Consider the following 47,897-nt stretch of genomic DNA (forward strand, 5'->3'; position numbering starts at 1 on the left):
CTGGCGCCGACCGTGGTGCAGGAACTGTTCACGGTGTTCGACCAGCTGCGCAGCGAAGTCTCCATCGTCATCGTCGAGCACAACCTCGACCTGGTGCTGGCGCTGGCCGACCGCGTATTCGCGCTGGAACGCGGCGCGGTGTTCCACACCGGTCCGGCCGAACCGCTGCTGACCGACCTGACCTACCGCAAGAAAATTCTCTGGCTGTAATTTCCTCTTACCGTAACAAGGACTCACGCATCATGGATCTGAATCTCAACGACAAGAAAGTCATCGTCACCGCCGGCGCCCAAGGCATTGGCCTCGCCATCACCGCCGCCTTCCTGGAAGCCGGCGCGCAGGTCCACATCTGCGACGTCAGCGACGAATTCCTCGACAGTGCGCGCCAGCAGTTCGGCAATGCCGCGGTCAGCTACAGCCGTACCGACGTTACCGACGAAAAGCAGGTCGACGCCATGTTCGCCGACCTGAACAAGCGCTGGAACGGCCAGCTCGATGTGCTGGTCAACAACGCCGGCATCGCCGGCCCGACGCTGCCGGTGGAAGAAGTCGACCTGCCGGCCTGGGACCAGACCATCGCCGTCAACTTGACCGGCCCCTTCCTGTGCACGCGTCGCGCGGTGCCGATGCTCAAGAAGAACGGCGGCGGCTCCATCGTCAACATCTCTTCCGTGGCCGGGCGCCTGGGCTTCGCGCTGCGCACGCCCTACTCCGCCTCCAAGTACGGCGTGATCGGCCTGACCGAGAGCTGGGCCATCGAACTGGGCCCGGACAACATCCGCGTCAACGCGGTGCTGCCAGGTGTGGTGGCCGGCGCCCGCCAGGAGCGCGTGATCGCCGCCAAGGCCGCAGCGTTCGGCATCGGCCACGAAGAGATGCGCGAGCGCGCGCTGTCCAAGGTGTCGATGCGCAAGATGGTCACGGCCGAGGACATCGCCAACCAGATCATCTTCATCTGCTCGCCGGCCGGTGCTTCCATCAGCGGACGCAGCCTGTCGGTATGCGGCAACGTTGAAACCCTCGGCTGAAAGGAGCATCCATGAGCGAAAAGATCGCAGTCGTCGGCGCCGGCCTGATCGGCCGCGCCTGGGCCATCGTCTTCGCCCGCGCCGGTTTCAGCGTCGCCATCTGGGACGCCATCCCGCAGGCGCTGCAATCCTGCCAGCAACTGCTGCGCGAGAACGTCGCCGACCTGGCCGGGCATGGCCTGATCAATGAGAGCGTCGATGCCGTGCTGGCGCGCATCAGCCCGGCCGCTAGCCTGGCCGAAGCCTTGCAGGGTGCGGTACTGGTGCAGGAAAACGTGAAGGAAACGGTAGAGGTGAAGCGCGAGATCTTCGCCGAGATGGACCGGCTGGCATCCCCCGACACCATCCTCACCAGCTCCACCTCGTGGATCCCGACCTCGGAGTTCTCGGAACACCTGCCGGGCCGCGAGCGCATCCTGGTGGCGCACCCGGTCAATCCCCCCTATCTGGTGCCGCTGGTGGAACTGGCGCCGGCGCCATGGACTTCCGCCAAATCGGTCGAGCGCGCGCGCGACATCTACACCCGCGCCGGCCAGTCGCCGGTGCTGCTGAAAAAGGAAATCACCGGCTTCCTGCTCAACCGCATCCAGGGCGCGGTGCTGAACGAAGCGCTGAACCTTTACGAGAACGGCTATGCCTCCTCCGAAGACCTGGACAAGGTACTGAAGGATGGACTGGGCCTGCGCTGGTCCTTCATGGGGCCGTTCGAAACCATCGACCTGAATGCACCGGAAGGCGTGCTGGATTACGCCAGGCGCTACGGCCACACCTACCGCGATGTCGCCAAGACCCAGTTGCCCAATGAGTGGCAGGCCGAGACACTGGCCGCCATCGAAAAGGAAAGGCGCGCTGCGCTGGGCGCCGATAAGCTGGGCGAACGCGCGCGCTGGCGCGACAACCGCCTGATGGGACTGGTGGCGCATAAGCGCAAGCAGCCGGACTGAACGTAAAGCAAACCGTCGCCTCGACCTGCGCCGGGACGACGGCGCCGATACCAACTACACTTGCCAACGACAATTCAAGCAACACTTACAGGAGCACACACCATGGCCAAATCCCGCAAAGTCATCATCACCTGCGCCGTCACCGGCGCCATCCATACCCCCTCGATGTCGCCCTACCTGCCGGTGACACCCGACGAGATCCGCGACGCCGCACTGGGCGCAGCCGAAGCCGGCGCCGCCATCGTCCACCTGCATGCGCGCGACCCGCAAAACGGCAAGCCGACCCAAGACCCCAACGAATTCCGCAAATTCCTGCCCGCCATCAAGGCCAAATCCAATGTGGTGATCAACCTGACCACCGGCGGCGCACCGACCATGGGAGTGGAAGAACGCCTGCAACCGGCCCTGCAGCTGAAGCCTGAAGTCGCCTCGCTGAACATGGGCTCGATGAACTTCGGCCTGTACGAAATGCTGGGACGCTTCAAGGACTTCAAGTACGACTGGGAAAAGCCCTACCTGGCCGAATCAGACGACCGCATCTTCCGCAACACCTTCAAGGACATCGCCTACATCCTCGAATCCTGCAGCGCCAACCAGACCCGCTTCGAAATCGAGTGCTACGACATCGGCCACCTCTACACCGCCGCCCACTTCATCGACCGCGGCCTGATCAAGCCGCCGTTCCTGATCCAGTCGGTATTCGGCCTGCGCGGCGGCATCGGCAACGACGTGGAAGACGTGATGCACATGAAGCGCACCGCCGACCGCCTGTTCGGCGAGGACTATTTCTGGTCGGTGCTGGGCGCCGGCCGCGGCCAGATCCCGATTGCCACCATGTCGGCGGCGATGGGCGGCCATACCCGCGTCGGCCTGGAAGATTCGCTGTGGGACGGCCCCGGCCATCTGGCCAAGAGCAACGCCGACCAGGTCAAGCGCATCCGCACCGTGATCGAGGCGCTGTCGCTGGAAGTGGCCACGCCGGACGACGCACGTGAGATGCTCAAGCTCAAGGGCGGCAACAACGTGGCGTTCTGAGCGGGAGTATCTTCCACAGGAAAAGCCGGCGGCCAAAATAGTCGCCGGCTTTTTTATTGCCATTCGGAAACGGCAGGCTTGATCAACCGGCAACACTGCGCGCCGAACCGGAAGCCGACAGCGGCATAGGCTACAATCTCTCCCATCCGATTCAGCCCCGCCGCGTCATTTCCCTGTGCCAATGGCCGGCCTTTGCACCGTACCCCGATGAAACAATACCAAGACCTGATCCAAGACGTCCTCGACAACGGCAGCTGGCAAGAGAACCGCACCGGCATCCGTACCTTGAGCGTACCGGGTGCCATGATGCGCTTCGACCTGCAAAAGGGTTTTCCGGCCGTCACCACCAAGCGCCTGGCGTTCAAGTCGGTTGTCGGCGAACTGGTGGGCTTCTTGCGCGCCACCCGCAGCGCCGCCACCTTCCGCGAATTGGGCTGCAAGGTATGGGATCAGAATGCCAATGAAAACGCCGAATGGCTGGCCAACCCCTTCCGCGAAGGCACGGATGACCTCGGTCCTGTGTATGGCGTGCAATGGCGCGAATGGCCGGCCTACAAGGTAATCGACGCCGCCAGAACCGACCGGATCGAAGCGGCGCAGCGCAAGGGTTTCAGCATCGTCTCCAGGCTCACCGACAATGGCCAGGACAAGGTTCTGCTGTACAAGGCCGTCGACCAGTTGCGCGAATGCCTCGACACCATCGTCAACAACCCGGCCAGCCGCCGCATCCTGTTCCACGGCTGGAATTGCGCGGTGCTGGACGAAGTCGCCCTGCCGGCATGCCACCTGCTTTACCAATTCCTGCCCAATCAGGCAACCAGGGAAATTTCCCTCTGCCTGTACGTTCGCAGCAACGATATCGGCCTGGGTACGCCATTCAACCTGGCCGAAGGCGCCGCCCTGCTGCATCTGGTCGGCCGCCTCACCGGCTACAAGCCGCGCTGGTTCACCTATTTCGTCGGCGATGCCCACATCTACGAGAACCATATCGACATGGTCACCGAGCAGTTGAAGCGCGATCCCTTCCCCGCTCCCAAGCTGGTGATTTCCGACCGCGTTCCTGACTTTGCCGTTACCGGCAAGTACCAGCCCGAATGGCTGGAAAAGGTAGAGCCAAGCGACTTCAGCCTGGAAAACTACCAGCACCATGCGCCACTGACCGCGCCGATGGCGGTCTGACAAATCCCCCTGCCTGGCGCTCCCGAAAAAGCGCCAGGCAGCATACATCCAGCTTCACTTCACTGCGCTACCTGATCAAGTCGCTTCCTTCATCGCGACAGCCTGCGCACGCGACTTGCTGCTCAATACCAGCAAGATGGTGACGCTGACCAGCGACATCAGCACCATCGGCAAAAGCGCCAGCGAATAACTCCCGGTAGCCTCCTTGACCCAGCCGTAGACGTTGACCATCAGCCCGCCCCCGATCAGGTTGGACACTGCATTGATGCCCGCCAGGCCCGCCGCCGCCGAACCGGTCGCCAGCCAACCGGTCGCCATCGCCCAGAACGGTCCTTTGAAGGAGTAGGCGCCGATCAGCACCAGCGACAGCAATACCACCACCGGCGCCAAGGTGTGCACTGCCGAGGCCAGGCCCATGCCGGCGCCGATCAGCAGCAGCGGGATGGCCGTGTGCCAGCGGCGCTCGCGGGTACGGTCGGAATGGCGTCCCCACCAGACCATCAGCACACACGCGACGGCATACGGAATGGAATTGATGAGGCCGATCTGCATCACGCCCAGTCCAAAGGACTTGAGCAACTGCGGTTGCCACACGTTGAGCACCGAGCCGGCTGCCGACGCACAGGAACACACCAGCGCCATGCCCCATACGTGGGGATTGCTGAACAGCTTCCAGAGCGGCACATGCGCCTTGGCGGTACGCGCCGCAGTCTCTGCCGCCATCGTCCGGGTCAGCCATTCGCGCTGCCGGGTAGTGAGCCAGATTGCCTGTTCCGGCCGGTCGGTCAGGAAGAACAGGCAGACGATGCCCAGCAGTACGGTCGGCAACCCCTCGATGATGAACAGCCAGTGCCAGCCGCGCATTCCGCCGACACCATCCATCTGCAGCAACAGCGCCGAGAACGGCGAAGCGATGAAGCTGGCGGCAGGAATCGCCACCATGAACAGCGCCACGATACGGGCGCGGTAGGCCGACGGAATCCAGTAGGTCAGGTACAGCACGACGCCCGGAAAGAAGCCGGCTTCCGCTGCGCCCAGGATGAAGCGGACGAAATATAGGGAATGCGGCCCCTGCACCAGCGCGGTACTGGCTGAAATCAGGCCCCAGGTAATCATGATGCGCGCCAGCCATTTCCTGGCGCCGAATCGCTGCAGCGCCAGATTGCTGGGGACTTCGAAGATGAAGTACGCGATAAAGAACAGGCTGCCCGCAAAACCGAACATCTTGGATGAAAGGCCGATGTCCTGGTTCATCTGCAGCGCCGCCATACCGATGTTGCCGCGGTCGATGAACGCGAACAAATAGCAGAGCATCAGGAAAGGCAGCAGGCGCCAGGTGACTTTTTTCACCGTCTCCCGCTCCAGCTGCTTTTCATCTGTCACTGTTGTCTCCATGTGTTTTCTCTTCAGGAAAATGGCCGCCGTCTTTTCATCGCGGCTGGCCTTTGATTATGATGAATCAGGCGAGCGCCTGCTCCGTCTCCACTACCGCCAGCACGTTACTGGCCGCTCCCGTTCCCATCGCCACGTAGGCGCGGTCGGATACGCCGCCGATGTGGGGGCTGAGGACCACGTTGCCGATGTTTTGCAACGGATGCGGCGCGGTGAACGGCTCCTGCGCAAAGCTGTCCAGCCCGGCTGCGCGCAGCTTGCCGCTGTCCAAGGCTTCGATCAGCGCCAGCTCATCGATGAGGCCGCCGCGCGCGGTGTTCACCAGAATGGCGCCGTCCTTCATGCGCGCCAGGGATTGCGCATTGATCATGCGCTTGTTCTCATCGGTCAGCGGGCAATGCAGGGACAGTACATCGGATTGCGCGAAAACAGTATCCAGGTCGACCAGTTCGACGCCGGCCGGCGCTTCCCTGGCAAACGGGTCATGGGCGATGACATGCATGCCCAGCGACAAGGCCGTCAGCCCCACCCGGCGGCCGATGGCGCCAAGGCCCACCAGGCCGAGGGTGCGGCCCTGGAGCTCGACGCTCTTGTGGGTCGACTTGTCCCAATGCCCCTGGCGCATACGGCCATCCAGGCCAACCACGTTCTTGGCGCAAGCGAAAATCAGCGCCCAGGTATGCTCCGCCACCGCCGGCGCGTTGGCGCCCACTGCCGCCTTCACGGCAATACCACGCTCCTGCGCCGCCTTGCTGTCGATGGTGTCGATGCCGGTGCCGTGCTTGGAAATCACACGCAGCGCCTTGCTGGCGTCCATGATACGGCCGGTGACGCTGCCGTAGCGCACGATGATGGCCACCGGCTGGTGTTGCACCGCCAGCTTCAGCAAATCTTCCTCGGTCGGCTTGGCGCCGGCGAAGACCAGTTCATAGTCGCGCAGGATCTCGACCGCTTGCGGCGCCAGGTCGGTGCCGGTCACCAGCACCACGCCTTTCTTGCCGGCCGCAGTCACAGGGTTTCTCCTTCCTGCAGCGCGCCGGCCTTGCGCAATGCGCTGTCCAGCCAGCCAGGGCGCAACGGGCCGCCGGTACGGATTTCGGTCAGGCGCTTGGTCTCGTCCTGTACCTTCCTGGCCGCCGCCGCCAGCAGGGTCGGTGCCTTCTCGCGCTCGACCACGACCACGCCGTCGGCATCGCCGACGATGAGGTCGCCCGGCTGCACGCTGGTGCCGCCCACCGACACCGGCCAGTTGACGCGGCCGGCGATGTTCTTGGTCGGGCCGTTGGGATTGGCGCCCACGGCATAGACCGGGAAGCCGATGTCACGGAGGGCTTCGGTATCGCGCACGGAACCGAAGATGACGATGCCGGCCAGGCCCATGGCCTTGCATTGCGACACCATGATCTCGCCCATCAGCGCGCAGGTTTCATCGCCCTTGCCGTCGATCACCAGCACGTCGCCCGGTTTGGCGATGGCCATGGCGGCGTGGATCATCAGGTTGTCGCCGGGACGCACTTCGACAGTCACGGCTGGGCCGGCGATACGCATGCCGGGCGACAGCGGGCTGATGCGGCTGCACAGCGTGCCGCGACGGCCGGCGACGTCCGCCAGGATGGATGCGGCGAACTCGGATGCCTGGGCGACGATGCCGGCGTCGACGCGTTCGATATCGCGAATGAGGTCGGGTTGGGTGGTGCTCATGATGATCCTTTGCTAAGCAGTTGCAGAATAGGTTGATGGTTAGGCGTGCGAATACATCGGCAGGCCGGCTACCGGCACGTCAGCGCGCAAGATGGAACCGGTCTGGGATTCGGTAATGAACAGGCTCTTGCCGTCCGGGCCGCCGAAGGCGAGGTTGGTGGTCGAGATGCCTGCGTTGGAGCGGATCCGCAGCAGCGGCTCGGCGAATTTGGAGAGCCTCCAGATGGAGCCGAAACCGGTGTGGGCGATATACAGGCAGCTCTCGGCATCCAGCGCCAGCCCATCCGGGCCGGCCATGCCGCCATGCAGGTTGGCGAACACGCCGACCTTGCCCACCACGCCGCTGTTGTGCAGCGGGATACGCCAGATCTGCTGCGCGCGGGTCACCGCCACCAGCAGGTGGTTCAGTACCGGGTCGTAGACGATGCCGTTCGGGCTGGGGATGGTATTGACCAGGCAGGTAAGCTGGCCATCGGGAGACAGGCGATAGACGCGGCCGGTCGGGTCCTGCAGTCCGGTTTGTCCCTGATCGGTGAAGTAGATCTCGCCGGAGGGCCCGAATACCAGGTCGTTGACGCCCTTGAAACCTTCCGAACCTACGGTTTCCAGCAGCGGCGCGACGTCGCCGGTGTCCGGGTTCAACTGCACCAGTCCGCGCTTGTAGTCGGTGATGACGATACGGCCGTTCTTGTCGATCTTCAGGCCATTGGGCCAGCCGTCGTACTCGGCGACCAGCTCCCACTCCCCTTCTTGCGAGATGCGGAAGATGCGGCCGTACGGAATGTCGGTGACGTACAGGCGGCCCTGGAGATCGAACGACGGCCCTTCCAGAAAAGAGTCGATCGGTAGGCCGCCGCGGTTAGCGTCGCTCCAGGAATTCTTCCTCGGCTTGCGAAAGCTGTCCGGCAACCGCGTGAAGATGGTCGTTTCAACAATGGGAGGAGGTGCGAAGAAGCTCATGATCGGATTGTCCTGACAATTATTTCTGGGCCTTGGCGGGATCGCCGAGCGCGAGAGTAATCACCGCCCCCAGCAGCAGCGCACCGGCCACGAAGATCAACGGATAGGTAAAGCCCTGGGTCGCTTCCCGGATGAAACCGATCATCGACGGGCCGACGAAACCGCCCAGGTTGCCGATGGAGACGATGAGCGCCAGCCCGCCCGCCGCCGCACGACCGGTGAGAAAGCCGGAGGGAATGGCCCAGAAGGTCGCCTGGAAAGAGAGGATGGAAGCCACCGCGACGGTGATGGCGAGCATCTTCAGCAGCGGGTCATGCATGAAGGCCGAGATCGCGATCGACACCGCCGCGACGGTGATGGCGCCGGCCACGAAGAACAGGCGCTTGTCGCTGTTGTTGGCCAGCCTGGCCCACAAGGTCATGGCGATGGCGCCGACAATGTAGGGAACGGCTGCCACCAGGCCGACCTGATGCGACGGCAAGCCGAACTCCTTGATGATCTGCGGCAGCCACAAGCCGATGCTGAGCGAACCGATGATGCCGCAGAAGTTGGCGCCGGCCAGCGCGAACACGCGCCAGTTGACGAAAGCATCGCGCAGCTTGTTGCCGTGGCGCGCAGCCAGGATGTTTTGTTCGTTCGCCAGTTCGGCTTCCAGCCATTGCTGTTCGCGCGGGGTGAGCCAACGCGCCTTGGACGGACGATCCGGCAGCAAGAACAGGCACGCCACACCCAGCAGCACAGCCGGCAGCGCCTCCAGCAACAGCAAGACCTGCCAGCCCTTGTACCCCCACAGGCCGTGCAGCTCCATCAACGCGCCGGAGAGCGGCGAACCGATGATATTGGCCACCGGAATGCCGATCAGGAAGAACGCCGTGGCCTTGCCGCGCCACTGGCCGGGGAACCACTTGGTGAAATAGAGGTAGATGCCGGGCGTGAAGCCGGCTTCGGCCATGCCCAGGAAAAAGCGCGCCAGCGCGAAGCTCTTGGGGCCGACCACGAAGGCCGTGAGCATGGAAATCACGCCCCAGGAAATCATGATGCGCGAGATCCACATGCGCGCGCCGAAGCGATGCAGCGCCAGGTTGCTGGGAATCTCGAAGAAGAAATAGCCGATGAAGAACAGTCCCGCGCCCAGGCCGAACTGCGACGGCGTCAGGCCCAGGTCCTTGTTCATGGTTAGCGCGGCGAAACCGACATTGATGCGGTCGAGGTAACTGACCACATAGCACAGCAGGATGAAGGGAATCAGGCGGCGCATCACCTTCTTCATCGTTGACTGTTCGCTGACGGACTGTGTTTCTGCTGCGGATGTGCTGTGCGTCATCTGGACTTCCTGGGCTTGGCTCATCGTGTTTCCCTCAGAAGCGATAAAGACGTGCAGGGTTATCCACCAGCAGCGCATTCAGCTGTTCGCCGGAACCGGCCCATTCGGCCATCAGGTCCAACAGGAGCGCATCGTCGGGCTTATGTTTCTCGGTCGGATGCGGCCAGTCGCTGCCCCACAGCACTTGTGTCGGGGCCGCGCTCATCAGCGCGCGGGCCAGCGGCGCGACGTCGCCATAGGCGGGCGCACCGGCCTTGCTTGACAGGTAGGCGCCGGACAGCTTGATGTAGGCGCGCTTGTCCTTCATCAGGCCGACGACGAATGCATAGACAGGATGGGAAGCGCTGTCCTGCAATGGAATGCGGGCGAAGTGGTCGAACACCACGGGAACCGGAAGGCGCGACAGCATTTCGCGGTTGGCCAGCAGCTCGTCGTTGGACATGTTGACCTGCATGTGCCAGCCCAGGTGCGCCACGCGGCGCGCCAATGGTTCGATCATGGCCGCGCTCGTCACGGAACCGATGGCCAGATTGAAGCGCAAACCCCTGATGCCTGCCTTGTCCAGTCGTACCAATTCCGCATCGGTCACACCGGTATCCAGGACGGCGACACCGCGTGCCGACGCCCCGAGTTGTTCCAGCGCGTCCAAGGTGCAGCGGTTGTCCGTGCCGTAAGCCGAAGGCGTCACCACGACGTTGCGCGAGACGCCCAACCGCTGCTGCAGCCTGCGGTACATCGCAACGGTGGCCGGCGGATGCAACAGCTTGGCGCCGGGCGCCCAGGGGAAGCGGTCGTCATAGATATGCATGTGGCAATCGCATGCATTGGCCGGCAGCCTGGCGGAGATGCGCTCGCTACCGGAGGAATGCGGAAATGCCTCGTCGGCCGCCATCGCGGATGCGCCGCATGCCGCCGCGCCCAACCCTGCCGTCAGCGCCGCTGCCTGGCGCAGGAATGCACGACGTGTCTGCCCTGTCTTCAACATCTTTGTCTCCATGTTTTTTCCGCGCCGGCAATGGCCGGCTGCATCGTTTGGAGGGCAGTCTACGCGCCGTTTTTTTTAATGTATATTTGCTTTTATTTTGTATTCCATAACTTTCAGGAATGAATCATGGACTATCGCGACCTCAAGTATTTCGAGGTGATTGCAGAGGAAGGGCATGTAGGGCGTGCGGCGGAGCGGCTCTACAAGACGCAGCCGGCCCTGACCAAATGCATCGACCGCCTGGAAGAACAACTGGGAGCGCCGCTATTCGAGCGCGCAGGGCGAGGCATTCGCCTGACCGCCGTAGGGACGACGCTGCTGGCGCGCTCGCGCCAGATCACGCTGATGATGGACGACACCGCCCGTGAGATCGGCGACTATGCCAATGGGCGTGCGGGCAACATCCGGCTGGGGTGCATTCCCACCCTTGCCGAGCACATCCTTCCATCGGTTTGTGAAGAGCTGCTGCTGGAAGCGGATAAAGTCACCATCGACCTGAAGGTCTCGATGAACGATGCGTTACTGGAAGGCCTCAAGGCCGGTGAACTGGATATTGTGCTGGGGCCGGTGATCCAGAGCGACGATGTGTTCCAGACTGAAGAGATCAAGCATGACCAGATGGTCGTGATGGCCAGCGCGCACCATCCTATCTTCAAGCGCAAGCGCACGCTGCGCACCCTGCTCGACTATCACTGGGTACTGCCGGCGCAATCGGTACTCAGCCGGCAGTGGCTGGACAACGTCTTCGACCGCCACCACCTGGCGCGGCCGACGGTGCAAATCACGCCCACCGTGCTCAACATGATCATGCCGCTCATCGAGCGCACCAATCTGCTGGGTTTCGCATCGAAACTGAATCTGGATGCCGGCCGCGGGAACCTGAAGGAAGTGGTACTGAAAGAAACGACGATGCTCAGGCGCATGGGGTTGACCTATCGTCGCGACATGTACCTGTCTCCGGCGGCTCAGCGCCTTATTGCCATTATCAAGCGTCGGTACGACGCTGAGTGACCGGGACGCTCCTCCAGGAACCTGTTGGCGATCTGCAATTCACCACCGCACATCGCCGACAACCGCTTTAAGGCGCCACCACCCCATTGCCGGCGGCATCGTCATGCCAGCCGCCGCCCAGCGCCTTGTACAGCGACACGGTGGCCTGCAGGCGCTGCAGCTTGATCTGGCCCAACTGGTTCTGCGCTTCAGACAAGGTGCGCTGGGTATCCAGCACCACCATCAAATCCTCGGCGCCGGCGCGGAAACGGATTTCAGACAGGTCGAAGGCGAAACGCGCCTGGTCGACCTCTCCAACCTTGAGCCGATAGCGCTCTTCCAGGCTGCGGATCGCGCCCAGGGCCTTCTCCACTTCCGAGAGGGAGTTGATCACTCCCTGGCGATAAACCTGCACCAGCTCTTCCTTCTGGGCGATGGCGAGATCGCGCTGGTTCTTCAGGCGGCCACCGTCGAAGATCGGCGCGATCAGGCCGGCGCCGATGCTGGCGAACAGGTTGGGACCGTCAAACAGCGACAGGAGCGCATTGCTTTGCGCGCCGGTGGAGCCCGTCAGCGTGATGCTGGGGAACAAGGCCGCGCGCGCCACTGCGACGTTGGCGTTGGCTGCGGCCAGATTGGCTTCGGCGCGGCGGATATCGGGGCGGCGCGTCAACAGTTCCGAAGGCAGGCCGGCCGAAATGCGCGGCATCTGGATGCGGGCCAGCCCCTTCTCCTGCACGGTGAAATTTTGTGGCGGGCGGCCGAGCAGGATGGCCAGCGCGGTCTGCGCGTCCTGCTCCTGCTGCTGCAGATCGGGAATGAGCGCCTTCTGGTTGGCCAGCGCCGAGCGCTGGCGCGCCAGATCCAGCGGCGAAGCGGAACCGGCCCTGCTTTGCGCTTCGACCAGCCGCAGCACGCGCTCGGCGGTACTGACGTTCTGGTTCGCAATCCCCAGCCGGTCGCGCAGCGACAGCACTTGCAGGTAGGTGGAAACGATGCCGCTGGTAACCGTCAGCGCAACCGTTTCGCGGTCATAACGGTTGGCGCGCAACGAAGCTTCGGCGGCGTCGCGGCCGGCGCGGTTCTTGCCCCAGAAGTCCACCTCATAACTCACCTGCAAGGCGGCGCCCGCAGAGTTGACGGGTGAACCGCCCGAGATCGGAAAATCGCGCGCAGCATTGGCGTTGACCCCGACATTGGGCAGCAGCGGCGCGCCGGCAATGCGCGCCTGCGCTTCAGCCTGCTTGACGCGCGAGAAAGCGGCCGCGATCTCAAAATTATTGTGCTGCCCTTCATCGACCAGCGCACTCAACTCGGTGCTGCCGAATTGCTTCCACCAATCCGAATCCGGCCATAGCTGCTCGGCATGCGCGACGTCGGCCAAGGCGCCGGTGCTCCCGCCTGTGCTCCATTTATCGGGCACCTGCATCTCGGGAACCGGATCGGTATCGACCGAACGCGAGGCGCAGCCGCCCAGCGCCATGACACATGCCAGCGCCAGGGACAGCGGAGAAAACAGAACAAACTTGCGTGGACTGCTGAAGTTCATATTCCAGATGGGTCGATAACTTCGCGGAAAAACAGTGGCGGCAACAGGGAGCCGGAAGGACTAGGACCCGGGCGTAGCGGGCATCAGCACCTGCTCGCCTTCCTTCAGGCCCGATGTCACTTGTGCGCGTTCGCCATTGCGAATGCCGATCTTGATCTTGCGCGCTTCCAGCTTGCTGCCATCCAGCACTACCTTCACGGTCTGGGTACCGTCCATGCCGGGCTTGGTCACCAGCGACAGCGGAATGCTCAGTGCCTGCTCCACGCGCGCCAGCACGAAATAGACGTCGGCGGTCATGCCGCTCATCAGCTCGCGGCTGGGGTTGGCGACATCGAACAGCACGGTATAGAAGGCCTTCTTGCCCTGGCGGCCGGAGTCGTCGGTGGGCAGCAGCATGATCTGGCGCAGCTTGCCGCTCCAGCGCTTGCCGGGATAACCGGGCGTGGTGAAATAAGCGGTCATCCCCTTCTGCAGCCGCGTGACGTCTTCTTCGGCCACCGGCACCTGCACCGTCATGCGCGAGAGGTCGGCAATGCGCATCAGCACTTCCTGGTTGGCGCCCAGCATCTGGCCCACGCGTGCGTTCATGGTGACGATGGTGCCGCTCACCGGCGCTTCGATGCGAGTCTGCTTCTGGATGGCCTCGTCGTCCTTGATCGCGGCTTCGGTCTGCTGGATCTGGGCATTGGTGGCGTCCACCCGGGCCGCAGCCGAGTACATGTTCATGCGGCTGGATTCATACGACTCTTCACGCGTGGCGTTCTCGGCCTTCAACTGGGTCTGGCGCTGGAACTGCAACTGGGCGAAGTCGAGCTGGGCATTCTGCCCCGCCAGCTCTGCCTTCAAGCGCGCCAACTGGGCGCGATTGCTTTCGATGCGGCCGTTCTGCACGGCCGGCGACACCGTCACCAGCAGCCTGCCGGCCTTGACCGTCTCGCCGATGGCGACATCCACATCGGCGATCTGGCCGGCCACCTTGGAGCCCACATCCACATAGGTTTGCACCACGACATTGCCGGTGGCATTGACCACTTGCTCGATGTCGGCCTTCTCCACCTTGACCGTCTCCAGCTTCACCGGCACCGGCCTGGCCGGTTGCGGCGCCGGGCGATGCTGCCAGAAGGCAATCCCGCCCGCCACCAGCACCACCAGAATGGCGCCGCCCCACAGCGCCTCCCGCTTGCCGCGTGCGCGGCCATCGCCGGTGCGTACCGGCGCCTGGGTTGCTTGCTGGGAGTCGTCGTGCTGCTCGGTCATGGTCGGTTAGAAGTGCTACTACGATAATGATTTCAGAAAAAGATGACGGCCGGATTACCGCCCGGCCGAATCTCACCTTCCTGCGCTGCCCTCGTTCAGGCCGCGACCGGCTGCGGCGGCGCCGAAGCGATCGCCGCCAGCCAGTCGGCATGCACTTCCGGCGCCCTGCTCCATACCGCCTGGTGCAACTGCGACAGCAATTGCGGCTCTTCGAGCAGGCTGTTCTTCTGCTTGTCGCTGAGCGCATCCGGACCGTCTTTGAGCGCCGTGCGCACCAGCTTCTCGCGCAGGTGCTGCGTCAATTGCGGCACGCTGGGATGCGCATGCGCGGTAGCGCAGACCAGGGCGTTGAACGACGGATCGACAACGGCATCGACGAAGCCCGGCAGCTCGGGAGTCTCGTTCAGATGGCGCACGGTTTCGCGCAATTCGAACGGCGGATCGGTCTCTTCCGGGATCTTGAACAAGCCGGCGCGGCGGAAACCGCGGCCGAAGGACACCCGTGAAGACAGCACCGAGGTCGGTATCGAGATCGCCAGCGAACCGGCGATCGGCAACAGCCACCAGATGAAGGATGGGTTGAGCCAATATACCAGCGCGCCCCAGGCCAGGCCCAGCAGCGAGTGCCAGCCGTGGCGGCGTACCGCTTCGCCCCAGCCGGTTTCATTGTCGGCGCGCGGCGGCGATTTCCAGCCGACCGCCCAGCCGAGGAAAGCGCCCAGCACGAAGCGCGTGTGGAACAGCATGCGCACCGGCGCCAGCACCATCGAGAACAGCAGTTCGATCACCATGCTGACGAACAGCGCCAGCACGCCGCCGAAGCCGCGTGCGCCCTTCACGGCAAACAGCAGCACCGCCAGGATCTTGGGCAGGAACAGGATGGTCGCGGTGGCCGACACCAGCGCCAGCGCCTTCTCGGGATGCCATTCGGGCCAGATCGGATAAAGCTGGCGCGGCTCGACAAAATAGGTCGGGTCGATCAGCGTATGCGCCGCCAGCAGCAAGGTGGACAGCAGCAGGAACAATCCCCACAACGGCGCCGACACATAAGCCATGACGCCGGTGACGAACACCGCACGGTGCACGACGTGCATGCCGCGCGCCAGGAACAGGCGGAAGTTCATCAGGTTGCCCTGGCACCAGCGGCGGTCGCGGCTGAGCTCATCCAGCAGGTTGGGCGGCATTTCCTCATAGCTGCCGTCGAGGTCGTAGGCAATCCACACCGACCAGCCGGCGCGGCGCATCAGCGAGGCTTCGACGAAATCGTGCGACATGATCGGGCCGGACAGGTGGCCCTTGCCCGGCAGCGGCGCCAGCGCGCAATGCTTCATGAAGGGCTTCAGGCGGATGATCGCGTTGTGCCCCCAGAAGTGCGACTCGCCCAATTGCCAGTAGTGCAGGCCGGCCGTGAACAGCGGGCCGTACACGCGCGTGGAGAACTGCTGGATGCGGGCGTACAGTGTGTCGCGCCCGGCCGCGCGCGGCGCGGTCTGGATGATGCCGGCGCCGGGATGCTCTTCCATCAGGCGGGTGAGCTTGGTGAGGCAGTCGCCGGTCATCACGCTATCGGCGTCGAGCACCACCATATAGCGGTAGTCGGCGCCCCAGCGGCGGCAGAAGTCGTCCAGGTTGCCGCTCTTGCGCTTGACGCGGCGGCGGCGGTGGCGATAGAAGATCCGGCCGAAACCACCGGTCTCGCGGCACAAGGTGGCCCAGGCGGCCGTCTCGGCGGCACAGATGTCGGCCTCGCCGCTGTCGGACAGCACGAAGAAATCGAAATGCCGGATCTGCCCGGTGCGCTCCAACGACTCGTAAGTCGCCCGCAGGCCGGCGAACACGCGCGCCACGTCTTCGTTGCAGATCGGCATGACGATCGCGGTGCGGGCCTCGGGAGCGATGTCCCTGTTGCCGGCCTTCTCATGCGAGATCAGGTATTTGTCATCGCCGCGCATCAGGACCAGGAAGCCCGTCATGGCGGTCCAGAAACCGGCCGACACCCACAGGAACAGCAGCGCGAACAGGCCCAGCACCAGCATCTCCAGCGGCTTGGTGCCGTGGTAGGGCAGCACGTCGCTCATGAAGTAGGTGGCCATCGAGGTCTGCAGCACCATCAGTATCAGGAGCGTGATGCGGCGCACGTTGCCGGTATGCTGCCAGTGGCCCTTCGGGTCCGGCGCGTCGGAACTGTCGAGGTGGTCCTCGACGTAATGCGGCTCGTCGTCAGGCACAACTTCGGCCGCGGCCTTGGCTTTCTTGCCCCGGCGCCAGCGGCTGGGGCGGCGCTCCAGCCGGCGGTTTTCCTCCTCCACCCAGCGCGAGAAGGGATTGAGCTCGCCCCAGGGGCGCGGCACCATCGATTTGCGGTTCAGCGGCGGCGCCACGGCGATATGCGGCTGCCCGCGGTCGCTGTCGATCTGCGGCGCACTGGCTGCGGCATCTGCGGCTGCCGGATACATCAGGTGCAGGCGTGCATCGACCGAGGCTTGCGCCATCACGGGCGCGGCCTGGGCATCGTGCCCGGAAGCCTCGGCCAGCACGCGATGCAGGTCGGCCACCGGATCGCCTGAACCCAGCTCACCCGCCCGTTCTGCAAGTTCGCGGCGCTGCTCGGGCGACAACGGCAAGCGCGCGAGATAGTCCTCAAGCGCCTGGGATGCCGCCGATGCCTGCCTTAGTTGGGGGGTAATATGTAGCTCCACGTTTCTGACAAGGTTGCGCCGCCGTTGGCATTGCGCAGGAAACCGCGCAGCTCGACTGGCTTGTTATCTTCTACCCGGCGCAGCTTGACTTCGATGCGCCAGCCGCCGGTCATGTCGTTCTTGCGTGTGGTCACGCTCACGATCTTGCCGTTGGCATCGGCTTCCACCACACCCTCGACGCGGGCGGTGGGGGCCAGTTTCTTCAGCGCAGCGCCGTCGAAGTCGATGGCCAGGGCCTGTGAATCGTCCTGCTTGCCATCCTGCTTGGGACGGTAGCCGTGGCCGAAGCGGGTCTGCGTGACCCAGGCCAGCGGCGGACGCTTTTCATTGTCCTTCTGCCACAGCAGCCGGTATTCCACATTCATCGGCTGGCCGACCTTGGGCATGTTATTCGGCACCCAGTAAGCCACGATGTTGTCGTTGGTTTCGTCCGGCGTCGGAATCTGCACCAGCTCCACCCGGCCCGAACCCCACTTGCCCTTGGGTTCGACCCAGGCGCTGGGCCGCGCTTGATAGTTGTAGTCCAGGTCCTGGTAGCTGGAGAATTCGCGGTCGCGCTGCATCAGGCCGAAGCCCAGCGGGTTGTCGAACGAGAATGACGTCACCAGCAGGCGCTTGGGATTGACCAGCGGACGCCACAGCCATTCGCCGGTGCCCGACTGCATCGACAGGCCGTCCGAATCATGTACCTTGGGACGGAAATCGTCACCCGGGCCCGGCTGGTTTTCGCCGAACAGGAACATGCTGGTCAGCGGCGCAATGCCCAGCTTGGTCACGTTGGCGCGCAGGTAGACCTGCGCCTTCACGTCCATCACGGTATCGGCGCCGGGCTTGAGCACAAAGCGATAGGCGCCGGTGGCACGCGGCGAGTCCAGCAGCGCATACACCGTCAGCTCCTTGCTGTCAGCCGAGGGGCGCTCCAGCCAGAATTCGGTGAAGCGCGGGAATTCCTCACCGGAATACAAGGCGGTGTCGATCGCCAGCCCGCGTGCGGACAGGCCGTAGCCCTGTCCCTTCCCCATCGCGCGGAAATAGCTGGCGCCGTGGAACGTCAGCACATCATCCTTGACCTTGGCCGAGTTGACGGGAAAGCGGATACGAAAGCCGGCGAAACCGATATTGCGCAGCGAGCGCGGATCGATGCTGCGGTTGGCGCTGTAATCGAACAGTGCCGGACTGAAATTGATCTCGTGCACCGCTCCGCCGACCACCTCGTTGATCTTGACCGGTTCGTTGAACGTACCGCCCAGGTGGATGAAGGAAAGCTCGAACGGCAACTTCTGCGCGCGCCAGTACGACTTGTCGTCTCGGAAGCGGATCTGGTTGGCCTGTTCGTAGCTCAGGTCCTTGACCGCTTTGGGCAGGCTCTCGGAAGGTTTTTTGTAGGACTTGGAGGCCAGGGCCTTGGCGCGCGCGGCCACTGTATTGAAATCGAAGGCGAATGCCGCCGAATGAACCGCCAGCAAGCCGGCAACGGTTGCCGGAATGACAAGCCGGCGCCACCAGGCCGGCCTTGCGGCACGGCGCGGGGGCGAGCCCGGCACAGGCCATTTGATGAGCTTGAACGACATTATTGTTTTGTCTGACATGCAATCTTCTGGTTGAAATGCTTCCGGCCCGCGGCAGCCGTACGCCGCGACCGGCCCGGAAAGCAAGGCGCTAGTTTACCCAAATGTTGCGTGAATTGTTCGGGCGGATGGCTTGAACCCGGCATTTGCCGGAGATATTGATCTCCAGCAACCCTGAAATGGCCATACCGAACCGGATGAAGGCGGCGCCTGCGCCGAACGGCCAACGCAACCCTGATGGCGATGTTCGCGAACCGGGCCTGCCGCCATGCAGCTTTACCCCATTCCATCGCTCCCAGTGCCGCCTGGCGATTGCCCAAGCGCATCTTGGGCATCTGCCGGGCGTCTGTCGAAACATTTTCGATCCATGCACTATCAGGTATAAGGGCGGCGGTGCCACAGAAAGTTCCGTAGTGCAGCATGGCTCCTGTAACATTATGCGTTTGGCAGGCGCATGCCCTGCCACACCTCTCCAACCTGAACAGCACACGCGTATGTCTTCCTCCTCTGCAGCAGGCAACCTGGCCATCGTCGTCGCCACCGACCGCAACAACGGCATCGGCATCAACAACACCCTGCCCTGGCACCTGCCGGAAGACCTTGCGCACTTCAAGCGCACCACCACAGGCCATGCCATCCTGATGGGCCGCAAGACCTTCGAGTCGATCGGACGGCCGCTGCCCAACCGCCGCAATATCGTCATCACGCGCAATGCGGACTGGCAACATGCAGGAGTGGAAACCGCCGCCTCGCTGCCGGCTGCGGCCGCGCTGGCGGGCGATGGCCCCGCCTTCATCATCGGCGGCGCGCAAATCTATGCCGAAGCGCTGCCGCTGGTGAACCGTCTGATCGTTACCCGTATCGAACAGACATTCGACTGCGATGCCTTTTTCCCCGCGCTTGATCCGCAAATCTGGCAAGAAACCGCACGTGAGCAACACCACGCCGAAACTTCCGGATTTGACTACGCGTTTGTGACATACGAAAGACGCTGAGCGAGCGCGCCGGCCGCTGTTGCTTTTTTCCGTTTTTTGCTTAATATGCGCACCTCTTTTGCGCATATCTGCGACAATCCGCTTTCTTTTTTGGCGCGCAAGCTTTCCGCCCAGGCGCAGTTTCTTTTTGCCCTTCTGAACGCATGCCGCCTTTCATGGCGTCCCCTGCGTTCAAGCCCTGGAGAACACCATGAAATTCCGTTTCCCCATCGTCATCATCGACGAAGACTTCCGCTCCGAAAACACTTCCGGCCTCGGCATCCGCGCGCTGGCTGACGCCATCCAGGAGGAAGGCATGGAAGTGCTGGGCGTGACCAGCTACGGCGACCTGGCCCAGTTCGCGCAACAGCAGTCGCGCGCCTCGGCCTTCATCCTGTCGATCGACGACGAGGAACTGGGCGCCGGCTCCGACGAGGAAACCGATTTCGCGCTCAAGGCCCTGCGCGCCTTCGTCGGCGAAATCCGCCACAAGAACGCCGACATCCCCATCTACCTGTACGGTGAAACCCGCACCTCGCGCCACATCCCCAACGATGTGCTGCGCGAACTGCACGGCTTCATCCACATGTTCGAAGACACGCCGGAATTCGTGGCGCGCCACATCATCCGCGAAGCCAAGTCCTACCTGGACGGCCTGGCGCCGCCGTTCTTCCGCGCGCTGGTCGACTACGCGCAGGACGGTTCCTACTCCTGGCACTGTCCCGGCCACTCCGGCGGCGTCGCCTTCCTGAAGTCGCCGGTGGGCCAGATGTTCCACCAGTTCTTCGGCGAGAACATGCTGCGCGCCGACGTCTGCAACGCCGTGGAAGAACTGGGCCAGCTGCTGGACCACACCGGCCCGGTCGCCAACTCCGAACGCAACGCCGCGCGCATCTTCAACGCCGACCACTGCTACTTCGTCACCAACGGCACCTCGACCTCCAACAAGATGGTCTGGCACTCCACCGTGGCGCCGGGCGACATCGTGGTGGTCGACCGCAACTGCCACAAGTCGATCCTGCACTCGATCATCATGACCGGCGCGATCCCCGTATTCCTGATGCCGACCCGCAACCACCTCGGCATCATCGGCCCGATCCCGCTGGAAGAGTTCACGCTGGAAAGCATCCAGAAGAAGATCGAAGCCAACCCCTTCGCCCGCGAAGCCAAGAACAAGAAGCCGCGCATCCTGACCATCACGCAGTCGACCTACGACGGCGTGGTCTATAACGTCGAGACCCTGAAGCAAATGCTCGACGGCGAGATCGACACCCTGCACTTCGACGAAGCCTGGCTGCCGCACGCCACCTTCCACGACTTCTACAAGGACATGCACGCCATCGGCAAGGACCGTCCGCGCGCCAAGAAATCGATGATCTTCTCGACCCAGTCGACCCACAAGCTGCTGGCCGGCCTGTCGCAGGCCTCGCAGATCCTGGTGCGCGAGTCGGAGACCGTCAAGCTGGATGAAGACGCCTTCAATGAAGCCTTCCTGATGCACACCTCGACCTCGCCGCAGTACTCGATCATCGCCTCCTGCGACGTCGCCGCGGCCATGATGGAAGCGCCGGGCGGCACCGCACTGGTGGAAGAAAGCATCCTGGAAGCGCTGGACTTCCGCCGCGCCATGAAAAAGATCGACCAGGAATTCGGCAAGGACTGGTGGTTCCAGGTGTGGGGCCCGAACGAGTTCTCCACCGACGGCATCGGCGAGCGCGAAGACTGGGTGATCAAGGCCGAAGACGACTGGCACGGCTTCGGCAACCTGGCGCCGGGCTTCAACATGCTCGACCCGATCAAGGCCACCATCGTCAACCCGGGCCTGTCGCTCAACGGCCAATTCGGCGAGACCGGCATCCCGGCCTCGATCGTGACCAAGTACCTGGCGGAACACGGCGTCATCGTCGAAAAGTGCGGCCTGTATTCGTTCTTCATCATGTTCACCATCGGCATCACCAAGGGCCGCTGGAACACGCTGGTGACCGCGCTGCAGCAGTTCAAGGACGACTACGACAAGAACCAGCCGATCTGGCGCATCCTGCCGGAGTTCGCTTCCGCCAACCAGGGCCGCAACGCACGCTACGAGCGCCTCGGCCTGCGCGACCTGTGCCAGCAGATCCACGAAACCTACAAGGCCTACGACGTCGCGCGCCTGACCACGGAAATGTACCTGTCGGACATGCAACCGGCCATGAAGCCTTCCGACGCGTTCGCCAAGATGGCGCACCGCGAGATCGACCGCGTGCCGCTGGATGAACTGGAAGGCCGCGTCACCTCGATCCTGCTGACCCCGTATCCGCCGGGCATCCCGCTGCTGATCCCGGGTGAAATCTTCAACAAGACCATCGTCGACTACCTGAAATTCGCGCGCGATTTCAACGAAAAATTCCCGGGCTTCGAAACCGACGTGCACGGCCTGGTCAAGCGCGAAGTGAATGGCAAGCGCGACTACTTCGTGGATTGCGTGAAGCAATAACGCACCATGCAAAGGCCGTCCTGGCCTGCGCAACAATCAGAAAAAGCCGATACCGTTCGCCGGTATCGGCTTTTTTCTTGCCAGCGGAATCGGCCCGCTCGCGGCCTCATGAAATATGCGGGGAAAATCCGGTCAGAACGACCCGAGATAAAAATAACCCGCCAGCGCGCCGCCGAACAGCAGCCACAACGGATGGATCTTGCTCTTCAGCGCAATGACGGCGGTGGCAGCGGTGATCGCGGCAAGGAAGCCGTGGGTGATCGAAGCCTCGGCGATCAGCAAGGCGCTGGCCGCGACCAGCCCGCCAGTCACCGGCAACAGGCCATTCTGCACATGGCGGCGCCACGGCTTGTCCTTGAAGCGCTCCCATACGTGCAGCATGATGATGGTGATCAGCGAGGACGGGCCGAACTTGGCGAAGGTCGTCACCAGCATCCCCCAGAAGCCCGCGACGTGCCAGCCAACCAGCGTCACCACCATCAGGTTGGGGCCGGGAGCGGCCTGGCCCAGCGCGAACAGCGCGCTGAAATCTTCGGCCGTCATCCAGTGGTGGACCTCCACCACCTGGCGCTGCATCTCCGGCAGGATGGTGTTGCCGCCACCGAAGGCCAGCACCGAGAGCTGGGTCATGATGACGGCCAATGCGATCAGGGTCTGGCTCATTGCGCACCCTCCTTCGCCGACTCCTTGGATATCTCCTTCGCCTGCGACTTGGCCGAGAACTTGTCGCCGTAGCGCGAGGTCAGCAGCACGCTGATCGGGGTCATCACCAGCATTACCCACACCAGCGGCACGCGCAGGATCGCGATGGCGATGAAGCAGACCACCGCAACGGCCGCCAGCACCAGATTCTTTCGCAACGGCAGCGCGATCTTGATCGCCATCTGGATCAGCAGGCCGGCCGCCGCGGCCGCCAGCCCGGCGAACAGATGCTTCACGTTCGGGTCGTTCTGGAAATGCTGGTAGATGATGCCCAGCACCACCACCACCGCCGAAGGTACCGCGATCAGCCCGAAGATCGCGGCCAGCGCGCCCCTCACGCCACGGAATTTCATGCCCAGCGCCACCGACAGGTTGATGATGTTGCCGCCGGGCAGGAACTGGCACAGGCCCAGCAATTGCACGAATTCGGCTTCGGACAGCCAGCGCCGGCGCTCGACCACCATGCGGTGCGCCAAGGGCAATGCACCGCCGAAAGCGGTCATGCCCAGGCCGAGGAAGCCCAGGAAGAGTTCTTTGGAAGTGGGTGGGGTAAAGCCCGCCTGCTGTCCATTTTCTGTATTGGGCGCGGCGGTGGCCTGGGTGTGTTCGGAAGTGCTCATGTTCATCTCGCAATGCTGCTGCGGCGCCATTGCCGCACGAATGAAAGGCTACTCTTGGGGAGGGTTTTTGTCTAATATATGTCAGATACTCAATTCATACTTTATCGATATGTCACCTCACATCGATTTGCGCCTGCTGCGCTACTTCATCGCCGTGGCCGAAGAAGGCCATCTGACCAAGGCGGCCCAGCGCATCGGCATCCAGCAACCGCCACTGTCGCAGCAGATCCGCGTGCTGGAGAAGGAACTCGGCGTGACCTTGTTCAACCGCATGCCGCGTGGCATGGAGCTGACCGAAAGCGGCGTCGCCCTGCTGGCCGATGCGCGCGCCATCCTGGCGCAGGTGGATGCCACGGTGGCCGGCGTGCGCCGCATCGCCCAAGGCAAGATGGGACGCATCGCGGTCGGCTTCACCGAATCGGCTTCGCTGCACCCCTTCGTACACTCGGTCATCCGCGCCTTCCGCGCCGCCGCGCCGGATGTCGCGCTGACGGTGGAAGAGAGCAACACCACCGAACTGGTCGAGGCACTGCGCCAAAAACAGCTGGATCTGGCCTTCGTGCGCTCACCCGTAGGCAATGCCACGGGCCTGGTGATGCAAACCATGCTGGTTGAAGACATGATGGCCGCCCTGCCCGCCGGCCATGCACTCGTCGCCGGCCGCCGGCGCCAGCACATTGCCTTGAACGAGCTGGCAGGAGAACCCTTCATTATGACGCGCCGCCCCAGCGGCCCCGGCCTGTACGACACCATCATCGCCGCTTGCCGCGCCGCCGGCTTCAGCCCGCATGTATCGCATGAATCGCGCAAGAACCTCTCGACGCTGTCGCTGGTCGCTGCCGGGCTGGGTGTGGCGGTGATTCCCGCATCCATGACACGGGTGAACCTGGAGGGAGTCTGCTACCTCAAGCTGACCGGTGCCGAGGACTTGAAGGCGCCGTTGCACCTGGCGTACCGGGAAGGCGAAGTCAGCGGCGCAGTGGGATTGATGCGGGAAGAGGCGGCCCGACTGGCCGACCAATAAACCGCGTGCCGTACCTGCCTTCGCAGAGATGACGGCAAATGGGGCGCAGCCAAACTGGAGCCCAAAAGAAAATCGCCGCCGCAACCCAAGTTGCGACGGCGACCGACAATCATCGAACCAGCAAACGGTCAGGTCTTGGGCAGTGTCACGCCATGCTGGCCCTGGTACTTGCCGCCGCGATCCTTGTATGAAGTCTCGCAGATTTCATCGCTCTCGAAGAACAGCACCTGTGCGCAGCCTTCACCGGCGTAGATCTTGGCCGGCAGCGGCGTCGTGTTGGAGAATTCCAGCGTCACGTAGCCTTCCCATTCCGGCTCGAAAGGCGTGACATTGACGATGATGCCGCAGCGCGCGTAAGTCGACTTGCCCAGGCAGATCGTCAGCACGCTGCGCGGAATGCGGAAGTACTCGACGGTACGCGCCAGCGCGAAGGAGTTCGGCGGGATGATGCAAACATCGCCCTTGAAGTCCACGAAGGACTTCTCGTCGAAGTTCTTGGGATCGACGATGGTGGAATTGATGTTGGTGAAGATCTTGAATTCGTTGGCGCAGCGGATATCGTAGCCATACGACGAAGTGCCATAGGACACGATCTTGGCGCCATCGGCGGAGGTACGGACCTGGCCGGGCTCAAAGGGCTCGATCATGCCCTGCTGCTCGGCCATGCGGCGGATCCACTTATCTGACTTGATAGACATGGTGTTTTGACAATCTCTGAAGATGCGCAATTTTACGCGAAAAAGGACGGCGAACCGTTAAGAACCTGTTTTCCCTCAACAATAAGGCCATACTTTGCCACCCCTGCTTCCTGAACGAGCCTTCGTTCAGCGCTGCATGCTCTCCCACACCTTCTGCAGCCGCTTGACCGACACCGGCATCGGCGTCTTCAGCTCCTGCGCGTACAGGGACACGCGCAGCTCTTCCAGCATCCAGCGGAATTCGGTCATTTTGGGGTCGGCGCGTCCGGCGCGTTCTTTCAGGCCGCGCTGGTAAGGCAATGCAACCAGGTTCCATTCGGCCAGCAGGCGCGTGTCGCGCGCGGGGTCGGCGCGCAGCTTGTCCAGGCGTACGTTGATGGCCTTCAGGTAACGCGGATAGTGCGTCAGGTTGGCATAGTCGGTCTCGGCCACGAAACGCTTGCCGACCAGTTGCGCGAGCTGGGACTGGATATCGGCTGCCGCCTGCGCATGCGCCTTGATGCCCTGCAGCTTCTTGGGCAGCGAGTGGTACTCGGCAAGAATCTGGCCGGCCAGGCGTGCGATTTCATTGACCAGCAGGCCCAGGCGCGCCTTGCCTTCTTCCTTGCGCTTGTTGAACTCGTCGGCATTCTTCGGCAACGGATCTTGCAGGAAGGCGCGCTCCAGGCCGGCGTTGAGGATCTGGTCGCGCAATTCCTCCTGCGTGCCCAGCGCCATGAATTGCATGCCCATCTGCTGCAGGCCGGGAATGTTCTTTTCCAGATATTTCAACTGCTCCTTCATCTGCAGCGCAAACAGGCGGCGCAGGCCGGCGTAATGAAAACGCGCCGCCTCGCCCGGATCGTCGAAGACTTCCAGGTCGCAATGCGTCTTGCGGTCCACCAGGGCAGGAAAACCGATCAGCGTCTGCGCCTGCTTGCCGGCGCCGCGCGTGATCTCCAGCAACTCAGGCAATTCGCCAAAGCTCCAGCCGGTCAGGTTGCTGTACTCGCCGACGGAAACCGGCGCCGCAGCGGCGGACGATTGGGTGGCCCCTCCCTGAACCTGCTTTCCGGATTGCGGCTGCGACGCATCGTTGCCCTCATCCTCATCGCGCGGCGCGATCGCCACCTGCTCGGCCAGCTTCTGGAACTGCTGACGCGCCTGGCCGCCGAATTCGGCTTGCAGGGCAGCGAGATTGCGACCCATCTCCAACTGACGGCCATGCTCGTCGATGATCTTGAAATTCATCGCATGGTGCGCCGGCAAGGTCTCTTGCTTGAAGTCGCTGGGCTTGACCAGGATGGTGATCTGGTCGCGGATGTCGGCAATGATGGCGTCGACCAGGTTGCCGCGGCCGAAGATCTTGCGTTCTTCCATGCGCGCGCAGAAATTGGCCGCGTAGTCCGGCAACGGCACGCAATGGCGGCGCAATTTCTGCGGCAGCGACTTGAGCAGCAGATGCACCTTTTCCTTCAGCATGCCCGGCACCAGCCATTCGCAGCGGTCGGCCGAGACCTGGTTGAGCGCATACAGCGGCACGGTCAGCGTCACGCCATCGCGCGTCGCGCCAGGTTCAAAGTGGTAAGACAGCGCCATGGCGATGCCGGCCACGTTCATGGTCTTGGGGAACAGCTCGGTGGTGACGCCAGCCGCCTCATGGCGCATCAGGTCGTCACGGTTGAGATACAGCAACTTGGGATCGCCCGCCGTGGCCTGCTTGTGCCACTTTTCGAAATCGACGCCATTGCAAACCTCGGCCGGCACCAGCTTGTCGTAAAAAGCGGCAATCAGCTCATCGTCCACCAGCACGTCGAGCCGGCGCGACTTGTGTTCCAGGTTCTCGATCTCGCGCACCAACTTCTGGTTGTGCGCGAAGAACGGCGCCCGCGTCTCGAAGTCGCCGCCCACCAGCGCGTCGCGAATGAAGATCTCGCGCGCCTCGTTCGGATTGATGTTGCCGTAATTGATGCGGCGCTGGCTGTACACCACCAGGCCGTACAAGGTGGCGCGCTCGGAAGCGGTGACCTGTGCCGCACGCTTTTCCCAACGCGGCTCGCCCCAGGATTTCTTCAACAGGTGGCCGCCGATCTTTTCCAGCCATTCCGGCTGGATATTGGCCACGCACCGTGCGTACAAGCGCGCGGTATCGACCAGTTCGGCCGCCATCACCCAGCGGCCGGGTTTCTTGGTCAGGTGCGAGCCCGGCCAGATGTTGAACCTGATGCCGCGCGCACCCAGGTATTGGGCATCGTCTTCCGATTTGAAGCCGACGTTGCCGAGCAAGCCGGTCAGCAGCGCCAGATGCAACTGGTCATAAGTGGCAGGCGCTTCGTTGAGACGCCAGCCCTGCTCCTTGACGATGGTGAGCAATTGCGAATGGACATCGCGCCATTCGCGCAAACGCAGCTGCGAAAGGAAGTTCTCGCGGCAATGTTCCTGTAGCTGGCGATTGGACTTCTTGTGCGCAATGGCGTCTTCGAACCACTTCCAGATCTTGAGGTAACTGGCGAATTCGGACTTCTCGTCGGCGAATTTCTTGTGCGCATTGTCGGCCGCATTCTGCGCATCCATGGGACGGTCGCGCGGGTCCTGCACCGACAAGGCGGCGGCAATGATCAGCAATTCGGTCAGGCAGGCGTTATCGCGCGCGGCCAGGATCATGCGGCCCACGCGCGGGTCCAGCGGCAACTTGGCGAGCTGCTTGCCCAGCGGCGTCAAGCGGTTGACGCCATCCTGTTCTTCCACTGCGCCCAGCTCCTGCAGCAGTTGGTAGCCATCGGCAATCGCGCGGCCCAGCGGCGGCTCGATGAAGGGGAACGTTTCGACATCGGTCAGGTGCAGCGACTTCATCCGCAAGATGACCGAGGCCAGCGAGGAACGCAGGATCTCAGGTTCGGTGAACTTGGGCCGCTGCAGGAAATCCTGCTCGTCGTACAAGCGGATACACACACCGGCAGCCACCCGGCCGCAACGGCCGGCACGCTGGTTGGCGGCCGACTGCGCCACCGGCTCGATCTGCAATTGCTCGACCTTGTTGCGGTAGCTGTAGCGCTTGACGCGCGCCAGACCCGCATCGACTACATAGCGGATACCGGGCACCGTCAGCGAAGTCTCGGCGACGTTGGTCGCCAGCACGATGCGGCGCGCATTGCTGATCTTGAAGACGCGCTCCTGCTCCTGCGCCGACAAGCGAGCGAACAATGGCAATATCTCCACGTGCGGCGGATGGTGCTTGCGCAGCGCCTCGGCAGCATCGCGGATCTCGCGTTCGCCAGGCAGGAACACCAGCACGTCGCCGGAACCGATACGGGCCAGTTCGTCGACGGCATCCACCACCGCATCCATCAGGTCGCGCTGCTCGCGGTCCTTCTGCGCCTGCGATGCGCGGCCTTCGGCACGGGCCCGCGCCTGTGCCACTTCGGCGGAGACGCCGCTGCGGTCGGCGTTATCGATCGGGCGATAGCGAATCTCCACCGGATACAGGCGGCCGGAGACTTCGATCACCGGCGCCGGAACTATCTCGCCTTTGACTTCGCGGCCGAAGTGGCGGGCAAAGCGGTCGGCATCGATGGTCGCCGATGTGATGATGACTTTCAGGTCGGGGCGCTTGGGCAACAGCTGCTTCAGATATCCCAGCAGGAAATCGATGTTGAGGCTGCGCTCATGCGCCTCGTCGATGATGATGGTGTCGTACTGGCGCAAGAGCGGATCGGTCTGGGTCTCGGCCAGCAGGATACCGTCGGTCATCAGCTTGACCCAGGCGCCTTTGGACAAGGTGTCGTTGAAACGCACCTTGTAGCCGACCAGTTCGCCCGGCGGCGAATTCAGCTCCTGCGCAATGCGCTTGGCAGTCGACGAAGCCGCGATACGGCGCGGCTGGGTGTGGCCGATCAGCCCTTTTTCACCGCGGCCAAGCTCCAGGCAAATCTTGGGAAGCTGGGTGGTCTTGCCGGAACCGGTCTCACCGCTGACGATAATGACCTGATGTTGCCGCAGCGCCTCGGCGATTTCATGGCGGCGGCCGGAGACCGGCAGCTCTTCCGGGAAAGTAACCGGTGGCAAAGGATTGCGCACGGCAGGCGCAGGATCAGGCCGCGCGGCTTTTCCTGGCTGAACTGGCTTGCGTTGCGGCGGCTTGCCGGAAGGGGGCGGGGATGAAGATTGGGTAACGGACATGAGGCCGACATTATACCCGTCGCAGCCCGTCCGGTCAGGCTGGAAGCGCCTGCCGGGGCTGCCGGCAGATTACCCCCAGCTTGTTTCTGTGTACGGATTCCTTTAGCCGCACCGTACCAATTCCATTCAGGGTTAATCATGTAAAAAAAGAGGCGGATATCTCCGCCTCTTTTCATTCCTGCAATCACCAAATCGCAATCAGAGCTTCTCGGTCTCGCCACTCTTGGGTTGCCATTTCATCAGCCGCTTCTCGATCACGCCCACGGCCAGGTCAAGCACCAGCGCGAAGACCGTTAGCACGACGATACCGGCGAACACGGTGTTGATGTCGAAGGTACCCTCGGCTTGCAGGATCAAGTAACCGACGCCGCGCGCCGAGCCCAGGTATTCGCCCACCACCGCACCGACGAAGGCCAGGCCGATCGAGGTATGCAGGCTGGAGAACACCCACGAGGTGGCCGACGGCAGGTACACCGTGCGCAACAGCTGGCGTGCATTGGCGCCCAGCATGCGGGCGTTGGCCAGCACCACCGGGCTGACTTCCTTGACGCCTTGATAGACGTTGAAGAAGACGATGAAGAACACCAGCGTGACGGCCAGCGCGACCTTGGACCAGATGCCCAGGCCGAACCACATGGCGAAGATGGGCGCGAGGATCACGCGCGGCATCGAGTTGGCGGCCTTCACGTAGGGATCGAGGATGGCCGAGGCGGTCGGCGAAAGCGCCAGCCACAGGCCGATGCCGAGGCCGGAGACGGTGCCGATGATGAAGGCCAGCACGGTTTCGGTCAGAGTGACTAGCAGGTGCGAATAGATTTCAGCTGGGAAGGAAAGCGTGAAGAGGGTAAAGTCGCCAAAGCCCACTTCCAGCGAGCCGCTGCCAACCGTGAACCACTCCCAGATACGCTGCGCGACCTTGATCGGTTCGCCGAAGAAGAAAGCGGTCTGCGGGTTGCGGGTGGCGACGTGCCAGACGACGAGCACTACCAGCAGCACCAGCAGTTGCCAGAGACGGATGTTCTTGTGATTCGGTTTCAGGTATTTCCACATATCGCCCACTCTTTCACGCCACGCGCTTTTGTTGTTGATAGCCCTTGAGCACTTCATCGCGCAGGACGTCCCAGATCTGCTGGTGCAGTTCCACGAAACGCGGATGCGTGCGGATTTCCGCCACATCGCGCGGGCGCGGCAAGTCGATCTTGAATTCGCCGATCGGATGGGTGCCAGGGCCGGCTGCCAGCACGATGACGCGGTCGGACATGGCGATTGCCTCGTCCAGGTCGTGGGTGATGAACAGTACCGCCTTCTTCTTGGCGTTCCATAATTCCAGCACTTCGTTTTCCATCAACTGGCGGGTCTGGATATCGAGCGCGGAGAACGGCTCGTCCATCAGGATGATGTCGGGATCGAGGATCAGCGTTTGCGCCAGCGCCACGCGCTTGCGCATGCCGCCGGAAAGCTGGTGCGGATAGCGGTCGCCGAAGCCTTGCAGGCCCACGCGCGCCAGCCATTGTTCGCCCAGTTGCTCGGCTTCCTTCTCGTCGTGGCCGCGGTATTGCAGGCCGGCGATGACATTTTGCAATGCGCTGCGCCAGGGCATCAACGCCTCGCTCTGGAACATGTAACCGGCACGTTTGTTGATGCTGGTCAGCGGTTCGCCAAATACCTTGACGCTGCCCGAGGACGGTTGCAACAGGCCGGCGCCGACGTTGAGCAAGGTCGACTTGCCGCAGCCGGTGGGGCCGACCACGGAGACGAATTCGCCGGGCGCGATCGCCAGGGTGGTATTGGCGACCGCGGTGTAGCGCTGCGATCGGTCATCCTTCGATATGAAGGTGCAGGTGATGTCGTCGAAAAAGAGGGCTGGGGTCATGACTGGTACGGGCTGTGTGGCAAACCCGGGTTGGTGGATCGTGTGTTGCCTGGTTTTACTGCTGTTCCTGCTTCTTTGGTGCTGCGCTTGCCGATGCATTGCTGCGCTACCGCTTTCCCTTTTGCGCCGCGCCAGATGGACAAATGCCCGTTGCCGGGCATTTGTCGTTCATTCGCGTTGTACGGGAATCAGGCCGTCTTGCGCCTCATTTGTACTTGGCGTTGGCCTTCTCCACGAACGAGTTGGTGAAGGTCTTGGACAAGTCTACCTGCTTGTCGGCCAGCGAAGGTTCGAAGGCCTTGAGCGTGCGCAGCGCGGTGTCCGGGCCGCCCGGCGGGAAATAGCCGTCCGGCGAGATGGCCTGGCGCACCTTCATGAAGGCATCGATATACAGCGAACGGTCGCCCAGCAGGTAGCTTTCCGGCACGGCCTTGATGATGTCGGACGGGCCTGCCTTCTGGATCCACTTCAGCGCGCGCACCATGGCGTTGGTCAGCGCCTGGGTGGTGTTCGGATACTTCTGGATGAAGGCCGTCGGCGCGTACAGGGTAGCTGCCGGCATCGGGCCGCCGAAGACGTCGTTGGTGTCTTTCAAGGTACGGGTGTCGGCGATGATCTTGATCTCGTTGTGCTGTTCCAGCATCGAGATGACCGGGTCCAGATTGGCGATAGCGTCGATCTGGCCGGAGCGGATCGCCGAGATCGCGCCGGCTGCCGCACCCACGCCGATGAAGGACACGTCGGTCGGCTTCAGGCCGGCCTTGGCCAGCACGTAGCTGGCCATGATGCTGGTCGAGGAGCCCGGCGCGGTGACGCCGATCTTCTTGCCCTTCAGGTCGGCCACGGTCTTGTAGTTGGGCATGGTCTTGTTGCTGGCGGCCAGCACGATCTGCGGTGCGCGGCCTTGCAGCACGAAGGCCACGATGGGCTGGTTCTTCACCTGCATGTTGATGGTGTGCTCGTAGGCGCCCGACACGACATCGGCGCTGCCGCCCACCATGGCCTGCAGCGCCTTGGCACCGCCGGCGAAGTCGGAGATTTCGACTTGCAGGCCTTCATCCTTGAAATAGCCGAGCTGTTCAGCGATGGTCAGCGGCAGGTAATAGAACAGGTTCTTGCCACCCACCGCGATCGAGACCTTGGGCTTTTCGAGGGCCTGGGCCGAGGCCTCGCTGTTGAAAGAAAAATAGCCGGCCAAAAACAGGCCCGCAGCGATTGCCAACTGCTTCCAGCTTAATTTCATTATGTCTCCTCCGTGGATTGGTGCTTCGTCTTCGTTCTTGCGGCGTATCAGGCGCGGGAGAGGTTGCACAACGCGCCGTCAGCGGCGTCTGGTCAGTGTCTCCCTGATTGCTGGCCTGTTTTTATCAGATCACGCGATCCTCGCGCAATCGTTTAATTTGGGCATCATCATACCCCAGCGAACGCAGGATTTCATCGCTGTGCGCGCCCAGCTCCGGGCCCAGCCATTTGGTCTGGCCGGGGGTTTCGGACATCTTGGGAGTAATCGCCGGCAACTTGACCGGGGTGCCGTCGGCGAAATGATGCTGTTCGAACATGCCGCGCGCCAGGAATTGGGCATCGCTCATCATGTCCTTGACCGAATAAATCTTGCCGACCGGGACATCGGCCGCCTGTAACGTAGCCAGCGCCTGTTCGATCGTTTGCGTATCGCACCACTGCTGGATCACGGCATCGATTTCCTCGGTGCGCGGCACGCGGCCATCGTTGCGCGCCAGGCCCGGATCGTTGGCCATGTCGTCGCGGCCGATGGCGGCCATCAGGCGCTTGAAGATGGCGTCGCCGTTGCCGGCGATGACGATGTTCATGCCATCGCCGGTGGTGTAGGTATTGGAGGGGACGATGCCCGGCAACGCGCCGCCGGTGCGCTCGCGCACCACGCCGGCGTGGTCGAACTCGGGCACCATCGATTCCATCATGTTGAACACCGCTTCATACAGCGCCACATCCACCATCTGGCCCTGCCCTGCCACGCAGTCGGCGCCGGATTTTCCGTTCCAGCGGCCGCCGGTGACATCGCGGTGGCGCAGCGCCATCATGGCGCCGATCACGCCGTGCAGCGCGGCGATGGAGTCGCCGATGGAAATGCCGATGCGCACCGGCGGACGGTCCGGGTGGCCCGATACGTAGCGGATGCCGCCCATCGATTCGCCGATCGCGCCGAAGCCGGGCAAATCGCGCAGCGGGCCAGTCTGGCCGTAGCCGGACAGGCGCACCATGATGGTGGCGGGATTGAGTTTCTTCAGGGCCTCATAGCCGAGATTCCATTTCTCCAGCACGCCGGGACGGTAGTTCTCGATGATGACGTCGGCTTCCAGCGCCAGTTTGCGGGCGATTTCCTGGGCCCGTTCGTCCTTCATGTTGAGGGTGAGGCTTTTCTTGTTGCGTGCCTGCACCGACCACCACAGCGAAGTGCCGTCTTTCAGTACACGCCACTGGCGCAGCGGGTCGCCGCTCTCGGGCGCCTCGACCTTGATGACGTCGGCGCCGAACTCGGCCAGCATGCGCGAACAGAAAGGGCCGGCAATCAAGGTGCCGAGTTCAAGCACCTTGATGCCCGCCAGCGGGCCGGGACGTGTGGCGTTTTCCGGGTTGGATGCGGTTGTCGTCATTGTTCATGCACCGGATGCTGCGCTCGCGCATGGGGCGCGGTTCCGGTGTTCTCCTCATTTGTCTTATTGCCGGACCGGGCTCTGCGGCCCGCGTCCATGGTTCGTTCCGTGCCTGTGCATCGGTGTATGCGGAGGCTGGCATGTTGCGCCGCCATATTGCCTGACATCGTACGTGCCAGCCGGCAAGCTGCCTATTCTATTGCAGCGGGCAGCCGCTGTCGCGCCTTTCGATATCTTTTACGGGCGCAAAATTTTCATCAAGGAATCCAGAGCGATCAGGTGCTGCGCCGGTCCAGCATGGCGCGCGCGATGGTGCCCGCATCCACGTATTCCAGCTCGCCGCCGACCGGCACGCCGCGCGCCAGGCGGCTGGCCTTGAGGCCGCGCGCCTTGAGCGTCTCGCTGATGTAGTGGGCGGTAGCTTCGCCTTCGTTGGTGAAATTGGTAGCCAGCACCACCTCGGCCACCACGCCGTCCGTGGCGCGGGTGATCAGCTTCTCAAGGTGGATGTCGCGCGGGCCAATGCCGTCCAGCGGCGAGAGGTGTCCCATGAGCACGAAATACAGTCCCTTGTAGGTGAGCGTCTGCTCGATCATCAACTGGTCGGAGGGCGACTCGACCACGCACAGGAGCGTGTGGTCGCGCCGCGGATCCTGGCAGGTTTCGCAGATGACCTGCTCGGTGAAGGTGTTGCACAGTGCGCAATGGCGGATGGTGTCGAGCGCGTGAGCCAGCGACTTGCTCAGCCCGAGCGCGGCGTCGCGGTCATGCTGCAAGAGATGGTAGGCCATGCGCTGCGCGGTCTTGGGGCCGATGCCGGGAAGCCGGCGCAGCGATTCGGTCAGCAGGGTGAGGCTGGAAGGTGTTTTCAATTGCGGTCAACGGAATAGCGGAAGGCTTCCAGCGCTTCCGCCGTCATCGAGGGGACAAATTCGGTTATTTCATACTCGGCCACGCCGGCGATGTAAAAGGGATCGAGTTCTATGATCGCTTCCATTTCGGCACGGTCCGATGCATCAGCCAGGATGATGCCGCCAGTGCGCGGCACCTTGCGGCCCGACATCAGGAACACGCCATCCGCATATTGCTGGTTGAGGAATTTCTTGTGCGCGGTCAGCAAGCTGTCGATTTCGCTCGCCGGTTTCGTGTACGTGATCGAGATAACGAACATGTTCCCTCCACAATGCGGTTCCTGCCATCCTGCTGGACATCGTTACGACAACATTCCCGGCGCCGACGCACGCACATCATCGGACAAGGCGCACCAGCATGCGCGCACTTGCCCTGCCATCGACCGGTCAGAACGGCATCTTGAAGCCCGGAGGCATCGGCATGCCGGCGGTGACACCGGCCATCTTTTCCTGGCTGGTGGCTTCGGCCTTGCGCACTGCGTCGTTGAAAGCGGCGGCGACCAGGTCTTCCAGCATGTCCTTGTCATCTGCCAGCAGCGACGGGTCGATGGAAACGCGCTTGACATCGTTCTTACAGGACATGACGACCTTGACCAGGCCGGCGCCGGACTGGCCCTCGACTTCGATCTGCGCCAGCTGGTCCTGCATTTTCTTCATGTTGTCCTGCATGGCCTGCGCTTGCTTCATCAGACCTGCCAGTTGACCTTTCATCATCGTATTGCTCCTTCATTTCAATTCACGGAATTCTATCTTGTTTGCCCACGGGCCCGGCAAATTCGCCGTCTGCCGTTTCCGGGATCACAAGGGGTGTATCGATCCCGGCACAATCGAGGCGCCGAACTCGCGCATCATGGATAGCACGAAGGGATCGTTCTGCATCTTTTGCTCCGCCTTGCGCTGGCGATCGGCGCGGTCGGCTTCGGCCACCGCGTTGGCGGTATCGGCAACGGCGCCGATCTCGGTGTCCACCCGCACGTCGCGGCCGAAGCGTTCCGACAGTGCCGCTACCAGCTTTTCCACGCTACCGGAGGAACGCAACGTCTCCAGCGGGATGCGCAGATGGAAGCAGACATTGCCGCCAGCCAAGCTTTCGCAGCGCACCAGCTCGCTCTGGAAAGCCATCTGGTGCACCACGCCACGCAGCGGCAGGCTGGCTGCCAGGCCAGGCCAGTGTCCGTCCCAACCGAGTTCGGCGGCGATGCGCACGGTTTCCTGCTTCTGGGCGGGTGTCGCTGCGGGGCGCTGCGGCGCGGCTGGCGCTGCGGGCGGCTGGGGGGCGAAAGCCTCTGCGCTTACGTCTGGCGGGCTGGAGTATTCAGTTTTTTTTTGAGCGTCGAAGCCGGCCGGCATCGCATCCTCTTCCCACGGCGGCATGGAGTCGAATGGCGGCGGTTCCGGCATGGATGACGGCATTTCCGGCGCGGCAGATGCCATAGGCGCCACTGCGAGTGCAGGCGCTGGTGCTGGCGCAGCCGGACGCGGCGCGGATGGCGCCTTGCCATTCTTGCCGACAGATGCCCGCGCGGCCATCAATGCAGCTTCGCGGGCAGAACTCGGTGCAGCGGAGGGGGCTGGCTGCGGCGCTGACACCGGTGTCGCTGGTGCTGCAGCCGGGCGGACGACAGGCGCACTGGCCACCGCCGCCTGTGGCGCCACAAGAGGCGCCGCCTGGCGCGCAGCAGCCGGACGCGGAGCCGGTGCACCACCGGCAGCCGGTACCGGCGACGAGGCGCTTGCGCTGACCGGCCGGAAGGCCAGCATGCGCAGGAGCGTCATGGAAAAGCCGGCATATTCATCGGGCGCCAGGCCCAGCTCATTGCGGCCATGCACGGCAATCTGGTAGAACAACTGCACATGCTCGGGGCTGAATTGGGATGACAGGCGCAGGATGTCTTCGCGGTTGGGCAAATCGTCGGCCAACGCTGCCGGAACGCTCTGTGCCAATGCGATCTGGTGCAGCAAGGTACCCAGGTCCTGCAAGGCGGCGTTATAGGACAGGCTGCGCGTGGCCATGTCGTCGGCCACGCCGAGCAGGGCTGCGCCATCTTGCGCCGCCAGGGCATCGAGGATACGGATCAGGTAGGACTGGTCGAGCGCGCCCAGCATGCCCTGCACTGCTTCCAGCGTGACTTTGCCGGCGGCATAGGCGATTGCCTGGTCGGTCAGCGACAGCGCGTCGCGCATGGAGCCGGAGGCGCCTTGCGCAAGCAGGCGCAGGGCCGGCGGGTCGAATTCGATGCCTTCCTGGTTCAGGATGTTGTCGAGGTGGCCAATGATGTGGCCCGGCGGCATCTGCTTCAGGTTGAATTGCAGGCAGCGCGACAGCACGGTGACCGGGATCTTTTGCGGATCGGTGGTGGCCAGAATGAACTTGATGTGCTCGGGCGGCTCTTCCAGCGTCTTCAGCATGGAGTTGAAGGCGTGGTTGGTCAGCATGTGTACTTCGTCGATCATGTAGACCTTGAAGCGGGCATTGGACGGCGCATAGACCGCCTGCTCCAGCAACTGCGCCATTTCGTCGACGCCGCGGTTGGAGGCCGCGTCCATTTCGATGTAGTCGACAAAGCGTCCGGCATCGATGGCCACGCAAGCCTCGCACACGCCGCAGGGGGCGGCGGTAATGCCGCCGTTGCCATCCGGGCCGACGCAGTTGAGCGACTTGGCCAGGATACGGGAGAGCGTGGTCTTGCCCACGCCGCGGGTGCCGGTGAACAGGTAGGCATGGTGCAGCCGCTGTTGTTCCAGCGCATGCGTCAGCGCGCGCACGACGTGCTCCTGGCCTACCAGGGTGTCGAAACTGCGGGGACGGTATTTGCGGGCGAGAACTTGATAGGACATGACAATGGCTGCGGTCGGCTTTTTGGCTCAGGAGGGCATTTTATTCTATTTCGCCGCCGGCATCGCCTTTGACGTGACCGCGCCCCGCCAAGGCCGGCCCGGTGCGGTGGAAAAACCGCCCCGAACACGCCTGGGCGCCCCTAATGTACGGCGGCGCGGCGCTGCTTCTTTTGTTCGTACATCAGCGCGTCGGCACTTTGCATGAGCGCACCGATGTCCCGATGCGCATCGGCATCGAACTCGACGATGCCCACGCTATAGCTCAATTCGTATTCACGCCGGCGGTGCCGGTTGAATTGCTGCACGGCCTGTTCGAAATGCCCGAGTACCGTCCGCGCTTCATTGATGGAGGTATTGGTGAGAAACACCGAGAATTCGTCGCCGCCCAGGCGGCCGATCACGTCCGACTCGCGGAAGTTTCCGGCCAGCAGCGAAGAGAAATCGGCCAGGGCGATGTCGCCCTCTGCATGGCCGAAACGGTCGTTGATTTGCTTGAACTTATCGAGGTCGAAATACAGCAGGCAGGCTGGGCGGCCGATGCGCTTGCACAGTCCCAGCGCATGCTGGGCCAGGGATTCGAAGCCACGGCGGTTGGACAGCTTGGTCAGGTCATCGATGGTCGCCAGCCTGACCGCAGCCAGTTCCTGCTCCACCATCGCCGCCAAATCCTTGAGCAGCGCGCGGTCGTCGTCGTCGAAGCTCCGTGCCTTCATGTCGACCAGGCACAGGGTGCCAAGCTTGTGGCCGCTCTCGCTTCGGATCGGGCAGCCGGCATAAAAACGGATATAAGGCTCGCCGGTGACCTGCGGGTTGCCGCTGAAACGGTCGTCCAGCGTGGCATCGTTCACCACGGTAATGCCGTCGGACAGGATGGCATGCGAGCAGAAAGAAACGTTGCGCGTGGTCTCGACAATATCCAGCCCCACACAGGATTTGAACCATTGGCGATTAACGTCGATCAGCGTCACGATCGCAATGGGGACATCGAACAGCCGCCGCGCCAGACGGGTCAACCGGTCGAATCGCTCTTCCGGCGGCGTATCGAGGATATGCAGCGAATGCAAGGCCTCGATGCGTGCTGTTTCATTGGGAGGAAACTCGGCGATTTTCATGGTTCGTCTCTTGTAGTTTGGCGGGAGGTACATATACCAATCAATACAAAACTGCACGCCATATTATTTCGGGCCGGTCCACGATTCGTCCGGCAGCCTTGCGGCCAACTGTAACCTCAATTTTTTATGGAAACAAGAATTTGCTCATTGTTATTTCGGCACTTGATGCCGGTAATGCGCCATCAAAACTGTCATCGTCAAACCTTGGCGTCACATCAAAGACAGCAATCCCGTAAAAACGGGATTGCTCAATTACGCGAAGATTACTTGCGGACGGTTTCAGCCTTGTCATCGGCCTGCGCCGACTTGCCGCCCTTGGCCGGCTGGCCGGAAGCGCCCTGCCGGGACTTGCCATTGACGGTCAGGCCATTGGCCGACAACTTGTTCGCGCTCTTTTCCTTGATACCCTTGACCCGCTTCTGCAGATCGTCCCAATCCTTGAAACTGCCGCCCTTCTGGCGCTCATCAAGAATACGCTTGGACATTGCAGGGCCGATGCCGCGCACGCCATCAAGCGCGGCCTGGTCGGCCTTGTTGACGTCCACTTGGGCAAAGGCGAAGCTGGCTGCCATCAAAGAAGTGGCGATGAACAACAGAAATTTCTTCAACATTGTGGGTTCCTTTCAAGGATTGAGGTCGGAAAAACAAAAGGCAGCTGCACCAGGGATGCAACTGCCTTTGCTAACGCGGTCTCAAGACCCGTGTTGACAGAAATATAACGAGAAATAATCGCTGAAAAAACTCAGCCAGCCAGCAATTCCTCACGCGTGACGGTCGCGGTGCCCAGCTTGCCGACGACAATACCGCCAGCGCGGTTAGCCATGGCGACCGCATCGACCAGCGAAGCGCCGGCGCCCAGCATGACTGCCAGCGTGGCAATCACCGTATCGCCCGCGCCGGAGACATCGAACACTTCGCGCGCCATGGTCGGGAAATGCTGCACGTCGCCATCCTGGTACAAACTCATACCCTCTTCGGAACGGGTCAGCAGCAGCGCCTCCAGGTTGAGCGAAGCGCGCAGGTTCTGGGCGCGCATGGTGAGGTCTTCTTCGTTCTTCCACTGGCCGACGATGCGCACCAGTTCGGACTTGTTTGGCGTCAGGATGGTGGCGCCCGCATAGCGCTTGAAATCGTCGCCCTTGGGATCGACCAGGATGCGCTTGCCCAATGTGCGTGCAGCGGCGATCATCTCCGCCACGTTGACCAGGCTGCCCTTGGCGTAATCGGAAAAGACGATGACATCGTAGCTGCCGACCAGCGAATTGAACTGCGTCAGCTTGTCGCGCAGTACGGTGTCGGTCGGCGCTTCCTCGAAGTCGATGCGCACCAGCTGTTGCTGGCGGCCGATCACGCGCAGCTTGACGATGGTGGAAATGGAAGCATCGCGGTTCAGATGGCTGCTGATGCCCATTTCACCCAGCATGTTTTCCACCACACGCGCCGGCTCGTCATCGCCGGTCACGCCCAGGAGCGCCGTCTGCGCGCTCAGGCTGGCGGTATTGCGCGCCACGTTGGCGGCGCCGCCCAGGCGCTCTTCCTTGCGCTCCACGCGCACCACCGGCACCGGCGCTTCCGGCGAAATGCGATTCACCTCGCCGAACCAGTAACGGTCCAGCATGACGTCACCCACGATCAGGATACGGGCGGAACTCCAGGCTGCTGCGATATTCATGCTCATCTTATTGTCCACGGGTAAGAATGGAACGGCCGATGCCGTAATACTCGATGCCGCTGTCGGCCATCACTTGCGGTTCAAACAGGTTGCGGCCATCGAAAATCACGGGGTTCTTCAATGCCGCCTTGACGCGGTCGAAGTCCGGGCTGCGGAAGGCCTTCCATTCGGTCACGATGGCCAGCGCATCGGCGCCCTCCAATGCCGCCATCGGATTGGCCGCGAAGCTGACGCGCTCGAACAGCTTGGCGTCGTCGGCGAAGTCCAGCTTCAGCACGCGCTCGGCTTCCTTCATCGCCACCGGGTCGTACACCGAAACGGTAGCGCCGCGGCGCACCAGCTCGTCCACCAGTACGCGCGACGAGGCTTCGCGCATGTCATCGGTATTGGGCTTGAAGGCCAGGCCCCAGATTGCGAAGCGCTTGCCCGACAGGTCATCGCCGAAGCGCTTGACCACTTTCTTGCCCAGCACATGCTTCTGGAAATCGTTGACCTGCTCGACCGCACGCAGGATCAGCAAGTCCTGGTCGTAGTCGCGCGCGGTGCGCTCCAGCGCTTGCACGTCCTTCGGGAAGCAGGAGCCGCCGTAGCCGCAGCCGGCATACAGGAAGCTGTGGCCGATGCGTGGATCGGAACCGATGCCGTGGCGCACAGCCTCGATGTCGGCGCCGACCTTGTCTGCCAGGTTGGCCAGTTCGTTCATGAACGAGATGCGGGTAGCCAGCATCGCGTTGGCGGCGTACTTGGTGAATTCTGCGGAACGCACGTCCATCCAGAAGGTGCGTTCGTGGTTGCGGTTGAAGGGCGCGTACAGTTTCTTCATCAGCGCGTAGGCGCGCTGCCCTTCGGGCGTCTGGTCGTGGCCGATGACAATGCGGTCGGGGCGCATGAAGTCTTCTACCGCCGCGCCTTCCTTCAGGAATTCGGGATTGGAGACCACCGAGAAACCGGCGCCGGACTTGCCGCGCTTGGCCAGCTCATCCGCAATGGCCGCTGTCACACGGTCGGCAGTGCCGACCGGCACGGTGGACTTGTCGACCACCACTTTGAAGCCGTCCATGTAGCGGCCGATGTTACGGGCTGCCGCCAGCACGTATTGCAGGTCGGCGGAACCGTCTTCATCGGGAGGCGTGCCGACGGCGATGAACTGGATCTCGCCATGCGCCACACTGGCGGCGATATCGGTGGAAAACTGCAGGCGGCCGGCGGCACGGTTGCGTGCCACCACATCTTCCAGGCCCGGTTCATGGATCGGGATGCCGCCGTTGTTGAGGATATCGACCTTGGATTGGTCGACGTCCAGGCAAAACACGTCGTTGCCCAGTTCAGCCAGGCAGGCGCCAGTCACCAAGCCTACATAGCCGGTGCCGATAATAGTGATTTTCATGATGGATCCAGGTTCAAAAAGTTGGCGCGGACGCCTCAGTTCATGACATTCAGCTCTTCAGTGCGGCGCGGCGGGTAGGTTTCCCAACGACTGCAGCCGGGGCACTGCCAGTAGAACTGGCGCGCCTTGAAACCGCAGTGGCTGCACTGGTAGCGGGCCAGTTTCTGCGTATAGCCGTGCACCAGCGTCTTGACCACCGACAGCTCCGGCCGCACGCTCAGCGGCGCGGTCATCATGCGCGCCTCCAGGAACTTGTCCAGGCCCAGCAGCGTGGGTGTGCGGCGCAGCTCTTCACTGACCAGGTTGTTGGCCGCTTCCACGCCCTCGGCATCGAGCACGGCCTTGAACACCACTTCCAGCAAGTCGATGGAAGGCGCTTCGGCCAGGTAGGCGCGCAGCAGGTTGATGCCTTCCTGCGGGCGGCCGATGGCGAGGTAGCCGTCCATCAGTCGCTGCGCCACCAGCGCCGTATGCGGCACGCTCTGGTGTTCGACCCGGCGCCAGGCTTCCAGCGCGCCTTCGATGTCGCCCTTGGCGCGCAAGGCATCTCCCATCAGCATGGTGGCGCGCACGCTCTTGCGGTCGGCGGCCAGCGCCTTGTCCAGCAGCGCCATGGCGGCGTCGGCATTGGTGCGCACCAGCTCATCGGCGGCCAGTTCGCAATAGAACTGGGCAATCTCGCGCTGGCGGCCGCCGGCGCCGGTGGCTTGCAGGATCTCGGCGGCGGAAATGGCGCGCGTCCATTCCTTTTCGCGCTGGTAGATTTCCAGCAGCGCACGGCCGGCCTGGGCGCTGTATTGCGTATCGATCAGCTTGTTGAAGCTCTCTTCGGCGCGATCCAGCAGGCCGGCCTTGAGGTAATCCTGGCCCAGCTCATACAGCGCATGGCCGTGGTGTTCGGCCGGCAGGTCCGGGCGCGCCAGCAGGTTCTGGTGGACGCGAATGGCGCGTTCGGTCTCGCCGCGGCGGCGGAACAGGTTACCCAATGCGAAATGCAGGTCTACCGTTTCGGGATCGAGCTTGACGATTTCGATGAAGGCGTCGATGGCCTTGTCGGGCTGTTCGTTGAGCAGGAAATTCAACCCCTTGAAATAGCCGCGCGGCAATGTGCGCGACTCGGACAACAGTTGGTTGATATCAACCCGCGCGGCAATCCATCCCAATCCGAAGAAGACAGGAATACCGAGCAACCACCAGAATTCAAATTCCATGACGAGAGGGGAAAATTAGAGGATGTGCTGCGCCGTGATCACGCTGTCGGGCTGCGGCGGCTGCGCTTGCACCTGGGCGATCTCTTCCTGTTGCTTCTGGATCTGCGTCAGCGCCTTCTTGTAGCGTGCGGCTTCGCGGCGATGGCGGAATACGATGGGCGTCATGGCCAGCACGCCAAGGATGGCGCCGACTACGAAGAACGCAAGCAGGACCAGGACCAGCGGGTCGGTGCGCTCATAGCCGAGGAAGAAATGCAGCGTGACTTCCTGGGTATTGCGCAGCGCGAAGAAGAAGAAACAGACGAACAGGATGGCCGCGATCAACCGGGAGATTATTTTCATGGCGCTTATCCTTTTTTTGACTGGTCGATTGATGGTGCGAAGCTTGTCCATGCGCCTTGCGTCCGTTAAGGACACCTTGAAGCGACGCATGCCAGAGACGTAACGAAATTGTACGTGAAAAAAAACGGCATCCAAAGATGCCGTTCATTTTGTTGATAAGCCTTTACACCCCTCACCGGAAGGTTTCAGGGCCAGGCCGACCAACGGATGTTGCTCAAGTACCACCTGCGGGACAATGACAACCGGTTCAATCCTCTCGGATAGGCTGGCCGACCATCGCATCCACACGCTCGCGCAATTCCTTGCCCGGCTTGAAGTGGGGAACCCGTTTTTCAGGAACCATCACCTTGTCGCCGGACTTGGGATTGCGGCCGATACGCGGCGGACGGCGATTCAGCGCAAAGCTGCCGAAACCACGGATCTCGATACGCTGGCCGGTCGCAAGCGCGTCCACCATCGCATCGAGTATGGTTTTGACCGCGTAATCCGCATCCTTTGCAACCAGTTGCGGATAACGCTCAGCCAAGCGGGCAATCAGCTCCGACTTTGTCATGTGGCCCGAAGAATCAGTTCTTGTTATCGAGCTTGGCCTTCAGCAGCGCGCCCAGGCTGGTGGTGCCCGAAGCAGCGTTGGAGTCAGCCGACATCTTCTGCATGGCTTCCTGGGTCTCGGCGTTGTCCTTTGCCTTGATCGACAGTTGGATGCTGCGTGCCTTGCGGTCGATGTTGATGACCAGGGCTTCGACGGCGTCGCCAACCTTCAGGTGGGTACCGGCATCTTCCACGCGGTCGCGGGAGATTTCGGATGCACGCAGGTAGCCTTCGACTTCATCGTTCAGCTGGATCACGGCGCCCTTCGGCTCCACCGACTTGACGGTACCGGTCACGATCGCACCCTTGTCGTTCAGGGCGGCGAAGTTGTTGAACGGGTCGCCTTCCAGCTGCTTCACGCCCAGGGAAACGCGCTCGCGCTCGACGTCGATCGCCAGCACGACAGCTTCCAGTTCGTCGCCCTTCTTGAACTTGCGCACGGCTTCTTCGCCAGCTTCGGTCCAGGACAGGTCGGACAGGTGCACCAGGCCGTCGATGTTGCCGGTCAGGCCGATGAACACGCCGAAGTCGGTGATCGACTTGATCGAACCCTTGACCTTGTCGCCCTTCTTGTGGCTCACAGCGAAGTCGTCCCAAGGATTCGGCTTGCACTGCTTCATGCCCAAGGAGATACGGCGACGCTCTTCGTCGATTTCCAGAACCATGACTTCGACTTCGTCGCCCAGCTGGACAACCTTGTTCGGGGCCACGTTCTTGTTGGTCCAGTCCATTTCGGAGACGTGCACCAGGCCTTCGATGCCTTGCTCGACTTCAACGAACGCACCGTAGTCGGTCAGGTTGGTGACCTTGCCGAACAGGCGGGTGCCTTGCGGGTAGCGACGCGACAGGCCGGTCCACGGATCGTCGCCCAGTTGCTTGACGCCCAGCGAAACGCGGTTCTTTTCTTGATCGTACTTGAGGACCTTGGCGGTGATCTCTTGGCCAACCGACAGGACTTCCGACGGGTGACGCACACGACGCCATGCCAGGTCGGTGATGTGCAGCAGGCCATCGATGCCGCCCAGGTCGACGAACGCACCGTAGTCGGTGATGTTCTTGACGATACCGGTAACGACGGTACCTTCCTTCAGGGTTTCCATCAGCTTTGCGCGCTCTTCGCCCATCGAGGCTTCGATCACGGCGCGGCGCGACAGCACCACGTTGTTGCGCTTGCGGTCCAGCTTGATGACCTTGAATTCCAGGGTCTTGCCTTCGAACGGGGTGGTGTCCTTGACCGGACGGGTGTCGACCAGCGAACCCGGCAGGAAGGCGCGGATGCCGTTGGTCAGGACAGTCAGGCCGCCCTTGACCTTGCCGTTGACGGTACCAGTGACGATCTCGCCGGACTCCATCGCCTTTTCCAGCGAGAGCCACGATGCCAGACGCTTGGCCTTGTCGCGCGACAGGATGGTGTCGCCGAAGCCGTTTTCCAGCGATTCGATCGCAACGGAGATGAAGTCGCCGACATTGACTTCAACTTCGCCGTTGTCGTTCTTGAATTCTTCAACAGGGATGAAAGCTTCCGACTTCAGGCCGGCGTTCACGATCACGAAGTTGTGGTCGAGACGGACGACTTCTGCGGAGATGACTTCACCCGAACGCATGTCCTGACGCGACAGCGATTCTTCAAACAGAGCAGCAAATTCGCTGGCGGTATCAACACCTGCAGCGATAACGGTAGTGGTAGACATATGAGAAAAAGAAAGATTTTGCCAATATTCGTTGATGCAATCAGACCGCCTTGCACTGCCGCCCTCGTTGCCGGGATGACATGAAATATTGGGTTAGGTTTATCAACACCCGCCAGACTTTGCATCTGCCGGGCACCAATGGCACTACGGGTACTACAACTTGCATTCCACCCTATATGCGCCCGCCACGCCGATAAATCAAGCGTGTCAGTGACCCAGGGCAGCGTACCAACTGAGTACCTGCTGCACCGCTTCATCAGCGGTCATATCGGAAGTATCCAGGTGATATGCGCCTTCCGCCGGCTTCAAAGGCGCTGACGAGCGATTCATGTCGCGTTCGTCCCGTTCCTTCAAATCCCTCGAAAGGTCGTCGATATTAGCAGAAAATCCCTTGTCAATCAATTGCTTATAACGCCGGGATGCCCGGGCCGCCACACTGGCGGTCAAAAACACCTTCAGGCGGGCATTCGGAAAGATCACCGTGCCCATGTCGCGCCCGTCCGCCACCAGCCCGGGAGGCCTGCGAAAGCCCAGCTGCAGGCCGTACAAAGCCTGGCGAACCGTTGTCAATGCCGCAATCTTCGATGCGGTGTTACCGACCTCCTCAGCCCGGATGGCCTGGGTTACATCCTCGTTGGCGAGAAAAATGTGGGCGCCGTCGAAATGGCAATGCAGGTGCTCGGCCGCCTTTGCCAGCGCGTGCTCGTCGTTGAGCGCGATATCGCGCCGCAAGACCGACAGCGCCGTCAGGCGATACAGCGCCCCCGAATCCAGATAATGGAAGCCCAATTGCTGGGCCACTTTCTGGGCCACGGTGCCCTTGCCGGATGCGGTCGGGCCATCGATGGCGATAACCGGGATCTTTGCCTTTTCCATTCAAACCTGTCTGAGAAAATAATTTACGTAAATAGCGGGCACAACCCGTAAAAAGGGTTTATCAGATCAAGGTTTGCTCGGCAATCCTTTTGAAGACCGCGAAGTAATCAGGGAAAGTCTTGGCCACGCATTTGGGATCATTGATGCGGACATGGTTGCCGCGGCGCAACGCACCATCCAGCGATGCCAGCGAGAAACACATCGCCATGCGGTGATCGTCATAGGTATCGATGGCAGCCGTGCCGATTGCGGCGGGCGGCGTTACCTTGAGGTAGTCCGCCCCCTCCTCCACCTCGGCGCCCAGTTTGCGCAGCTCGGTGGCCATGGCCGCAAGGCGGTCGGTTTCCTTGACGCGCCAGCTGCCGATGTTGCGCAAGGTACTGGGGCCATCCGCGTACAGCGCGGCCACCGCAATGGTCATGGCGGCGTCGGGGATGTGGTTGAAATCGGCGTCGATGGCTTTCAAAGGGCCGTTGGCCGACGCCTCGATCCAATTTTCGCCCATGCTGATGTTCGCGCCCATTTGCTGCAACGCTTCGACGAAACGCACGTCGCCCTGGATGCTGTCGCGGCCGACGCCTTCGACACGGATCGGCCCGCCGGCAATCGCTCCGGCCGCCAGGAAATAGGAGGCCGATGAGGCATCGCCCTCGACGTGGATGCTGCCCGGGCTGCGGTAGTGCTGACCCGGCTTGACCGTGAACTGCTGCCAGCCCTGGCGCTCGACCTCGACGCCAAAGCGGCGCATCAGGTTCAGCGTGATCTCGATATAGGGCTTGGAAATAAGCTCGCCCACCACCTCGATCGACATCGGCTCATCGCGCGCCATCAAAGGAGCGGCCATCAGCAGTGCCGTCAAAAACTGGCTGGAGACGTTGCCGCGTACCTTCATGCGATGCGAGTTGAGCGTGCCGCGGCGGATATGCAGCGGCGGATAACCGGGGTTGCCGGTGTATTCGATGCGCATGCCGACCGCATTGAGCGCGTCGACCAGGTCGCCGATCGGCCGCTCATGCATGCGCGGTACGCCATGCAGCGTGTAGTCGCCGCCCAGTACCGCCAGCGCCGCCGTCAATGGACGGATCGCGGTGCCGGCATTGCCCATGAACAGGTCGGCCTGGTGCACCGGCAGCACGCCATTGACGCCATGCACGATGTAATCCTGGGTTCCCTCGACCTGCTCCCATTTCACACCCAGCGTCTGCAAGGCCATCAGCATGACCAGCGTGTCGTCGGATGCCAGCAGGTCGAAGATGCGGGTGGTGCCGCCGGACAACGCCGCCAGCAGCAGGATGCGGTTGGAAATGCTCTTGGAGCCCGGCAACTTGACCGTGCCCTGCACATGCGGCACCGGCGCGAGATCGATATGGCGGGGGTAGGAAGGCTGTTTCATCGGGATTGGGAATGAAGGTTGATCGTCACAACCGCCGCATGTGCGACGGATGATGCATTGTAGCCGCGGCGGGCGCGGCCTTAGAGCGTGTTGATGATCTCGTC

41 protein-coding genes (1 of these 41 only partly in view) are annotated in these 47,897 nt (G+C 62.4%); 9 read left to right on the plus strand and 32 right to left on the minus strand.

The window, feature by feature from the left end; genetic code table 11:
- The 5 genes from AKL28_RS05390 to AKL28_RS05410 form a co-directional block, all read left to right on the plus strand.
- Positions 1-210, plus strand: partial view of a branched-chain amino acid ABC transporter ATP-binding protein/permease gene (locus AKL28_RS05390; RefSeq protein ID WP_050467035.1) — the end only. The gene continues 2,313 nt to the left of window position 1, outside the view; 210 of the gene's 2,523 nt are visible here — the last part of the coding sequence; the start codon falls outside the window, past its left edge; it ends in the stop codon at positions 208-210.
- Positions 211-242: 32 nt separating this feature from the next.
- Positions 243-1,028, plus strand: a complete 786-nt coding sequence (locus AKL28_RS05395) for an SDR family oxidoreductase (protein ID WP_050467036.1) — start codon at positions 243-245, stop codon at positions 1,026-1,028.
- Between the two features lie 11 nt (positions 1,029-1,039).
- Entirely contained in the window at positions 1,040-1,972 is a 933-nt protein-coding gene (locus AKL28_RS05400) for a 3-hydroxyacyl-CoA dehydrogenase (RefSeq protein WP_050467037.1), read from the plus strand.
- 102 nt (positions 1,973-2,074) lie between these two features.
- Complete coding sequence (gene kce / locus AKL28_RS05405; protein ID WP_050467038.1) at positions 2,075-3,007, plus strand: 3,5-dioxohexanoate:acetyl-CoA acetone transferase; 933 nt, start codon at positions 2,075-2,077, stop codon at positions 3,005-3,007.
- Positions 3,008-3,214: 207 nt separating this feature from the next.
- Positions 3,215-4,186, plus strand: coding sequence for a thymidylate synthase (locus AKL28_RS05410; RefSeq protein ID WP_050467039.1), 972 nt, complete (start codon positions 3,215-3,217; stop codon positions 4,184-4,186).
- A 75-nt stretch (positions 4,187-4,261) separates the two neighbouring features.
- Here AKL28_RS05410 and AKL28_RS05415 read toward each other — a convergent pair whose 3' ends face one another.
- The 6 genes from AKL28_RS05415 to AKL28_RS05440 all read right to left on the minus strand — a co-directional run bounded on the left by AKL28_RS05415 (position 4,262) and on the right by AKL28_RS05440 (position 10,560).
- A complete protein-coding gene (locus AKL28_RS05415; RefSeq protein ID WP_050467040.1) occupies positions 4,262-5,581 on the minus strand; it encodes an MFS transporter in 1,320 nt (439 codons plus the stop codon).
- A 64-nt stretch (positions 5,582-5,645) separates the two neighbouring features.
- Positions 5,646-6,590, minus strand: coding sequence for a hydroxyacid dehydrogenase (locus AKL28_RS05420; protein ID WP_050467041.1), 945 nt, complete (start codon positions 6,588-6,590; stop codon positions 5,646-5,648).
- Positions 6,587-7,279 carry an RraA family protein gene (locus AKL28_RS05425; protein ID WP_050467042.1) on the minus strand — a complete coding sequence of 231 codons (693 nt, stop codon included), beginning with the start codon at positions 7,277-7,279 and terminating at the stop codon, positions 6,587-6,589. The genes AKL28_RS05420 and AKL28_RS05425 overlap by 4 nt, the downstream gene beginning before the upstream one ends.
- A gap of 39 nt (positions 7,280-7,318) precedes the next feature.
- Positions 7,319-8,239: an SMP-30/gluconolactonase/LRE family protein gene (locus tag AKL28_RS05430; protein ID WP_050467043.1), complete on the minus strand. Its 921-nt coding sequence runs from the start codon at positions 8,237-8,239 to the stop codon at positions 7,319-7,321.
- Between the two features lie 19 nt (positions 8,240-8,258).
- The gene (locus tag AKL28_RS05435) at positions 8,259-9,587 is read right to left on the minus strand and encodes an MFS transporter (protein WP_050467044.1); all 1,329 of its coding nucleotides are present in this window, start codon (positions 9,585-9,587) and stop codon (positions 8,259-8,261) included.
- A 10-nt stretch (positions 9,588-9,597) separates the two neighbouring features.
- Positions 9,598-10,560: an amidohydrolase family protein gene (locus tag AKL28_RS05440; RefSeq protein ID WP_231602346.1), complete on the minus strand. Its 963-nt coding sequence runs from the start codon at positions 10,558-10,560 to the stop codon at positions 9,598-9,600.
- A 114-nt stretch (positions 10,561-10,674) separates the two neighbouring features.
- On the opposite strand from AKL28_RS05440, the gene AKL28_RS05445 reads away from it, so the two are divergent.
- Positions 10,675-11,559: a LysR family transcriptional regulator gene (locus tag AKL28_RS05445; RefSeq protein ID WP_050467045.1), complete on the plus strand. Its 885-nt coding sequence runs from the start codon at positions 10,675-10,677 to the stop codon at positions 11,557-11,559.
- Between the two features lie 67 nt (positions 11,560-11,626).
- Here AKL28_RS05445 and AKL28_RS05450 read toward each other — a convergent pair whose 3' ends face one another.
- The 4 genes from AKL28_RS05450 to AKL28_RS05465 form a co-directional block, all read right to left on the minus strand.
- Complete coding sequence (locus AKL28_RS05450; protein ID WP_050467046.1) at positions 11,627-13,087, minus strand: efflux transporter outer membrane subunit; 1,461 nt, start codon at positions 13,085-13,087, stop codon at positions 11,627-11,629.
- A 60-nt stretch (positions 13,088-13,147) separates the two neighbouring features.
- A complete protein-coding gene (locus AKL28_RS05455; protein ID WP_050467047.1) occupies positions 13,148-14,344 on the minus strand; it encodes an efflux RND transporter periplasmic adaptor subunit in 1,197 nt (398 codons plus the stop codon).
- Positions 14,345-14,439: 95 nt separating this feature from the next.
- A complete protein-coding gene (mdoH, locus tag AKL28_RS05460; RefSeq protein WP_050467048.1) occupies positions 14,440-17,043 on the minus strand; it encodes a glucans biosynthesis glucosyltransferase MdoH in 2,604 nt (867 codons plus the stop codon).
- A complete protein-coding gene (locus AKL28_RS05465; RefSeq protein WP_050467049.1) occupies positions 17,016-18,632 on the minus strand; it encodes a glucan biosynthesis protein G in 1,617 nt (538 codons plus the stop codon). Before AKL28_RS05465 ends, mdoH begins: the two co-directional genes overlap by 28 nt.
- 473 nt (positions 18,633-19,105) lie before the next feature.
- Here AKL28_RS05465 and AKL28_RS05470 point away from each other — a divergent pair, with 473 nt between their 5' ends.
- A complete protein-coding gene (locus AKL28_RS05470; protein ID WP_050467050.1) occupies positions 19,106-19,606 on the plus strand; it encodes a dihydrofolate reductase in 501 nt (166 codons plus the stop codon).
- 190 nt (positions 19,607-19,796) lie between these two features.
- Complete coding sequence (locus AKL28_RS05475; RefSeq protein WP_050467051.1) at positions 19,797-22,061, plus strand: arginine/lysine/ornithine decarboxylase; 2,265 nt, start codon at positions 19,797-19,799, stop codon at positions 22,059-22,061.
- Between the two features lie 132 nt (positions 22,062-22,193).
- Here the strand turns inward: AKL28_RS05475 and AKL28_RS05480 are convergent, their stop codons facing one another.
- Both AKL28_RS05480 and AKL28_RS05485 read right to left on the minus strand, forming a co-directional pair.
- Positions 22,194-22,724, minus strand: a complete 531-nt coding sequence (locus tag AKL28_RS05480) for a chromate transporter (RefSeq protein WP_050467052.1) — start codon at positions 22,722-22,724, stop codon at positions 22,194-22,196.
- Positions 22,721-23,383: a chromate transporter gene (locus AKL28_RS05485; RefSeq protein ID WP_050467093.1), complete on the minus strand. Its 663-nt coding sequence runs from the start codon at positions 23,381-23,383 to the stop codon at positions 22,721-22,723. The genes AKL28_RS05480 and AKL28_RS05485 overlap by 4 nt, the downstream gene beginning before the upstream one ends.
- Positions 23,384-23,492: 109 nt before the next feature.
- Here AKL28_RS05485 and AKL28_RS05490 point away from each other — a divergent pair, with 109 nt between their 5' ends.
- Positions 23,493-24,407 carry a LysR family transcriptional regulator gene (locus AKL28_RS05490; RefSeq protein ID WP_050467053.1) on the plus strand — a complete coding sequence of 305 codons (915 nt, stop codon included), beginning with the start codon at positions 23,493-23,495 and terminating at the stop codon, positions 24,405-24,407.
- Positions 24,408-24,535: 128 nt separating this feature from the next.
- Here AKL28_RS05490 and dcd read toward each other — a convergent pair whose 3' ends face one another.
- The 20 genes from dcd to aroA all read right to left on the minus strand — a co-directional run bounded on the left by dcd (position 24,536) and on the right by aroA (position 47,793).
- Positions 24,536-25,105 carry a dCTP deaminase gene (dcd, locus tag AKL28_RS05495; RefSeq protein WP_050467054.1) on the minus strand — a complete coding sequence of 190 codons (570 nt, stop codon included), beginning with the start codon at positions 25,103-25,105 and terminating at the stop codon, positions 24,536-24,538.
- A gap of 126 nt (positions 25,106-25,231) precedes the next feature.
- The gene (hrpA, locus tag AKL28_RS05500) at positions 25,232-29,263 is read right to left on the minus strand and encodes an ATP-dependent RNA helicase HrpA (RefSeq protein WP_050467055.1); all 4,032 of its coding nucleotides are present in this window, start codon (positions 29,261-29,263) and stop codon (positions 25,232-25,234) included.
- A gap of 198 nt (positions 29,264-29,461) precedes the next feature.
- A complete protein-coding gene (locus AKL28_RS05505; protein ID WP_050467056.1) occupies positions 29,462-30,313 on the minus strand; it encodes an ABC transporter permease in 852 nt (283 codons plus the stop codon).
- 13 nt (positions 30,314-30,326) lie between these two features.
- The gene (locus tag AKL28_RS05510) at positions 30,327-31,136 is read right to left on the minus strand and encodes an ABC transporter ATP-binding protein (protein ID WP_050467057.1); all 810 of its coding nucleotides are present in this window, start codon (positions 31,134-31,136) and stop codon (positions 30,327-30,329) included.
- 205 nt (positions 31,137-31,341) lie between these two features.
- The gene (locus tag AKL28_RS05515) at positions 31,342-32,379 is read right to left on the minus strand and encodes an ABC transporter substrate-binding protein (RefSeq protein ID WP_050467058.1); all 1,038 of its coding nucleotides are present in this window, start codon (positions 32,377-32,379) and stop codon (positions 31,342-31,344) included.
- 124 nt (positions 32,380-32,503) lie between these two features.
- Positions 32,504-33,769: a CaiB/BaiF CoA transferase family protein gene (locus AKL28_RS05520; protein ID WP_050467059.1), complete on the minus strand. Its 1,266-nt coding sequence runs from the start codon at positions 33,767-33,769 to the stop codon at positions 32,504-32,506.
- 275 nt (positions 33,770-34,044) lie between these two features.
- The gene (recR, locus tag AKL28_RS05525) at positions 34,045-34,641 is read right to left on the minus strand and encodes a recombination mediator RecR (protein WP_050467060.1); all 597 of its coding nucleotides are present in this window, start codon (positions 34,639-34,641) and stop codon (positions 34,045-34,047) included.
- Positions 34,638-34,940, minus strand: a complete 303-nt coding sequence (locus AKL28_RS05530; protein WP_050467061.1) for a YciI family protein — start codon at positions 34,938-34,940, stop codon at positions 34,638-34,640. Before AKL28_RS05530 ends, recR begins: the two co-directional genes overlap by 4 nt.
- 127 nt (positions 34,941-35,067) lie before the next feature.
- The gene (locus AKL28_RS05535) at positions 35,068-35,394 is read right to left on the minus strand and encodes a YbaB/EbfC family nucleoid-associated protein (protein ID WP_050467062.1); all 327 of its coding nucleotides are present in this window, start codon (positions 35,392-35,394) and stop codon (positions 35,068-35,070) included.
- Positions 35,395-35,478: 84 nt separating this feature from the next.
- The gene (locus AKL28_RS05540; RefSeq protein WP_050467063.1) at positions 35,479-37,518 is read right to left on the minus strand and encodes a DNA polymerase III subunit gamma/tau; all 2,040 of its coding nucleotides are present in this window, start codon (positions 37,516-37,518) and stop codon (positions 35,479-35,481) included.
- Between the two features lie 140 nt (positions 37,519-37,658).
- On the minus strand, positions 37,659-38,630 hold the full coding sequence (locus tag AKL28_RS05545; protein ID WP_050467064.1) for a sensor domain-containing diguanylate cyclase: 972 nt from the start codon (positions 38,628-38,630) through the stop codon (positions 37,659-37,661).
- Between the two features lie 263 nt (positions 38,631-38,893).
- Positions 38,894-39,241 carry a ComEA family DNA-binding protein gene (locus AKL28_RS05550; RefSeq protein WP_050467065.1) on the minus strand — a complete coding sequence of 116 codons (348 nt, stop codon included), beginning with the start codon at positions 39,239-39,241 and terminating at the stop codon, positions 38,894-38,896.
- Between the two features lie 131 nt (positions 39,242-39,372).
- Positions 39,373-40,308, minus strand: a complete 936-nt coding sequence (gene rfaE1, locus AKL28_RS05555; protein ID WP_050467066.1) for a D-glycero-beta-D-manno-heptose-7-phosphate kinase — start codon at positions 40,306-40,308, stop codon at positions 39,373-39,375.
- A gap of 1 nt (position 40,309) precedes the next feature.
- Entirely contained in the window at positions 40,310-41,689 is a 1,380-nt protein-coding gene (locus AKL28_RS05560; RefSeq protein WP_050467067.1) for a UDP-glucose dehydrogenase family protein, read from the minus strand.
- A 35-nt stretch (positions 41,690-41,724) separates the two neighbouring features.
- Positions 41,725-42,900: a lipopolysaccharide assembly protein LapB gene (gene lapB, locus AKL28_RS05565; protein ID WP_050467068.1), complete on the minus strand. Its 1,176-nt coding sequence runs from the start codon at positions 42,898-42,900 to the stop codon at positions 41,725-41,727.
- Between the two features lie 15 nt (positions 42,901-42,915).
- Positions 42,916-43,242 carry a LapA family protein gene (locus AKL28_RS05570; protein WP_050467069.1) on the minus strand — a complete coding sequence of 109 codons (327 nt, stop codon included), beginning with the start codon at positions 43,240-43,242 and terminating at the stop codon, positions 42,916-42,918.
- Between the two features lie 247 nt (positions 43,243-43,489).
- Entirely contained in the window at positions 43,490-43,795 is a 306-nt protein-coding gene (locus AKL28_RS05575; RefSeq protein WP_006462119.1) for an integration host factor subunit beta, read from the minus strand.
- Between the two features lie 13 nt (positions 43,796-43,808).
- Positions 43,809-45,524, minus strand: coding sequence for a 30S ribosomal protein S1 (rpsA, locus tag AKL28_RS05580; RefSeq protein WP_082221371.1), 1,716 nt, complete (start codon positions 45,522-45,524; stop codon positions 43,809-43,811).
- Positions 45,525-45,731: 207 nt separating this feature from the next.
- On the minus strand, positions 45,732-46,400 hold the full coding sequence (gene cmk, locus AKL28_RS05585; protein WP_050467071.1) for a (d)CMP kinase: 669 nt from the start codon (positions 46,398-46,400) through the stop codon (positions 45,732-45,734).
- Positions 46,401-46,461: 61 nt separating this feature from the next.
- The gene (aroA, locus tag AKL28_RS05590) at positions 46,462-47,793 is read right to left on the minus strand and encodes a 3-phosphoshikimate 1-carboxyvinyltransferase (protein WP_050467072.1); all 1,332 of its coding nucleotides are present in this window, start codon (positions 47,791-47,793) and stop codon (positions 46,462-46,464) included.
- Between the last annotated feature and the right edge of the window lie 104 nt (positions 47,794-47,897).

The sequence above is a fragment of the Herbaspirillum chlorophenolicum genome (assembly GCF_001189955.1).
Taxonomy (GTDB): Bacteria; Pseudomonadota; Gammaproteobacteria; order Burkholderiales; family Burkholderiaceae_D; genus Herbaspirillum; species Herbaspirillum chlorophenolicum.

What these genes read in the sequence shown, in the direction of transcription:
- AKL28_RS05425 (WP_050467042.1), bottom strand. Translation starts at nt 7,279, where the DNA reads ATGAGCACCACCCAACCCGACCTCATTCGCGATATCGAACGCGTCGAC.
- aroA (WP_050467072.1), bottom strand. Translation starts at nt 47,793, where the DNA reads ATGAAACAGCCTTCCTACCCCCGCCATATCGATCTCGCGCCGGTGCCG.
- AKL28_RS05550 (WP_050467065.1), bottom strand. Translation starts at nt 39,241, where the DNA reads ATGTTGAAGAAATTTCTGTTGTTCATCGCCACTTCTTTGATGGCAGCC.
- cmk (WP_050467071.1), bottom strand. Translation starts at nt 46,400, where the DNA reads ATGGAAAAGGCAAAGATCCCGGTTATCGCCATCGATGGCCCGACCGCA.
- AKL28_RS05410 (WP_050467039.1), top strand. Translation starts at nt 3,215, where the DNA reads ATGAAACAATACCAAGACCTGATCCAAGACGTCCTCGACAACGGCAGC.
- rfaE1 (WP_050467066.1), bottom strand. Translation starts at nt 40,308, where the DNA reads ATGAGCATGAATATCGCAGCAGCCTGGAGTTCCGCCCGTATCCTGATC.
- AKL28_RS05470 (WP_050467050.1), top strand. Translation starts at nt 19,106, where the DNA reads ATGTCTTCCTCCTCTGCAGCAGGCAACCTGGCCATCGTCGTCGCCACC.
- rpsA (WP_082221371.1), bottom strand. Translation starts at nt 45,524, where the DNA reads ATGTCTACCACTACCGTTATCGCTGCAGGTGTTGATACCGCCAGCGAA.
- AKL28_RS05535 (WP_050467062.1), bottom strand. Translation starts at nt 35,394, where the DNA reads ATGATGAAAGGTCAACTGGCAGGTCTGATGAAGCAAGCGCAGGCCATG.
- AKL28_RS05465 (WP_050467049.1), bottom strand. Translation starts at nt 18,632, where the DNA reads ATGTCAGACAAAACAATAATGTCGTTCAAGCTCATCAAATGGCCTGTG.
- kce (WP_050467038.1), top strand. Translation starts at nt 2,075, where the DNA reads ATGGCCAAATCCCGCAAAGTCATCATCACCTGCGCCGTCACCGGCGCC.
- AKL28_RS05510 (WP_050467057.1), bottom strand. Translation starts at nt 31,136, where the DNA reads ATGACCCCAGCCCTCTTTTTCGACGACATCACCTGCACCTTCATATCG.
- AKL28_RS05395 (WP_050467036.1), top strand. Translation starts at nt 243, where the DNA reads ATGGATCTGAATCTCAACGACAAGAAAGTCATCGTCACCGCCGGCGCC.
- AKL28_RS05570 (WP_050467069.1), bottom strand. Translation starts at nt 43,242, where the DNA reads ATGAAAATAATCTCCCGGTTGATCGCGGCCATCCTGTTCGTCTGTTTC.
- AKL28_RS05515 (WP_050467058.1), bottom strand. Translation starts at nt 32,379, where the DNA reads ATGAAATTAAGCTGGAAGCAGTTGGCAATCGCTGCGGGCCTGTTTTTG.
- AKL28_RS05530 (WP_050467061.1), bottom strand. Translation starts at nt 34,940, where the DNA reads ATGTTCGTTATCTCGATCACGTACACGAAACCGGCGAGCGAAATCGAC.
- AKL28_RS05450 (WP_050467046.1), bottom strand. Translation starts at nt 13,087, where the DNA reads ATGAACTTCAGCAGTCCACGCAAGTTTGTTCTGTTTTCTCCGCTGTCC.
- dcd (WP_050467054.1), bottom strand. Translation starts at nt 25,105, where the DNA reads ATGTCTATCAAGTCAGATAAGTGGATCCGCCGCATGGCCGAGCAGCAG.
- AKL28_RS05505 (WP_050467056.1), bottom strand. Translation starts at nt 30,313, where the DNA reads ATGTGGAAATACCTGAAACCGAATCACAAGAACATCCGTCTCTGGCAA.
- AKL28_RS05440 (WP_231602346.1), bottom strand. Translation starts at nt 10,560, where the DNA reads ATGGAGACAAAGATGTTGAAGACAGGGCAGACACGTCGTGCATTCCTG.
- AKL28_RS05540 (WP_050467063.1), bottom strand. Translation starts at nt 37,518, where the DNA reads ATGTCCTATCAAGTTCTCGCCCGCAAATACCGTCCCCGCAGTTTCGAC.
- AKL28_RS05400 (WP_050467037.1), top strand. Translation starts at nt 1,040, where the DNA reads ATGAGCGAAAAGATCGCAGTCGTCGGCGCCGGCCTGATCGGCCGCGCC.
- AKL28_RS05520 (WP_050467059.1), bottom strand. Translation starts at nt 33,769, where the DNA reads ATGACGACAACCGCATCCAACCCGGAAAACGCCACACGTCCCGGCCCG.
- lapB (WP_050467068.1), bottom strand. Translation starts at nt 42,900, where the DNA reads ATGGAATTTGAATTCTGGTGGTTGCTCGGTATTCCTGTCTTCTTCGGA.
- AKL28_RS05455 (WP_050467047.1), bottom strand. Translation starts at nt 14,344, where the DNA reads ATGACCGAGCAGCACGACGACTCCCAGCAAGCAACCCAGGCGCCGGTA.
- AKL28_RS05545 (WP_050467064.1), bottom strand. Translation starts at nt 38,630, where the DNA reads ATGAAAATCGCCGAGTTTCCTCCCAATGAAACAGCACGCATCGAGGCC.
- AKL28_RS05435 (WP_050467044.1), bottom strand. Translation starts at nt 9,587, where the DNA reads ATGAGCCAAGCCCAGGAAGTCCAGATGACGCACAGCACATCCGCAGCA.
- hrpA (WP_050467055.1), bottom strand. Translation starts at nt 29,263, where the DNA reads ATGTCCGTTACCCAATCTTCATCCCCGCCCCCTTCCGGCAAGCCGCCG.
- AKL28_RS05475 (WP_050467051.1), top strand. Translation starts at nt 19,797, where the DNA reads ATGAAATTCCGTTTCCCCATCGTCATCATCGACGAAGACTTCCGCTCC.
- AKL28_RS05490 (WP_050467053.1), top strand. Translation starts at nt 23,493, where the DNA reads ATGTCACCTCACATCGATTTGCGCCTGCTGCGCTACTTCATCGCCGTG.
- AKL28_RS05430 (WP_050467043.1), bottom strand. Translation starts at nt 8,239, where the DNA reads ATGAGCTTCTTCGCACCTCCTCCCATTGTTGAAACGACCATCTTCACG.
- AKL28_RS05445 (WP_050467045.1), top strand. Translation starts at nt 10,675, where the DNA reads ATGGACTATCGCGACCTCAAGTATTTCGAGGTGATTGCAGAGGAAGGG.
- AKL28_RS05485 (WP_050467093.1), bottom strand. Translation starts at nt 23,383, where the DNA reads ATGAGCACTTCCGAACACACCCAGGCCACCGCCGCGCCCAATACAGAA.
- AKL28_RS05480 (WP_050467052.1), bottom strand. Translation starts at nt 22,724, where the DNA reads ATGAGCCAGACCCTGATCGCATTGGCCGTCATCATGACCCAGCTCTCG.
- AKL28_RS05560 (WP_050467067.1), bottom strand. Translation starts at nt 41,689, where the DNA reads ATGAAAATCACTATTATCGGCACCGGCTATGTAGGCTTGGTGACTGGC.
- AKL28_RS05575 (WP_006462119.1), bottom strand. Translation starts at nt 43,795, where the DNA reads ATGACAAAGTCGGAGCTGATTGCCCGCTTGGCTGAGCGTTATCCGCAA.
- AKL28_RS05415 (WP_050467040.1), bottom strand. Translation starts at nt 5,581, where the DNA reads ATGGAGACAACAGTGACAGATGAAAAGCAGCTGGAGCGGGAGACGGTG.